55 protein-coding genes (2 of these 55 only partly in view) are annotated in these 55,133 nt (G+C 69.0%); 18 read left to right on the plus strand and 37 right to left on the minus strand.

The features are described 5' to 3' along the window. On the plus strand, positions 1-205 hold the end of the coding sequence (gene moaC / locus R0232_RS33530) for a cyclic pyranopterin monophosphate synthase MoaC (RefSeq protein ID WP_431510798.1). The gene continues 290 nt to the left of window position 1, outside the view; the window shows 205 of its 495 coding nt (coding positions 291-495); its start codon lies off the left edge, out of view; it ends in the stop codon at positions 203-205. Here moaC and R0232_RS33535 read toward each other — a convergent pair. From R0232_RS33535 to sucC, 15 genes are all read right to left on the minus strand, one after another. After that, positions 202-1,767 (minus strand): PglL family O-oligosaccharyltransferase, encoded by a 1,566-nt coding sequence (locus tag R0232_RS33535; protein WP_431510799.1) that lies wholly within the window; start codon positions 1,765-1,767, stop codon positions 202-204. The genes moaC and R0232_RS33535 overlap by 4 nt on opposite strands. Positions 1,768-1,827: 60 nt before the next feature. Then, positions 1,828-2,253 carry a type IV pilin protein gene (locus R0232_RS33540; protein WP_208513043.1) on the minus strand — a complete coding sequence of 142 codons (426 nt, stop codon included), beginning with the start codon at positions 2,251-2,253 and terminating at the stop codon, positions 1,828-1,830. A 95-nt stretch (positions 2,254-2,348) separates the two neighbouring features. Then, positions 2,349-7,379, minus strand: coding sequence for a pilus assembly protein (locus R0232_RS33545; RefSeq protein ID WP_431510800.1), 5,031 nt, complete (start codon positions 7,377-7,379; stop codon positions 2,349-2,351). Between the two features lie 18 nt (positions 7,380-7,397). Beyond that, complete coding sequence (locus R0232_RS33550; RefSeq protein ID WP_431510801.1) at positions 7,398-7,970, minus strand: pilus assembly PilX family protein; 573 nt, start codon at positions 7,968-7,970, stop codon at positions 7,398-7,400. After that, positions 7,967-8,740 carry a PilW family protein gene (locus tag R0232_RS33555; RefSeq protein ID WP_431510802.1) on the minus strand — a complete coding sequence of 258 codons (774 nt, stop codon included), beginning with the start codon at positions 8,738-8,740 and terminating at the stop codon, positions 7,967-7,969. Before R0232_RS33555 ends, R0232_RS33550 begins: the two co-directional genes overlap by 4 nt. Before the next feature lie 88 nt (positions 8,741-8,828). Continuing rightward, a complete protein-coding gene (pilV, locus tag R0232_RS33560; RefSeq protein ID WP_431510803.1) occupies positions 8,829-9,362 on the minus strand; it encodes a type IV pilus modification protein PilV in 534 nt (177 codons plus the stop codon). Between the two features lie 31 nt (positions 9,363-9,393). Then, entirely contained in the window at positions 9,394-9,822 is a 429-nt protein-coding gene (locus tag R0232_RS33565; RefSeq protein ID WP_431510804.1) for a pilus assembly FimT family protein, read from the minus strand. 483 nt (positions 9,823-10,305) lie between these two features. Beyond that, a complete protein-coding gene (locus R0232_RS33570; protein WP_431510805.1) occupies positions 10,306-10,761 on the minus strand; it encodes a pilin in 456 nt (151 codons plus the stop codon). 222 nt (positions 10,762-10,983) lie between these two features. Next, positions 10,984-11,787 (minus strand): 3',5'-cyclic-nucleotide phosphodiesterase, encoded by an 804-nt coding sequence (locus R0232_RS33575; protein WP_093351479.1) that lies wholly within the window; start codon positions 11,785-11,787, stop codon positions 10,984-10,986. Between the two features lie 26 nt (positions 11,788-11,813). Next, complete coding sequence (locus R0232_RS33580; RefSeq protein WP_431510806.1) at positions 11,814-14,075, minus strand: CHASE2 domain-containing protein; 2,262 nt, start codon at positions 14,073-14,075, stop codon at positions 11,814-11,816. A 57-nt stretch (positions 14,076-14,132) separates the two neighbouring features. After that, positions 14,133-14,783 (minus strand): FHA domain-containing protein, encoded by a 651-nt coding sequence (locus R0232_RS33585; protein ID WP_431510807.1) that lies wholly within the window; start codon positions 14,781-14,783, stop codon positions 14,133-14,135. Between the two features lie 75 nt (positions 14,784-14,858). Continuing rightward, positions 14,859-15,662, minus strand: a complete 804-nt coding sequence (locus R0232_RS33590) for a Stp1/IreP family PP2C-type Ser/Thr phosphatase (protein ID WP_093351492.1) — start codon at positions 15,660-15,662, stop codon at positions 14,859-14,861. A gap of 46 nt (positions 15,663-15,708) precedes the next feature. Continuing rightward, positions 15,709-16,398 carry a TerC family protein gene (locus R0232_RS33595; protein ID WP_093351495.1) on the minus strand — a complete coding sequence of 230 codons (690 nt, stop codon included), beginning with the start codon at positions 16,396-16,398 and terminating at the stop codon, positions 15,709-15,711. 119 nt (positions 16,399-16,517) lie between these two features. Further along, a complete protein-coding gene (sucD, locus tag R0232_RS33600; protein WP_431510808.1) occupies positions 16,518-17,411 on the minus strand; it encodes a succinate--CoA ligase subunit alpha in 894 nt (297 codons plus the stop codon). An 11-nt stretch (positions 17,412-17,422) separates the two neighbouring features. Further along, positions 17,423-18,589: an ADP-forming succinate--CoA ligase subunit beta gene (sucC, locus tag R0232_RS33605; RefSeq protein ID WP_093351500.1), complete on the minus strand. Its 1,167-nt coding sequence runs from the start codon at positions 18,587-18,589 to the stop codon at positions 17,423-17,425. Positions 18,590-18,824: 235 nt separating this feature from the next. Here sucC and argC point away from each other — a divergent pair, with 235 nt between their 5' ends. Beyond that, the gene (gene argC, locus R0232_RS33610) at positions 18,825-19,748 is read left to right on the plus strand and encodes an N-acetyl-gamma-glutamyl-phosphate reductase (protein ID WP_431510809.1); all 924 of its coding nucleotides are present in this window, start codon (positions 18,825-18,827) and stop codon (positions 19,746-19,748) included. A 52-nt stretch (positions 19,749-19,800) separates the two neighbouring features. On the opposite strand, the gene R0232_RS33615 is transcribed toward argC, so the two are convergent. The 4 genes from R0232_RS33615 to recA all read right to left on the minus strand — a co-directional run bounded on the left by R0232_RS33615 (position 19,801) and on the right by recA (position 22,608). Beyond that, positions 19,801-20,547 carry a hypothetical protein gene (locus R0232_RS33615; RefSeq protein WP_398501625.1) on the minus strand — a complete coding sequence of 249 codons (747 nt, stop codon included), beginning with the start codon at positions 20,545-20,547 and terminating at the stop codon, positions 19,801-19,803. Between the two features lie 73 nt (positions 20,548-20,620). Further along, positions 20,621-21,037: an SRPBCC family protein gene (locus R0232_RS33620; protein ID WP_431510810.1), complete on the minus strand. Its 417-nt coding sequence runs from the start codon at positions 21,035-21,037 to the stop codon at positions 20,621-20,623. Further along, entirely contained in the window at positions 21,024-21,479 is a 456-nt protein-coding gene (recX, locus tag R0232_RS33625; RefSeq protein ID WP_093351512.1) for a recombination regulator RecX, read from the minus strand. The genes R0232_RS33620 and recX overlap by 14 nt, the downstream gene beginning before the upstream one ends. A 67-nt stretch (positions 21,480-21,546) precedes the next feature. Then, complete coding sequence (gene recA / locus R0232_RS33630; RefSeq protein WP_431510811.1) at positions 21,547-22,608, minus strand: recombinase RecA; 1,062 nt, start codon at positions 22,606-22,608, stop codon at positions 21,547-21,549. 146 nt (positions 22,609-22,754) lie between these two features. Between recA and R0232_RS33635 the strand changes: the two genes are divergently transcribed. The 3 genes from R0232_RS33635 (at position 22,755) to R0232_RS33645 (ending at position 25,455) form a co-directional block, all read left to right on the plus strand. Next, positions 22,755-23,240 carry a MarR family winged helix-turn-helix transcriptional regulator gene (locus R0232_RS33635; protein ID WP_093351519.1) on the plus strand — a complete coding sequence of 162 codons (486 nt, stop codon included), beginning with the start codon at positions 22,755-22,757 and terminating at the stop codon, positions 23,238-23,240. 66 nt (positions 23,241-23,306) lie between these two features. Then, the gene (locus R0232_RS33640) at positions 23,307-23,978 is read left to right on the plus strand and encodes a response regulator (RefSeq protein WP_093351522.1); all 672 of its coding nucleotides are present in this window, start codon (positions 23,307-23,309) and stop codon (positions 23,976-23,978) included. 37 nt (positions 23,979-24,015) lie between these two features. Then, complete coding sequence (locus tag R0232_RS33645; protein WP_208511734.1) at positions 24,016-25,455, plus strand: sensor histidine kinase; 1,440 nt, start codon at positions 24,016-24,018, stop codon at positions 25,453-25,455. 9 nt (positions 25,456-25,464) lie between these two features. Here R0232_RS33645 and R0232_RS33650 read toward each other — a convergent pair whose 3' ends face one another. From R0232_RS33650 to R0232_RS33660, 3 genes are read right to left on the minus strand one after another with little or no spacing between them, the layout of a single operon-like run. Further along, positions 25,465-25,674 (minus strand): sporulation protein, encoded by a 210-nt coding sequence (locus R0232_RS33650; RefSeq protein WP_208511733.1) that lies wholly within the window; start codon positions 25,672-25,674, stop codon positions 25,465-25,467. Positions 25,675-25,688: 14 nt separating this feature from the next. Beyond that, positions 25,689-26,525, minus strand: coding sequence for a biotin--[acetyl-CoA-carboxylase] ligase (locus tag R0232_RS33655; protein WP_431510812.1), 837 nt, complete (start codon positions 26,523-26,525; stop codon positions 25,689-25,691). A 2-nt stretch (positions 26,526-26,527) separates the two neighbouring features. Beyond that, a complete protein-coding gene (locus tag R0232_RS33660) occupies positions 26,528-27,262 on the minus strand; it encodes an SET domain-containing protein (RefSeq protein WP_431510813.1) in 735 nt (244 codons plus the stop codon). A 140-nt stretch (positions 27,263-27,402) separates the two neighbouring features. Between R0232_RS33660 and R0232_RS33665 the strand changes: the two genes are divergently transcribed. Both R0232_RS33665 and R0232_RS33670 read left to right on the plus strand, forming a co-directional pair. Next, entirely contained in the window at positions 27,403-30,354 is a 2,952-nt protein-coding gene (locus R0232_RS33665; RefSeq protein ID WP_431510814.1) for a DNA topoisomerase III, read from the plus strand. Between the two features lie 3 nt (positions 30,355-30,357). After that, complete coding sequence (locus tag R0232_RS33670) at positions 30,358-31,344, plus strand: tripartite tricarboxylate transporter substrate binding protein (RefSeq protein ID WP_431510815.1); 987 nt, start codon at positions 30,358-30,360, stop codon at positions 31,342-31,344. Between the two features lie 12 nt (positions 31,345-31,356). Here R0232_RS33670 and R0232_RS33675 read toward each other — a convergent pair whose 3' ends face one another. Beyond that, entirely contained in the window at positions 31,357-32,214 is an 858-nt protein-coding gene (locus tag R0232_RS33675; protein WP_431510816.1) for an oxidoreductase, read from the minus strand. Between the two features lie 228 nt (positions 32,215-32,442). On the opposite strand from R0232_RS33675, the gene R0232_RS33680 reads away from it, so the two are divergent. Then, positions 32,443-32,622 (plus strand): hypothetical protein, encoded by a 180-nt coding sequence (locus R0232_RS33680; RefSeq protein WP_093351542.1) that lies wholly within the window; start codon positions 32,443-32,445, stop codon positions 32,620-32,622. Positions 32,623-32,635: 13 nt separating this feature from the next. Here R0232_RS33680 and R0232_RS33685 read toward each other — a convergent pair whose 3' ends face one another. Beyond that, positions 32,636-33,529 carry a gamma-glutamyl-gamma-aminobutyrate hydrolase family protein gene (locus R0232_RS33685; RefSeq protein ID WP_093351544.1) on the minus strand — a complete coding sequence of 298 codons (894 nt, stop codon included), beginning with the start codon at positions 33,527-33,529 and terminating at the stop codon, positions 32,636-32,638. 106 nt (positions 33,530-33,635) lie between these two features. On the opposite strand from R0232_RS33685, the gene R0232_RS33690 reads away from it, so the two are divergent. Continuing rightward, positions 33,636-34,691, plus strand: a complete 1,056-nt coding sequence (locus R0232_RS33690; RefSeq protein ID WP_431510817.1) for a sugar phosphate isomerase/epimerase family protein — start codon at positions 33,636-33,638, stop codon at positions 34,689-34,691. A gap of 9 nt (positions 34,692-34,700) precedes the next feature. Here the strand turns inward: R0232_RS33690 and R0232_RS33695 are convergent, their stop codons facing one another. After that, entirely contained in the window at positions 34,701-35,786 is a 1,086-nt protein-coding gene (locus R0232_RS33695) for a catalase family protein (RefSeq protein ID WP_431510818.1), read from the minus strand. Positions 35,787-35,898: 112 nt separating this feature from the next. Further along, positions 35,899-37,392, minus strand: coding sequence for a PLP-dependent aminotransferase family protein (locus tag R0232_RS33700; protein WP_431510819.1), 1,494 nt, complete (start codon positions 37,390-37,392; stop codon positions 35,899-35,901). 82 nt (positions 37,393-37,474) lie between these two features. Between R0232_RS33700 and R0232_RS33705 the strand changes: the two genes are divergently transcribed. The 3 genes from R0232_RS33705 (at position 37,475) to dbpA (ending at position 40,969) form a co-directional block, all read left to right on the plus strand. Next, positions 37,475-38,725: an MFS transporter gene (locus R0232_RS33705; RefSeq protein WP_431510820.1), complete on the plus strand. Its 1,251-nt coding sequence runs from the start codon at positions 37,475-37,477 to the stop codon at positions 38,723-38,725. Between the two features lie 415 nt (positions 38,726-39,140). Beyond that, positions 39,141-39,416 (plus strand): translation initiation factor IF-1, encoded by a 276-nt coding sequence (gene infA, locus R0232_RS33710; protein ID WP_093351558.1) that lies wholly within the window; start codon positions 39,141-39,143, stop codon positions 39,414-39,416. 146 nt (positions 39,417-39,562) lie between these two features. Continuing rightward, a complete protein-coding gene (gene dbpA, locus R0232_RS33715) occupies positions 39,563-40,969 on the plus strand; it encodes an ATP-dependent RNA helicase DbpA (RefSeq protein ID WP_431510821.1) in 1,407 nt (468 codons plus the stop codon). Here dbpA and R0232_RS33720 read toward each other — a convergent pair. After that, positions 40,944-42,392, minus strand: a complete 1,449-nt coding sequence (locus tag R0232_RS33720; protein WP_431510822.1) for an MATE family efflux transporter — start codon at positions 42,390-42,392, stop codon at positions 40,944-40,946. The genes dbpA and R0232_RS33720 overlap by 26 nt on opposite strands. 86 nt (positions 42,393-42,478) lie before the next feature. Here R0232_RS33720 and R0232_RS33725 point away from each other — a divergent pair, with 86 nt between their 5' ends. The 4 genes from R0232_RS33725 (at position 42,479) to R0232_RS33740 (ending at position 45,380) form a co-directional block, all read left to right on the plus strand. Beyond that, positions 42,479-42,649 (plus strand): hypothetical protein, encoded by a 171-nt coding sequence (locus R0232_RS33725; protein ID WP_172705803.1) that lies wholly within the window; start codon positions 42,479-42,481, stop codon positions 42,647-42,649. Positions 42,650-42,760: 111 nt separating this feature from the next. Further along, entirely contained in the window at positions 42,761-43,081 is a 321-nt protein-coding gene (locus R0232_RS33730; protein ID WP_093351565.1) for a hypothetical protein, read from the plus strand. A gap of 17 nt (positions 43,082-43,098) precedes the next feature. Continuing rightward, complete coding sequence (locus R0232_RS33735) at positions 43,099-44,106, plus strand: MerR family transcriptional regulator (RefSeq protein WP_431510823.1); 1,008 nt, start codon at positions 43,099-43,101, stop codon at positions 44,104-44,106. 56 nt (positions 44,107-44,162) lie between these two features. Beyond that, positions 44,163-45,380: an acyltransferase family protein gene (locus R0232_RS33740; RefSeq protein WP_431510824.1), complete on the plus strand. Its 1,218-nt coding sequence runs from the start codon at positions 44,163-44,165 to the stop codon at positions 45,378-45,380. On the opposite strand, the gene R0232_RS33745 is transcribed toward R0232_RS33740, so the two are convergent. Beyond that, positions 45,317-46,204, minus strand: coding sequence for a LysR family transcriptional regulator (locus R0232_RS33745; RefSeq protein ID WP_398494929.1), 888 nt, complete (start codon positions 46,202-46,204; stop codon positions 45,317-45,319). The two genes, R0232_RS33740 and R0232_RS33745, sit on opposite strands and share 64 nt — an antisense overlap. 80 nt (positions 46,205-46,284) lie before the next feature. Between R0232_RS33745 and R0232_RS33750 the strand changes: the two genes are divergently transcribed. Beyond that, positions 46,285-47,199, plus strand: a complete 915-nt coding sequence (locus tag R0232_RS33750; RefSeq protein WP_208513064.1) for an EamA family transporter — start codon at positions 46,285-46,287, stop codon at positions 47,197-47,199. A 4-nt stretch (positions 47,200-47,203) separates the two neighbouring features. Here the strand turns inward: R0232_RS33750 and R0232_RS33755 are convergent, their stop codons facing one another. Next, complete coding sequence (locus R0232_RS33755) at positions 47,204-48,127, minus strand: fatty acid desaturase family protein (protein ID WP_431510825.1); 924 nt, start codon at positions 48,125-48,127, stop codon at positions 47,204-47,206. A 97-nt stretch (positions 48,128-48,224) separates the two neighbouring features. Here R0232_RS33755 and R0232_RS33760 point away from each other — a divergent pair, with 97 nt between their 5' ends. After that, the gene (locus tag R0232_RS33760; protein ID WP_431510826.1) at positions 48,225-48,446 is read left to right on the plus strand and encodes a tautomerase family protein; all 222 of its coding nucleotides are present in this window, start codon (positions 48,225-48,227) and stop codon (positions 48,444-48,446) included. Here the strand turns inward: R0232_RS33760 and R0232_RS33765 are convergent. The 8 genes from R0232_RS33765 to R0232_RS33800 form a co-directional block, all read right to left on the minus strand. After that, positions 48,443-49,117, minus strand: coding sequence for a GntR family transcriptional regulator (locus tag R0232_RS33765; RefSeq protein WP_093351581.1), 675 nt, complete (start codon positions 49,115-49,117; stop codon positions 48,443-48,445). The genes R0232_RS33760 and R0232_RS33765 overlap by 4 nt on opposite strands. A gap of 34 nt (positions 49,118-49,151) precedes the next feature. After that, positions 49,152-50,444 (minus strand): FAD-dependent oxidoreductase, encoded by a 1,293-nt coding sequence (locus R0232_RS33770; protein WP_431510827.1) that lies wholly within the window; start codon positions 50,442-50,444, stop codon positions 49,152-49,154. Continuing rightward, positions 50,441-50,704: a 2Fe-2S iron-sulfur cluster-binding protein gene (locus tag R0232_RS33775; RefSeq protein WP_296799798.1), complete on the minus strand. Its 264-nt coding sequence runs from the start codon at positions 50,702-50,704 to the stop codon at positions 50,441-50,443. Before R0232_RS33775 ends, R0232_RS33770 begins: the two co-directional genes overlap by 4 nt. Continuing rightward, on the minus strand, positions 50,701-51,810 hold the full coding sequence (locus tag R0232_RS33780) for an NAD(P)/FAD-dependent oxidoreductase (protein ID WP_431510828.1): 1,110 nt from the start codon (positions 51,808-51,810) through the stop codon (positions 50,701-50,703). The genes R0232_RS33775 and R0232_RS33780 overlap by 4 nt, the downstream gene beginning before the upstream one ends. Positions 51,811-51,818: 8 nt before the next feature. Then, positions 51,819-52,763, minus strand: a complete 945-nt coding sequence (locus R0232_RS33785) for a 4-hydroxyproline epimerase (protein ID WP_431510829.1) — start codon at positions 52,761-52,763, stop codon at positions 51,819-51,821. 91 nt (positions 52,764-52,854) lie between these two features. Then, positions 52,855-53,988, minus strand: a complete 1,134-nt coding sequence (locus R0232_RS33790) for a branched-chain amino acid ABC transporter substrate-binding protein (RefSeq protein WP_203203420.1) — start codon at positions 53,986-53,988, stop codon at positions 52,855-52,857. Positions 53,989-54,070: 82 nt separating this feature from the next. After that, positions 54,071-54,985 (minus strand): dihydrodipicolinate synthase family protein, encoded by a 915-nt coding sequence (locus tag R0232_RS33795; protein WP_208513061.1) that lies wholly within the window; start codon positions 54,983-54,985, stop codon positions 54,071-54,073. 147 nt (positions 54,986-55,132) lie between these two features. Next, a protein-coding gene (locus R0232_RS33800; protein WP_431510830.1) for a glycine zipper 2TM domain-containing protein crosses the window boundary here: on the minus strand, position 55,133 shows a 1-nt sliver of it. The gene runs 533 nt beyond the window's last position; only 1 of the gene's 534 nt is visible here; the start codon falls outside the window, past its right edge — the gene reads right to left on this strand; its stop codon straddles the right edge of the window (only 1 of its three bases is visible, at position 55,133).

Raw genomic sequence — 55,133 nt, forward strand, 5'->3', positions numbered from 1 at the left:
GTCGCATGTGCAATGCACCGCCACGGTCGAGACCGTTGGGCCGACCGGCGTCGAGATGGAGGCGCTGACCGCCGTGCAGATCGCGCTCCTGACCGTGTACGACATGTGCAAGGCGGTGGACCGGGGGATGACCGTCACCGGGGTGCATGTGGTGGAGAAGCATGGCGGGAAGTCGGGGAGCTGGACTGCCGCGCCAGCGGCCTAGGGAGCCGGCACCGCCTCGACGGGGTTCTGCTGGAGCCAGCGCGCGTAGTCGCGCGGGAAGGCCGCCCTGAAGCGCTCGGCGATCAGGCGCGCTTCGTCCTCGCGGCCCGAGAGCTCGGCGCTCTCGATCAGCTTGACGATCACGCGCGGCTCCGGCGAGAAATGCAGCGTCCGCTCGGCGAGCGCATGCATCCGCGCCGCGTTCTCGTGCGTGACCGGCGTCAGCGTCAATTCGGCGAAATCGACCTGGCGCGCGAACAGCCAGGAATCCCGGACCTTGGCGAGCGTGTCGTCCTGCCAGGGCGGCAGGCGTTCGTCGCGCGGCAGGTAGATCTGGCTGATGCGGGTGTAGTCCCAGGCGGCGTAGACGACGAACGAGAGCAGGGCGAGGCTCGCCAAGGCCGAGAGCTTTCGGCCGTCGGGGAGCCATGCCTTTGTCTTCTTCGATGGCGGCGACGCTCGATCGCCGCTGGCGCGCGCGGGCCACAGCATGCCCAGGCACAGGCCGAAGACCAGCTGGAAGGGGCCGTACCACAGCGGGTACTCGAGCAGGCTGTGCACGAGGATGACGGCCAGCAGGCCCCAGGCCATGAGCCGGTTCGGGTCGCGCTCGCGCCAGGGGCGGGCGGAGATCACCAGCCAGAGGAAGCCGCCGCAGATCAACACGGCGGCGGGGATGCCGAGTTCGACTGCGAGATGCAGGGGGAGGTTGTGGGCGTTGTCGAGGAGCACCGGGAAACGCGGGCCCGGGTAGACGGCCATGAAGTGTGCGTAGCTCAGCTCGCCCCAGCCCCAACCCGTGAACGGGCGCTCGGCGATCAGGGAGAGAACGTTGTGCCAGAGGGTGAGACGGCTTTCGTTGCCGAGGGCGGTGGGTTGGAGGCGTTGGACCAGGGCGCCGGCTGAGGCGGTAGCCTTGCCGCTGCTGCCGATGGCTGCGAGGCGAGGGAGCAGCCAGTTCAGGGCGAAATAGAGAGGGAGCATTGCCAGTAGCGCCGAGGCTGGGGGCAGGTGATTGATTGGCGACGCTCGACGACGCTCCTGCCATGCCATCCAGGCCACCGCGCCGGCAATCAGCGCGAGTTGGAGCAAGCCCGTGCGGGAGCCCGAAGCGGCGTTCGCGGCGATCAGCAGCACCATCGCCGCCGCCAGGCCGATCCGCATGCGCCGCGAGTCACTGGTCGCATACACCCACAGAGACGCAACCATCGCCAGGCCGATGAGCGTGGCGAACTGGTTGCGCTGGCGCAGCGTGCCCCAGGCACGGCCTGGCCCAGGAGAGGTGATCCAGGGGAAGATGAATTCGGCGAGGTCGTAGTACTGGAGCAGGCCGAGGACAGCGTTGAGGGCGCCCGCAACGAGCAGGCCCCAGACTGTTGCGCGCGCGATGGCGTTGCGTCCGCCGCTCGACGCGACCAGCATGAAAAGCGCGGCGCACATCCCGGCGCAGAGCAGTTGCCAGAGGTTGGCGGACGGGCCTGCGACCAGCGGACAGAGAAGCGACAGCGCGACGAGGTTCGCGCAGAGGGTGGAGCGGTCGATGAAGGCAGCGCTGGATGTCATTCCCGCGCCGATTGTTACCCCTAATCCGCTCCGAAGCGTCGAGTTACCCTTGGAGCGGGCTCAGCGCCAACACAGCGCCGCGGTGCCCGGCGTGCCGGCCGCGATGTCCTTGACGCCCTTGTCGTCCAAGGTGAAATCGCCGCACTTGCCATCAGCTTGCTGCACACCACTGCGTTGCGCTTTCAACGTAAAACTACTGCCGTCCGCTGCGGTATTCGTGCTCAATGCGTAGTAGCCATGTTCCGATGCGCTTCCATTTCCATAGGGGAGTTTGAGCTTAGACACGTCATCGGTGTATCGACCGTTCTGCGCCCGGAATCGCTCCTGCCGCGCCGCAGCGTCGTTGAGCAGGTTTTGGCCTTCAACGCGACGGGAACGCATCACGTACTCCGTATACGACGGATAGGCAATCGCCGCCAGGATGGCGACGATCGCCACGGTGATCATCAACTCGATCAGCGTGAACCCCTTTTCAGCATTGCGCACTGCGTTCTCCTTGCATCTTGCTTCCGGGCTCGCGACGCGCAAGGGCAGCGGCCTTGAGCCGGCCCCCGTCCTCGCGCGTCGCGGGGCCTAATCCATCAATTCGGCGGCTGCCTGCGCCAGCTCTGGCGGCCGAACTGCAGGCCGTGGTTGACCTGCTTCCCGCCGCCGCCCGGATCGAAGGTGTACCCCCCGCGTATGGTCTGCTTGCCAGCCCCGGTTTCGATGCCGTTGGGCTGGCGACCGCCCACGTAGTCGGAGTTGTTGAAAACCCCGTCGCCGTTCATGTCGAACACGATGTACTTGGTGCTGCCCCCACCGTTCGGATCGACAGCATAGAGCGTGCCCCCCATGCCGGCCGCGCACGGGTCGTCATTGGTCCGCACCGACGACAGGAACAGTCCATTGCCATACAGCGTCATGTCGTAGACGACCTTCTCCCCGTTGCGCGGCAGATCCAGTACCCAGCCCCACTTCAGGACGTCCTGGTCTCTCGTGCCGCTGGCATTGGTCGCATACCACTGCACGGTGTTGTTGCTCAGCCCGAAGCTACCGGAATCGGCGACCAGTTCTGTGAACGTCTGACTCTGCAGGTTACTTCGACCCTTGTCCGCCGTCGGCAAGGCCGAGGGCGGGGCCACGCCGCTGTAACGATCCCAGATGCCGTACACGGTCTGCTTCTGCGTGCTGCTCTTGTCGCTGGCCGTGAGCAGGCGACCGGTACCGAAGATCACGAGATCGCCCTTGCCCGTGGGGTGCCGCACCACATACGGTGCCGCCGTGATTGCCTGGCGTTTGTCGCTCGCATCCTTGGCCGTGAAGAACTTCGCCACTGTCCATGCCGAGATGTCGCCGCTCCTCATGTCGAAGCGCCAGACATTGCCTGCCAGATCGCCAGCGTAGCCCACGTCCACCTTGCCGTCGCGATTGCTGTCCACCGCAGAGACACGCGACAGGCCGTTGCCCAGAGGCAGCGAGGCCGTCAACTCATCGGCCGTCATGCCGCCATCCATGTCGAAGCGACGCAGTATGGTGCCGTTAGATATATCCAGCACGAACAGGCTGGCACCGCCGCCGCCCGCGGTGCTGTTGCCTGCCTGATAGCCGCCAGGCACGAGCGCGACCCACTTTCCCTTGCCGGTCGCGGGATCGTTGAGGCGCGCAATGGTCGGCTGCGGCAGCGAATAGCCCATGTTCTGCCGCTCGGTATCGTTGTTGGATCCGTTGAACTCCCACAGCAACTGAGGTGACGTGGGATTGGTGACGTCCAGCGCGAAGACTCCTCTGCCGCCCGCACCCAGGCTGCCGATCAACACTTTGTGCCACGCTCCGCCGAAGAACACGTCAGAAGCCACGGGCGTACCGTCGACGTAGTAGCGATGAGGCGTGCCGTCCTTCTTGCCGTAATCGGGCGCGGTGAGCGTATTCAGAGTGTCGCGCACGGCCGTGGGAACGAAGGCGAACTCCTCCTCCCCGGTCGCGGCGCGGAAGGCATGGAACATGCCGTCATTGGCGCCCACGTAGATCATTTCGGGCTGGCTGGCCTGGCCGGTGGTGAAAGCCGTGTAATCACTGCCAGTGCCTTCGAGCACATCAGCGGCCGCGGCCCGGTAGAGCGCGCCCTTCACGCGCAGCGGCGAGGAATTCACGATATCGCCCAGCAGATTGAAGGTCGTGGTGCTATTGGGCAAGTACTTGCGAACGCGCAGCGTGTTGTTCTCGCCGCGGAAGAAGGCAATGCGCTGCGCGGCCTTGCCGTCGGATTGCCCGGTGCTGCTGGCAGGATCCTTGTTGAGCGCGGTGATCCATGCCGCGTCGGCCGTCTGGGCGCTGATGTCGGTGAAGGTGAAGGGCCGCAGCGTCGGCGTGGTGGTACCGGAGGCGGCATACAGAATCTTGCGTGCCGCCAAGGAGGTGGACGAGCGCGTGGACAGCTTCTCCGCCGCGCTCCACTGCCGCTCGTAGTTCAAGGCGCCGGAAGCGTTCTCGGTGAGCCGTTCGCGGATCACGTCGCCGACCCAGCCATCGGCCTCGAAGCGCGTGCGATAGAGGTCGGCACCCGCGGCGATCGTGCCATTGGGAGCATCCACGGACACGGCCGTCACCGAATTGGTGTTCTGCACGATGTCGTTGAAGGCCTTGGTCATCTGCGCCTTCAGGGTCGTCGCGTTGGTGACCAGGAAGTAGTTGTCCGGATCGCCCGTGACCGATTCGGGAGCGCGCCCCGGCATCCCGTACTTGGCGGCGTACCACAACGGGCCCTTGAGGAAGCTGCCCGAAGTCGTGCTGTCACTCGGCGTGAAGGTACGGCTGGCCGTGAGCGGCAGATTGGCGCATGCAGCATCGGAAGAATTGTTGGCGCAATAGCCGGGGGCTTTGCCGGGAGGCGTGTTGAGCGCGTAGTAGACCGAGTTCGTGTCTTTGTCGCGTACCTCCAGGTACATGCCGTCCGCAGTAGTGCCCGAAATCACGTAGCCCATGTGCTGGCCGATGCTGCCCGCCGCGTACTCCGACACCATGTCGACCTTCACGGTGCCGTCCGCCTGCTTGGAAACGGTGTAGCGCGAGATCGCATCCATGTCATGGTCGGCGCCCTGCTCCACGTCCTCGTAGTTGATGCGGAACTCCGCATAGGGCCGCCCGCCGTTGACGGTCGCGTCCTGGTCCGCCGCGCCAGTGTTGGCAATGCGGTCCACGTAATAGTCCACGATCTGGTCGGTCGGAGCGAAGGTCGCGGGATTGATGCTGGAGCCGGTCACCGACTTGGCGAACGGAGAGATCGTCACGTACTTGTCGCCGCCCACCGGAAAGCGGATTTCAGGCAGCGGTGAGGCGATCGCCACCGAATAGGTCATCAGGCGGTTCTTTTCCGTCGCCACGCCAAAGACGGAGTTCGTGGCTGCGTAGCGCGCCACCCCCGCGGAGTAGTAGCTACCCTCCTTGCTGGGCTCCTGCGGCGACAGGCCGCGCGCCCAGGAAAGGTCGGCGATGGTCTTCACCGAAGGCGCGCCGTTCGCGTTGGACGCATTCGACTGTCCGATGAAGAAGTTCTTGCCGTTGATGCCTTCAGCAGTGCCGATGGCCTGCACCTCGTTCGCGACATTGAAGTTGGTCAGCGCGTTCGCATTGACGTCGACGGTCGAGAAGCGGCTGCCCGGGATCTTGGTGTCGTAGGAAGGGTTGATGTCGCTGACGACCGTCATCACGGGCTTGGCGCAACGCTGGTAGCCGCCGCCATTGGGTTTGGCCGCGTAGGGCGAGATCCAGGCGGGCTTCGACAGGTTCAACGGACTCGCGCTGTCCTTGGCACCGCTGCCGTAGTCGTAAACGGCGTGCGCGCCGGACGCCCCACCGAAGTAGCGCAGCGTCTCGAACATCATCTCGCCCACCGGATTGCCCCACATTGCGCAGATCGAAGGATCCGTCTTGGCGCTGATGGGGCCGTCGGTGATCCACCCGCAATTGTCGTAGGTGCTGCCATTGAAGCCGATCAGGCGCAGGCGGTCGATGTTGGTCACGACGCCTGCGACCTCGGTCTTGTACTGGCCCGTCTGCGGATTCACCTCGTCGGCGAAGCTGCTCACATTGCGCCGCAGAATGCCGCCCGCGATGTTCTTCTGGTACGAGCCCGTGAGCAGGCCGAAGTACATCTTGTTGTTCTCGCCGAAGTCGTGCAGCAGGCCGGTGGGCTTGAAGATAGCGGTTCCGCCACTGTTCGGGTAGGACTTGCAACTGGCCTCGCGCAGGGCCGCATTGGTGCTGGAACAGGCTTCCACCCGAACCTTGTAGGTCGTGATGGCGCTGGCGGGCCATGTGGCCTTCAGGGCCAGGCCCCAGTTGTCGTCCCCTGAGCCTTCCACGTGCCGAAACTTGACGGCCTTCCAGCCCGCCGAGCTGAAGTTGTACTGCTGGGAATGGTTCTGCAGCATGTCCTGGCCACGATTGCTGCCATGACCGCCATACCAGCTCGCGCTGTTGGTCAGGGTGTTGTCCGGGGCGGTCGCACCGTCTCCGAAAGTCACGTCCACCGCGTCGTCGCCATCGACGCCGAAGGTGTATGCCCCTGCCGCGGGAATGTAAATCTCCCCCGTGATCAGGGTCTGATAGTTCTCGTGCGTGCAACTGTTGGTTCCGGCGAAGGGATTGTTGTTGCCGCCCGTGATGTTGATCGCGGCAATGGAACCCGTCCCGCACTTCCGGCTGTCAGGCGTATTGCTGCTGTTGAATGCGGTGTTCATCTGGTTCACGTCCCCCGGCATCGACGCCCCGGATGTCCTTCTCCATGTCGTGATGGTCAGATTGCGGAACGAGGTGCTGGGCACCATGTCGAATGACGAACCGGCGCTCGCGGCGCACGCCACCCCGCCGGAACAAAGGTCCTGCCCCGCCGTGCCTTCCTTGGAGACCCAGTCCCAGATCTGAAACTTCGAATCGTTGAGGACCCGCAGTCGCGGGATCGCGTTGTCGTCGCTCTCCCCCAGGGTCGTCACTGCGAAGAGATGACGGGTCCCGCGCGCCGGCTGGGTCAGCGGCGCGTAGTCGCTGATGTTGTAGACCGTACCGTCGCGTGCGGGATCGTAGGATTTGCCCCATGAATGCGCGTCCCGCGGTACGTAGGCTCCCTGCAGAACGGTGCTGGTGGCGGTGTCGACCACACGCGTGCCGCCATAGAGCACCCGGCGGATGGCGTCCATGCGTGATGTGGCCAGATAGTTGAGGAAGTCACCGCTCCAGGTGGTTCCGTTGCAGATCTTGCTCTTGACGCCGGTGGCGGCCGCGGATGGCGTGAACTTGTCGGTGCTGTACTGATAGCAGACGTTGTTGTTGAAATACCCGTAGTAGTCGATCTGGTTGGGCTTGTAGCCCACGTCGATCACGCCGTCGCCGTTGAGGTCGGACGCATCGTTGTAGGCTTCGTAGTAGAGCTTGTGGTCACGCCCCATCACGAGCATGTTGAGCGGCGGGTTGCTCTCGCTCACGAACAGCGGCGTCTGCGCCAGGCCCGTGTCGCCGGCATCCTGCGCGGTGGCGAGGTGCTGGCCGAACAGCATGGCAGCGCCCGCGGTCAACAGGCCAACGGTGTGGAAAACGCGAAAGGGCGAGCGATTGGTACGGGTGGAACGAGCCATCACAGCCCTCCTCGACGTTTATTTGATGAACAGGTTGACCGTGGAGCGCAGGCAATAAGCATCCGGCCCACAGGCCTGCACGGAGGTACTGGCAGTGGCCTGGGCATTGAGTTCGTAGAACTCGGTGCAGCCGGTGGTCGCGGACTCGAGCGCCGACGTCGCGCTTGATCCCTCGGGGCAAACCGTGGAGACATAGCGCGGATACCAGAAGCCGTAAGGATTCGCGAACCCGTCGGCCGCCTTCTTGACAGTGAACGAGGTGTTCAGGCCCAGCGTGTCGGTGCGCGCCTCCTCGACATAGCAAGGCTTGGCAACATCGACGGGATTCGTCGTGCCACTGACGCACCTGGACAGTGATATTCCGTACTTCTGGATGATGCGCTCGCCTTCGCGCAGCGCGCCGTCCGCCGTTTCCTGCAGACGCTGGCTTTCGAGCATGTTGCCGGCGATGCGCGACTCCAGCGTGATGGTGCGCATGCCGACCACGGCAAGGACCAGCACCAGCAGCACCATGATCATGGCGACGAACAGCGCGGCCCCGCGCTGGCGCTTCCGTGGCGAAGTGAGCAGGAAGTGACGTGGTGCGCTCATGGCATCAGGTTTCTCAACGTGAGGGAGCCGCTGGCAAGCTGATAGAGCTGGCCCTTGCTGGTGTCGCAGTTGGCGGCGGTACCGCCCACGCTTTCCCAGCTGGCGCAGGCGGAAGAGTCCATGCCCCCCGTCAGCTTCTCGGCGGTGCTCGCCAGCAGGATCGCGTAGCGCAGCGAGCGGATGACGTCATCGCTCGCCAGCAAGCCGGTCTTGTATTCCTCGACACGTCGCTCGGCGAACGAATCGCTGCCCTTGCCGACACCGAACTCGAAATGCACTCCGCGCACGCCGTCTGCCACTTCCTGCTTGTCCGTGGACTGGCTGCCAGCCTGGCAAACGAGCTTGCCGCCATCGAGAAAGAATTTTTCGGCGAACATCCCCGCGCCCAGGGCCGGCGCGGGCGGCGCTTCATAGGCCTTGAGACCGGCTATGCCGGCGGCCGAACCCGCGCAGTCCTTCTCGTTGTTGTCGCGCGGCTGATAGCGGATGCACAAGGTACTTGCATCGACTGCATACATGGCTTGCCCCACCGCGAACTGGCAGCCATTGGCCAGCGCGGCCGCATCGGCCGGAAATGCTTCGTCCATCGGCTGCGTCGGGTCGCGCCGATATCCCGCCTTGGTGAATTCACTGTCCAGCGTTCCGAGCGCGTAGCGGCTGTTGCCGAGGTTCTCGCTCTGACCGGTGCGGAAACCGAAGTTGCGCAAGCCTTCGACGTAGATCGTGGTGGCGATCAGCACGATGATGAGGCCCACGGCCATCGCCACCATGACCTCCACCAGCGAAAGCCCACGCTCAGCCCCTCGAGGGCGATGGATGGCGCGGCCACGCGCCTGCGTACATGTGCGTGCCATGGCCTCAGAGCCTCGACCGCAACGTGTAAGAGCAAAACTCATTGTCGGTTCCATCCAGACATTGACCCTTCTTGGCCGGCCAGGCCACAGTGACCGAGATCACGCCGGTGCCCGAGGTCAAGCCGACAACGAAATTGCTTGTGATGAGGGCATTCGGCAACTCGGGCATGAGTTGCTTGGCGCGCGCACCCCAGCAGCCCAACCGCTTGGCGGGTTCCGCCGCCAGCGGCTTGCAGTCCGCCGCCGTGACGGCCGCCAGTTCGGTCCCGCCCGCTTTCAGGTAACCGCCGAGATCTGCCTTCGGCGTTCCGGTGACGTCCAGCACCGTGAGCGTGTCGCCGCGCATCGTCTCCATCAATTCGGAAGCGATCATGGCCGCCATCTGTCGTCGTTCGGTGTCGGCGGTAAAACCGATGGCGCGCACATGCATGCCGGCCGCGCCGAGCAGCCCGATGCTGACCAGAAGGACGGCAACGAGAACCTCGATGAGGCTCAGGCCGGCCTGGCGAGACCGCGATGGGGAAGGGGGGGCGCGCATGAACAGGTCCGTGAAGAAAGTGTCGACAAGCTCAGGGGCAGCTCTGCCCGGCCGCCACGTTTTGCAATCGAACCAGGCCCGTACCGATCACGCTGAGGCACTGCACGCGCGAGGCGCCAGTGGCGGAGATCGATACCTTGTACGGGGCGCTGCCCGAGGCGGGCTTAGCCTGACCCTCGACCGAGAACACCACACCATTGGTAGAAGCCGCAGTAATGCTGACGGCATCCGACACCGAAGCCTCGCGCAGTACCTTTGTGCTGTCCTTGGCTTGCCATTGCTGGCCGGTGCTCAACGAGACGGTGACTGGCGTGCGTTTGTAAACAGCCTCGGCGCGGGCGAACTGGAGCAGGGTTTGAAGTTCTTGGGCAGCGGATTTCACTCGCTGATTGGCAATCGCGCCGTTGAATGAAGGCATTGCGAGCGCGGCCAAGATAGCGACCAAGGCAACAACAACCATGGCTTCGACCAGAGTGAAGCCTTTCAGTTTTTTTGGCGGACACGCACATGCGCTAGTCGAGCTGCTAAGAAACCATTGGTCCACGATACTTGGCGCAAATGATGAATGTTTCTGATGGTAACGTTTGTAGCCTCTAGGTTGTGCATCAAGGTTGCCGTTCAAACCCTGTATGCAACCGTTTGTCCAAAATACCAAGTTCGCTGACTCTCTAAATCGAATCGAGCAACGGCAGGCGAGGAAGACGTAGACCTGAGAAGAGTTGTGCGAAACCTCTGTGTAAGTCTTCAATAGATTTTCTGGGACAGGCACAGCGGCTGACGATGACGCTCAACCTAGCACTGATACCCAGGCTCGCGTAACCACCTCAAATCAGCCACACCCCCGAGAAAAATCCGTTGATTTTTTCCACGCGGTTCGAAATCTACGTCTAGTAGCTTCAAAACGAAAAAGCCGCCAAAAGGCGGCTTTAGGAGCGCAATAATGTTAGACGCCGGGGCATTCTTTCGGTGCCAACTTGTTGACAACGGTCGTCGCGCAAGTCCAGGCACCAGGATTAGTAGCCGCGTCATCTGCAGCACGAGTCCAAGTGATTGTCTTGGTGTTTACCAGCGAGCCCCCGATCATGGTGCAGCTGATACTTGCAACACCCTTATTCGCCACAACAAAAGCCGGCGTGATGGCCGAACAACGGGAGGTTGCGCTTTGCAGACCAATATCCGCAGCGTTGGACACGGCCGAGCCTTCGGTAATTTTTGTTTCCATATTGACCTTGCCGGGGGTGATTTCTGCAAGGGAGGCCGCAACCTGCGACTTCGCGGTGTAGTCTTGATAAGCGGGCAAGGCAACAGCCGCCAAAATACCAATGATCGCCACAACGATCATCAATTCGATAAGAGTAAAGCCTGCCTGCGCGCGGCGGGCGATCGTACGACGGTTCATTTCACTAACTCCAGGTTGGTTGGGTTGGTTGTCACTCCCGGGAGTCCTCCCCCCGGAGCGAAGAACCTTCCGCAGCATCCGTGCCACCCGTTTTGACGCTCCGTCAGCGACCTAACGCGTCACCCCTGACCACATTGGCGTTACTGCATGTGACAGAAGATGTATCAAGATGCGACACATGGTGACAAATTTGTCATGCCATCCGTGCCGCCGCGGCGGGGCTCAGAAGGTCAGGATGCCGTCCGCCTTGAGCCAGCGGATGTCCCGCTGCGCCAACCCCGGCACCTGCCGGCCGGCCAGCGATTCGATCTGGCTCATGATCTCCTCGGTTTCGGCCGGCTTGGTGTGGGTGATGTAGATCGGGTAGTCCTTGCCGGGCTCGATGTGGGCCAGCTCGTCGGCCAGCATGGTGGGCGACAGGTGCAGGCTGCGTTCGGCCAGGGCCTGCTCGCGGTTGCTGAACGCCGTCTCGATGACGAGCATCGCGACCTCCAGCGCGTTGACGCGGTCCCAGAACGGCGCGTTGCGCTCGGTGTCGCCGCTGAAGACCCAGTGGGCACCGCCGTCGGCACGGCTCACGGCGAAGCCGCAGGCGGGCACGGTGTGCACGGCCGGCAGCACCTCGATGCGCTTGGGCGTGGCGCTGCCGAGCAGCAGGGTCTGGCCGACGGCGATGTCGTGGAAGGTGACGAAGGGCGCCTCGGGACTCGGGATGCTCTCGAAATCGGGCCAGATGATGTTGTTGAACACATGGGCGCGCAGCGCCTCGATGGTGGCGCGCAGCGCATGCACGCGCAGCGGTCGGGTGCGGCGGCCACCGACGGCGTCGAGCATCAGGGGCAGGGCGGCGATGTGGTCGAGATGGCAGTGCGTGAGCACCATGTCGTCGACGCCGGCCATTTCTTCGAGGGTGAGATCGCCGACGCCGGTACCGGCATCGACGAGCAGGTCGGTATCGACCAGGAAGGAGGTGGTGCGGCAGTCTTTGGCGATGGCGCCCGAGCAACCCAGCACACGAACCTGCATTGTGAGAGACCCCTTGTCTGTGTCTGTCATTTGGTTTCGAACCGGGTCGCACCGTCCCACGACGGGTCGTGGGGACGCAACGCCATCGAGGCTAATCTCTGCGCGTAGAGCTGGTAAAGGACTTTTTTGGCATCGGCCACGAGGAGGGGGTCCAGCAAGTTTCGGCCCAAGGCCCAGTCCTGGCGCCGGTAGGCGGCCAGCACCTCGGCCCAGCGTTCGAGCCGATGGGCTTCGCGCACGGCGACGACGTCGGCTTCGTCCAGGGCGACGGCCAGCGGCGTGAACACGGCGACGGCCTGGGCCCGGCCCTTGACGAACACGCTGTCGAGCTCCTGCCAGACATAGGCCGGCGCGAACTCGCGCGTGCCGCCGCTGGCGACGATCTCGACGCCGTAGTGGCCGCTGAGGCCCTCGAGGCGCGAGGCCAGGTTGACCGCGTCGCCGACCACGGTGTAGCTGCGCCGCGCGGCCGATCCCATGTCGCCCACGCTCATGACGCCGCTGTTGAGGCCGATGCCGATGCTGATCTCGGGCCGGCCGATGGAGCGGTGGATGCGGTTGAGGTCCTGCACGGCCTCGGCCATGTCGAGCGCCGCGCTGACGGCGAGGCTGGCGTGGTCGGGCGTCTCGAGCGGCGCGCCCCAGAAGGCCATGACGCAATCGCCCATGTACTTGTCGACGGTGCCGCGGTGCGCGGTGATGACGTCGGTGAGGCGGCTGAACACGGTGTTGAGGAAGGCCTGCAGCTCGGCCGGCGACATCTGTTCCGAGAAGCGCGTGAAGTCGCGCATGTCGCAGAACATGACGGTCATGGTCTTGCTCTCGGCGCGCATGCTGTAGTGACCGGGGCGCTCCAGCATCTCGTCGACGAGCTGCGGCGGCACGTAGGTGCCGAAGAGCTGCACGAGACCGCGGCGCGCGCGCGATTCGACCAGGTAGCCCCAGCTCATGTTGAGCAGGAAGGCGAGCGCGACCATGGCCAGCGTCGAGGCCAGCGGCAGCACCAGGCCGTGGGCGACGTAGAGCCAGGTGTTGAGCCCGACCAGCAGCGCGGCCACGGCCAGCATGAAGGCCACGGCGCGCAGCGCGGGCAGCAGCGACAGGCCGATGGCCAGCGCGATGCCGGCGATGAACACGGTCAGCACCTCGTAGCCGGGCGCGTAGTCGGGCACGGCGAGCAGGCGGTCGTCGAGCAGCGCCGAGACGATGTTGGCATGCACCTCGACGCCGGCGAAGGAAGGTGCCGCGGGCGTGGCGCGCAGATCCTGCAGGCCGGGCGCGGTGGCGCCGACGAGCACGATCTTGTCCTTCAGCTCCTCGGGCGCGAGCCGACCCTCGAGCACGTCGGCGGCCGCCACGTAGCGGAACGAGCCGCCGCGGCTTCCGCCCGGGCCGCGGAACGGCACCTGCACGCTGGCGTTGCGATCGACCGGTACGCGCAGCTCGCCGATGCGCAGCGACTCGAGTTGCGCGACCGGACTGTCGGGCACCAGTGCGGGCACCACCGGCGGCGAACCGTTGGCGAGCCGGTAGACGGCCAGCGCGAGCGACTCGTAGTAGCCGGGCCGGGCCTGGTCGCCGTCGTAGCGCGCGATCAGCGGCACGCTGCGGATCACGCCGTCATCGCTCTCGCCGACCAGGGTGTTGAGGAAGCCCCCGCTGGGCGCGGCCTGCGCGAGCACCGGCAGGCTGGCGCCGAAGCCGTTCCAGTGCGTGGTGTAGCCCTCCTTCGCGGGCAGCGCGTCGGCGGGCCACAGCGGCGTGGCGGGCAAGGCGCCGCGGGCGCGCGGCGTCTCGGCCTGCGTGAAGTAGTAGCCGAGCGCCACGGGCCGACCGGCGAGCGTGCGCGCCAGCACGGCATCGTTGTCGAGCGAGGGCGCGAGTTTCTCGACCTCGCCGGCGAGCCCCGGGATGCCGCGCAGCGGGCCGTCCGCCAGCTCGCGCAGGCGGTCGATGCCCGAGCTGCGGTCGGGCTCGACGAACATGACGTCGAAGCCCACGACCTTGGCCTGCTGGTGCGACAGCAGCTCGGTCGCGAGCCGCGCCACCTTGTCGCGCGGCCACGGCCATTGCCCCTGGCGCGCGAGGCTCGCGTCGTCGACGTCGACGATCACGATGCGCGGATCGAAGGTGCCCGGCATGGTGGCGCGCAGGCGCACGTCGTAGATCAGGTGGTCGAGGCGCTCGAGCATGCCGGCATGCCAGAGCCCGGTGGCATGCGCCAGCGCCAGCAGCACGGGCAGCAAGGTGACGGCGATGCGCGCCCAGTGGCGCCGCAATGCACTCATGATCGACCGGAACCGGGATCGGAATCGGGGCCGGTTCGCCGACGGAAGACCCGCGGCTCAGACCCGCGCGAACTGCAGGCGCAGGGTGCCGAGCTCGAGCAGGTCGCGCTCGTGCAGCGCGACGGCCTCGACACCCAGCGGCTCGCCGTTGAGCAGGACGGCGCCCATGACGCTCGCCGCCACGTAGCCCTGGCGGCGGCGCGTGACGACCGCGACGGCAACGCCGGGCTTGCCGACGGTGGTGACGACCTTCTGCAGCGGCAGGTCGTGCCCGGCGTTCTCGCCGGCCAGCACGCGCAGCACCGGCACGCCGAGCTCGACCAGCGCGCCCGATTCGGTGGGCGCGGCGGACAGCGGAATGGGGGCGGAAGACTCGGTGCCGACGACGACCTGGACCGGCGTGCCGGCCGCGGGCGCGGCGCTGCGCGCGCGGTAGTGGATGCGGCAGCCGCCGACCTCGATGACATCGTTGTCCTTGAGCGTCCGCTTCTGCACGGCCACTGCATTGACGTAGGTGCCGTTGGTGCTGTTGAGGTCTTCAATTTGGACATCGCCACCGCGCAGGGTCAGAACGGCATGCTCGCCGCTCACCGCGAGATTGTCGACCACGATGTCGTTGTAGGCGCGCCGCCCGAGGGTGGTACGGTCCTTCGCGAGCGTCACTTCCCGAATGACGACACCATCGATCGAGATACTCATTCTCGGCACTGCCGACTCCCTGATTGCAATTGTCGCGGGGCCGACGACGACGCGGCGGATGCATCCGCCGCCCCATCGCCTGCGTCAGGCCGCCGCGCGTGGCAGGCTGGCCCGGGCCAGGATGACAGAAATGTTATCCCGTCCGCCATTTTCGTTGGCGATGTTTGCCAAAAGTGATACCTTGGACTCAATACCACCGTCTTGTCTCGTCAGAAGCGTGAAAAGCTGGGCGTCTGGGACCATTTCGCTGAGCCCGTCGGAGCACAGCATATAGAGGTCGTCGGGCCTGGCCGTGTGTTCATGCATTTCCAGCAAGACTTGGGCCTCGACGCCGACGGCGCGGGTCACGAGGTTGCGGTTGGGCGAGGACAGCGCTTCCTCGGCCGTGATGGCGCCGGCATCGAGCTGCTGCTGGCGCAGCGAATGGTCGCGCGTGAGTTGCTCGAGCTTGTCGTTGCGCAGCCGGTAGCAGCGCGAGTCGCCGATGTGGCCCACCATCACGCGGTGCGGCCCGAAGGCGGCCAGGACCAGCGTGGTCCCCATGCCCTGCAGGTTGGGATTGGTCAGGCTGCCGTCGAGGATGGCGGCATTGGCCTCGTCGGTCGCGGCCTGCAGCGCGCGCCGCACGACGCGGGCCGGCGCCTGCGGACCGGCCTGCACGTACCAGCGCCGGAAGTTCGCATGCACCAGCGACACCGCCATCGCGCTGGCGACCTCGCCGCCCTTGTAGCCGCCCATGCCGTCGGCCAGCACCGCCAGCCCGAGCACGGGATCGACATGGACCGCGTCCTCGTTGTGGGCGCGCACGCGGCCGACGTCGGTCAGCGCCGCGAACTCCCACGAGAGCGGGGGACGGGTCGAGAAGAGGGAAGTGCCGACACCTACCATGGTCGCAAGTGTCGGCGAAGCGGCAGCCCGGTGGTGGCTTCCGCCGTCAGTGCTGCGCCGCGGCCGCGTGGGCACGCCGCTGGAGCAGCTTGCCCACCGCCACCACGAACAGCGCACCGGCCGCGGCAGCGGCGTAGTGCAGCCAGGGGTTGGCCGCCAGCACCTCGCGCAGCGACACGTCGCTCACGATGGTCTCGCCGCCGACCCAGCCGATCAGCGCCGCGCCCAGCATCACGATGATGGGGAAGCGCTCCATCAGCTTGATCATCAGCGTGCTGCCGAAGATCACGAGCGGGATGCTGATCGCCAGGCCCAGCACCAGCAGCACCATGCTGCCCTGCGCGGCGGCCGCCACGGCGATCACGTTGTCCAGGCTCATCACGAGGTCGGCCAGAAGGATGGTGCGCACGGCCGCCATCATGCTGCCGTACTCCTTGGAGTCGCCGTCGCCCTCGTCTTCCTCGCCGAGCAGTTGCAGGCCGATCCACAGCAGCAGCAGGCCACCGACGATCTGCAGGTACGGCAGCGCCAGCAGCTTGGCCGCCACCACCGTCAGCACGATCCGCAACACGACGGCCGCGCCGGAGCCGAAGAGCACCGCTTTTTTCTGCTGCTCGGGCGGCAGCGAACGCGCCGCCATGGCGATCACCACGGCGTTGTCGCCCGACAGGATGATGTTGATCCAGACGATCTTGATCAGGCCGATCCAGAAGTCCGTGCTTTGAAGAAGTTCCATGTCTCTGATCCCGCTTTGTTTTTGTGAAAAAAACGCCCGCAATCGGATTGCGGGCGTCTTGTTCTTTCTTGCGCGTGTGAGGTCTCTTTACGGACCTTGCTGGGCGCGAACGCCGTGGCTTACAGCTTGCCCTTGAGCAGCTTGGCCAGTTCCGAGAAGTTGCGCGTCACGGTGAAGCCGCACTCTTCCATGATGGAGAGCTTGGCCTCGGCCGTGTCGGCACCGCCCGAGATCAGCGCGCCGGCATGGCCCATGCGCTTGCCGGGAGGCGCGGTCACGCCGGCGATGAAGCCGACCACCGGCTTCTTCATGTTGTCCTTGCACCAGCGGGCGGCGTCGGCTTCGTCGGGACCGCCGATTTCGCCGATCATGATCACGGCGTCGGTTTCGGGGTCGTCGTTGAAGGCCTTCATCACGTCGATGTGCTTGAGGCCGTTGATCGGGTCGCCGCCGATGCCGACTGCCGACGATTGGCCCAGGCCGATCTCGGTCAGTTGCGCCACGGCTTCATAGGTCAGCGTGCCCGAGCGGCTCACGACGCCGATGCGGCCCTTGCGGTGGATGTGGCCGGGCATGATGCCGATCTTGATCTCGTCGGGCGTGATCAGGCCGGGGCAGTTCGGGCCGAGCAGCAGCGTCTTCTTGCCGCCGGCGGCTTCCTTGGCCTTCATCTTGTTGCGCACTTCGAGCATGTCGCGAACGGGGATGCCCTCGGTGATGCAGATCGCCATGTCCAGGTCGGCCTCGACGGCTTCCCAGATCGCGGCCGCGGCGCCTGCCGGCGGCACGTAGATCACCGACACGGTGGCGCCGGTCTGCGTGGCGGCTTCCTTCACCGAACCGAAGATCGGGATGTTGAAGATCGACTCGCCGGCCTTCTTCGGGTTCACACCGGCCACGAAGGCGTTCTTGCCGTTCGCGTATTCCTGGCACTTCTCGGTGTGGAACTGGCCCGTTTTGCCGGTGATGCCTTGGGTGATGACTTTGGTGTCTTTGTTGATGTAGATCGACATGACTCTGTTCCTTAGGCCTTCTTGACTGCTGCCACGACCTTCTGGGCCGCGTCCGCCATGGTGTCGGCGCTGATGATCGGCAGGCCCGAGTCGGCCAGCAGCTTCTTGCCTTCGGCTTCGTTGGTGCCCTTCATGCGCACGACCAGCGGCACTTGCAGGTTCACGGCCTTGCAGGCCGCGATCACGCCGGTGGCGATGGTGTCGCACTTCATGATGCCGCCGAAGATGTTGACGAGGATGGCCTCGACATTCTTGTTCTTCAGCATGATCTTGAAGGCTTCGGTGACCTTCTCGGGGGTGGCGCCGCCGCCCACGTCGAGGAAGTTGGCCGGCTCGCCGCCGAACAGCTTGATGGTGTCCATCGTGGCCATCGCGAGGCCTGCACCGTTCACCAGGCAGCCGATGTTGCCGTCGAGCGAGATGTAGGCGAGGTCGAACTTCGAGGCTTCGACTTCGGCCGGGTCTTCCTCGTCGAGGTCGCGCAGCGCGACGATCTCGGGGTGGCGGAACAGCGCGTTGCTGTCGAAGTTGAACTTGGCGTCCAGGGCGATGATGTTGCCCTTGCCGTCACGGTTGAGCGGGTTGATCTCGACCAGCGAGGCGTCCGTCTCCATGTAGCAGGTGTAGAGCTTCTTGAAGATGTCGACGGCTTGCGCGGTCGAATCGGCCGGGATGCCGATGCCGTCGGCGATCTGCTTGGCCTGCTCGTCGGTCAGGCCGGCTTGCGGGTCGGCGAACACCGTGATGATCTTCTCGGGCGAGGAGTGGGCCACTTCCTCGATGTCCATGCCGCCTTCGCTCGAAGCGATGAAGGCCACCTTCTGGGTGGCGCGGTCGGTCACGGCCGAAACGTAGTATTCCTTCTGGATGTCGGCGCCGTCTTCGATGTAGAGGCGGCGGACCTTCTGGCCTTCGGGGCCGGTCTGGTGCGTCTTGAGCTGCATGCCGAGGATCTCGCCGGCCAGCTTCTTCACGTCCTCGATGGTCTTGGCGACCTTCACGCCGCCGCCCTTGCCACGGCCACCCGCGTGGATCTGGGCCTTGACCACCCAGACCGGGCCGCCCAGCTTCTGGGCGGCTTCGACCGCCTCCTGGACCGTGTAGGCCGGAATGCCGCGCGGCACCGGCACGCCGAACTTGGCAAGGATTTCCTTGCCTTGGTACTCGTGAATCTTCATGAGGGATGTCTCTCGGAAGGAAGAGGTTGAATAAACGGGAGATCTAGGCAGGCTGGTGTTGGCTCTGTTGTCCACAGGCGACGGCAGCCTGACGGCTGGGGGCGGCGGACAATCGCGGACTGTATCATGGTGCGCCGCATCAATACTGACGGGCGTGTGCGGTCAATACGTACTTTCTTCTAGCCCGTCCTCTTCCGCCCCCTTTCCTCCAGCCCTTCCATCAGGCAACCCCACCATGGCCAAGGTTTTCATCGATGGCGAAGCCGGCACCACCGGCCTCCAGATCCGCGAGCGGCTGCAAGACATGCCGCAGGTCGAGCTCGTGAGCATCGCGCCCGAGCTGCGAAAAGACGTCAATGCCAAGCGCGACCTCATGGCCGGCGTCGACCTCGTCGTGCTGTGCCTGCACGACGACGCGGCACGCGAATCGGTCGCGCTGATCGACCAGTTGCCCGGCAAGAAGCCCAAGATCATCGACGCCTCGACCGCGCACCGCGTGGCGCCGGGCTGGGTGTTCGGTTTTCCCGAACTGGTGGCGGGCCACTGGCAGGCCGTGGCCCAGGCCGACCGCGTGGGCAACCCCGGCTGCTACGCCACCGGCGCGATCGCCATGGTTCGTCCGCTGGTCGACGCGGGCCTGCTGCCCGCCGACTTCCCGATCGCGCTGCCCTCGGTCAGCGGCTACTCGGGCGGCGGCCGGACCATGATCGAGGCCTACGAGAAGGGCGAGGCGCCGCTGTTCGAAACCTACGCGCTGGGCCTCACGCACAAGCACATCCCCGAGATCATGAAGTACACCGGCCTCACGCGGCGCCCGGTGTTCATCCCCTCGGTCGGCAACTTCAAGCAGGGCATGCTGGTCCAGCTGCCGCTGCACCTCGACCTGCTGCCCGGCAAGCCGAAGGCCGGCGACCTGCACGAGGCGCTGGCCGCGCACTACGCGAAGAGCAACACGCCCGAGCAGTTCGTGAAGGTGCTGCCGCCCACCGCGGACGGCAAGCTCGACGCGCTGGCGCTCAACGACACCAACCAGCTCGAGATCCGCGTGTTCCCGAACGAGGACCATCGCCATGCCGTGGTGATCGCGCGCCTGGACAACCTCGGCAAGGGCGCGAGCGGCGCCGCGGTGCAGAACCTCAAGCTGATGCTGTCGCTCTGAGGCGCGGCCTCCACCATTCGAAAGGCGCCGGCTCCCCGGCGCCTTTTTCGTTTCAGCCCACCAGCCAGAGCCCCGTGCCGAGCAGCGCCGCATGCAGCGCGAGCACGATGTAGAACGGCTTGCGCGAGGGCGTCGACATCTCCTGCAGCGTCTCGTGGATGCGCCGCGTGATCAGCGCGCGCAAGGCCGGGTCCTGCGTCGCGACGGGCCCGCCCTGCACCGTGGGAAGCGGTGCCGGCTCGCCTTGCGCGGCGCGGCCCTGCTGCCATTCGGCCAGCAGCTCGTTGAGCGGCAGCCGGTTGACCACGAAGGCGATCACCGCCCGCACCGCCTTGCCTTCGCCGAGCACCGGCGCGAGCTGCGCGCTCAGTGCATCGACCGAGAGCCAGTCGCTCACGCGCTGCAGCGCCCCGTGGGTGCGCGGCATCGATTCGATACGCCCGGCGATGGCATCGCCCAGGCGCTGCGCCACGGCCTCGCCGCGCGCGGCCACCAGGTGCTGCATCGCGCGCGTGCGGCCCTGCGACACGCCGAGCAGCACGTAGACGCCGATGAAGAGCCCCAGCAGCAGGCCCACCAGCAGCGGCGGCGAGGCCAGCAGCGCCAGCACCGCGCCGGCGCCGCCCGCGCGTGCGCCGGGAATGCCGGGGCCGCTCAACCGGCTCAGGTAATAGACGAAGGCGCCGCCACCGAGCACCACGCCGAAGAAGACGCCCTTCGCGACCGAACCGACGAAGGCGGCGCCGGCGCGGGCGCCTGTGCGCACCAGTGAAGGGGATCCGGTGGGTTCCGAAGACATCTGCGACTCCTCCTCTTTGTATGAAGCCGCGGATCATGCCATCGGCCCGTCGCGGGCTTGGCCGCTCGGGCGCTCAGTCGGCCGGCGCCTCGAGCAGCGCCTGCAGCGCGCGCAGGTCGCGCGCGATCCACTCGGCGTCGTGCGCGAAGGCCGCGTCGTCCATGTGCGGCTGGCGCAGCAACGTGAACTGCAGCTCGCAGGCGCCGGGCGCCACGCCGATGACACGGAACGGCACGTAGACCTCGGGCACGCCCTCGGGCGCCACCCAGTGGTCGAGCACGCCGAGCTCGTTGGCCGGCGCGAAGCGCAGCACCGCGCGGCCACCGGGCGTGGTCGCCAGCCAGCGATCGCCGTCGCGCGTCAGCGCGCCGTCGGCCAGGCCGCTGGCCCAGTCGGGCAGGCGCGCGGGATCGGCCGCCAGTGCATAGGCCGCGCGCCAGCCGCAGGCCACGCGCTGCGTGATCACGCGAGACGGTTCATTCGAGCTCATCGATATCGCTCCTCAGCACCTTGGCCGCCACCGCGGCCGAAAAGCCCCGCGCCATCAGGAAGCGGGCCTGCCGGGCGCGCTCCTTGGGATCGGCGGGCGGGGCGTCGAAGCGGCGGCGCCAGAGCGCGGCCGCGCGTTCGAGCTCGCTGCCCTGCAGCCCGGCCACCGCCTGCGAGATGGCCTCGGCGCCGATGCCCTTGGCCTGCAGTTCCTGCCGCACGCGCGCCGCGCCGAGCCGGCCCGCGCGCTGGTGCAGCACCGAGGCGACCACGCGCTCCTCGCTGATGAAGTCCTTGGCCGCGAGCTCGTCGAGCGCGGCCTTGAGCGTGCCCGGCTCTTCCTCGTAGCGCGCCAGCTTGCGCTCGAGTTCGCTGCGGGAATGCTCGCGCTGGCTCAGCAGGCGCAGCGCGCGGCCTTTCAGGGAAGGAGCATCGAATGCCATCGGAAATGCGGAAGCGGAAAAAGAAAGCGGGGCGGCCGAAGGCGCCCCGCTCGCAGGCATCGGCTGGTTATTCGGTCGCGCCGGCCGCGTCCGCCGCCAGCAGCGGGATGCCCAGCGATTCGCGCACCTTGTTCTCGATCTCGCGCGACAGCTCGGGGTTCTCGCGCAGGAACTCGCGCGCGTTGTCGCGGCCCTGGCCGATCTTCTCGCCGTTGTAGGCGTACCAGGCACCCGACTTGTCGATGATCTTGGCGGTCACGCCCATGTCGATGATCTCGCCCTCGCGGCTGATGCCCTCGCCGAACAGGATGTCGAACTCGGCCGTCTTGAACGGGGGCGAGACCTTGTTCTTCACCACCTTGACCTTGGTTTCGTTGCCGATGGCCTCGTCGCCCTTCTTGATGGTGCCGATGCGGCGGATGTCCAGGCGCACCGAGGCGTAGAACTTCAGCGCGTTGCCGCCGGTGGTGGTTTCGGGCGAACCGAACATCACGCCGATCTTCATGCGGATCTGGTTGATGAAGATGACCATGCAGTTGGTCTTCTTGATCGTGGCCGTGAGCTTGCGCAGCGCCTGGCTCATCAGGCGGGCCTGCAGGCCGGGCAGCGAGTCGCCCATTTCGCCTTCGATTTCGGCCTTGGGCGTGAGCGCGGCGACCGAGTCGATGACGATCAGGTCGACGGCGCCCGAGCGCACCAGCGAGTCGACGATCTCGAGCGCCTGCTCGCCGGTGTCGGGCTGGCTGATCAGCAGGTCGGACAGGTTCACGCCGAGCTTCTGGGCGTACTGCACGTCGAGCGCGTGCTCGGCGTCGACGAAGGCGCAGGTGCCGGCCTGCTTCTGCATGGCGGCGATGACCTGCAGCGTGAGCGTGGTCTTGCCCGAGGATTCCGGGCCGTAGATCTCGACCACCCGGCCGCGCGGCAGGCCGCCGACGCCCAGGGCGATGTCGAGGCCCAGCGAGCCGGTGGAGACCACCTGGATGTCCTCGAGCGCCTCGCCTTCGCCGAGCCGCATGATCGTGCCCTTGCCGAACTGCTTTTCGATCTGGGCCAGCGCGGCCTGGAGGGCCTTGGCCTTTTCGGTGTTGGCGCCTGCGATGCTCGAGCCCTTGACGACTGCGTCCATGTGAAAAACTCCTTGAAGATCAACGGGTTGTGTACTGTCGGATCCATCTGCTTTTAACTACAGCCTGGATGCTTGAACAGTAGTGTAGGGGCGGATGGACTCGAGTAAACCCATTTTTTGGTCAGTTTGCTTTACCATTTGGCGCCGTGAGCGACACCCCCTTCCCCCTCGATCCCGATGCCTGGCGCCAGACCCACCTGGGCCGGCTGCTCGGCCATGCGATGCGTCGCTTCGACGAGCGCGTGCTCGCGCTGATGGCGCACGACGTCGACGTGCCGCTGGCGCTGTCCAACCTCGCGGCGCGCGCGCAGGTGAGCGCGGCCCACGTCCACATCACGCGCCACCTCGCACGCGAGGGCTCGCGCCTGACCGAGCTCGCCGAGCGTGCCGGCATGACCAAGCAGGCCATGGGCGCGCTGGTCGACCAGTGCGAGGCCTGGGGGCTGGTCACGCGCGGGCCCGATCCGCTCGATGCGCGCGCGCGGCGCGTGCTGTTCACGGCCGACGGCCTGGCCTGGCTCGAGGCCTTCCGCCAGGCGGTGACGCAGGCCGAGCGCGAGTTCCGCGCCAGCGTGGGCGACGATGTCGCCACCGTGGTAACCATCGGTCTGGAAGCCTATACGGCGGGCTAGACTCCCCCCGAGCGGAGACAACGTGCAACGGCGCCGCCCACGGCGCGAACCGGGCTGGAGGTGGCTATGCGGATACTGATTGCCGAAGACGACAAGGTGCTGGCCGATGCACTGCTGCGCAGCCTGCGCACCTCGGGCGCCGCCGTCGATCACGTGGCCAACGGCTCCGAGGCCGACACCGCGCTCATGACGCACAGCGAGTTCGACCTGCTGATCCTCGACCTCGGCCTGCCCAGCCTGCACGGCATCGAGATCCTCAAGCGGCTGCGCGCGCGCGGCTCGCAGCTGCCGGTGCTGGTGCTCACCGCGGCCGACAGCGTGGAGGAGCGCGTCAAGGGGCTGGACAACGGCGCCGACGACTACATGGCCAAGCCCTTCAGCCTGCAGGAGCTCGAGGCGCGCGTGCGCGCCCTCACGCGCCGCGGCATGGGCACCACCAGCAACGCGATCAAGCACGGCCCGCTGATCTACGACCAGGCCGGCCGCGTCGCCACGCTCGACGGCAAGATGGTCGAGCTGTCGGCGCGCGAGCTGGGCCTGCTGGAGGTGCTGCTGCAGCGCGCGGGCCGGCTGGTCAGCAAGGACCAGCTGGTGGAGCGCCTGTGCGAATGGGGCGAGGAAGTGAGCCTCAACGCGATCGAGGTCTACATCCACCGCCTGCGCAAGAAGATCGAGAAGGGCCCGGTGCGCATCGCCACCGTGCGCGGGCTCGGCTACTGCCTCGAAAAGATCCAGTGACGCGCGTGCGGCCGCCGGGCGCGGCGGGTCCGGTCCGATGAAACTCTTCCAGCGCGCGCAGCGCTCCCTGTTCGGCGAGATCCTCGACTGGATGCTCACGCCGCTGCTGCTGCTGGTGCCGGTCAGCATCGGCGTGACCTGGCTGGTGGCGCAGGGCATCGCGAGCGCTTCCTTCGACCGCGTGCTCACGCACAACATCGAGACGCTGGCGCGCACGGTCTCGCTGCAGAAGGACAGCCCGCGCTTCGTGCTGCCGCAGCCGACGCGCGAGATCCTGCGCGGCGACGACACCGACCGCGTGTACTACCAGGTGCTCGACAGCCACGGCACGCTGCTCAGCGGCGAGCACGACGTGCCGCACCCCAGCCTCGACGAGCCGCCGACCATCGGCCAGGTCCAGCTGCGCGACGGCGAGATGAACGGCAAGTCGGTGCGCGTGGCCTGGATCTGGCTGGCCGGCGACGCGCCCGATGCGCCGCCCGCGCTGCTGCAGGTGGCCGAGACGCGCCAGAAGCAGTCGCTGCTGGCGGCCGACATCATCAAGGGCGTGCTGCTGCCGCAGTTCGCGATCCTGCCGCTCGCGGTGCTGCTGATCTGGCTGGCGCTGGTGCGCGGCATCAAGCCGCTGTCGGTGGTGGAGGCGCGCATCCGCGAACGCCGCCCCGGCGACCTGAGCCCGCTCGACGAGTCCTCGGTGCCGCTCGAGGTGGTGCCGCTGGTGTCCTCGGTCAACGAGCTGCTCGACAAGCTCAACGATTCCATCGACACGCAGAAGCGCTTCCTGGCCGACGCGGCGCACCAGCTCAAGACGCCGCTCGCGGGCCTGCGCATGCAGGCCGACCTGGCGCAGCGCGAGAACGCCAATGCCGACGAGCTCAAGCAGTCGCTCAAGCAGATCGGCCGCGCCAGCGTGCGCGCCACCCACACGGTGAACCAGCTGCTGTCGCTGGCGCGCGCCGAGGGCAACAGCGCCGGCGCCCATCGCCAGCCCTGCGACCTGGCGCGGCTCACGATCGAGGTGGTGCGCGAAGCGGTGCCGCGCGCGATCGAGAAGCGCATCGACCTCGGCTACGACGGCCTCGATCCCGGCTCGCGCGGCGTGGTGCTCGAGGGCAACCCGACCCTGCTCAAGGAGCTGGTGCGCAACCTGGTCGACAACGCCATCAACTACACGCCCTCGCGACCCGAACGCACCGGCGTGATCACCGCGCGGGTGCTGGCCGATCCCTTCGGCCGGGTGCTGCTGCTGCAGGTGGAGGACAACGGGCCGGGCATTTCGGAGGCCGACCGCGAGCTCGTGTTCGAGCCCTTCTACCGCGTGCTGGGCAACGAGGCCGACGGCTCGGGCCTGGGGCTGCCGATCGTGCGCGAGATCGCGAACCAGCACCATGCGCAGGTGACGCTCGAGGACGCGCATCCCGAGCGGCAGCCGCCGGGCGCGCGCTTCACGGTGCGCTTCGAGAGCGCGCCGGCCTGAGCGGCCGGCTCATCGGGCGCTGGGACCCGAGGCACCGGCCTTCGGCGGCTCGGCGCGGATCTGCAGATATTCGGGATGGATCTGCCGCGTGAGGCGCTGCGGATCGCGCTCGTCGAGCCCCGCCGGCGCGAGCCCGAAGCCCGCGAGGTCGCCGCGCGACCACAGCCAGTAGCCGCCGTTGAGGACCAGCAGGGCGATCACGACCAGGCGCAGCGGCATCGCGGCGTCCGGTTTCAGAGGGCCATGCCGCGCGGCCGCACGCTGACCTCGTCGCTGACGATGGCCTGCAGGCCCTCGGCCGTGCGCACCTGCAGCTCGCCGGTCCACGAGACGCCCTCGCACAGACCCGTGCGGCCGTCGCTCAGCACCACCTCGCGCCCGCGCAGCACGTCGCGCGCCGCGAAGCGCTCGGCGAACGGCGCGAAGCCGCGCGCGCCGAACGCGAGCACGTCGCGCACCAGCGGCGGGATCAGCTCGGCCAGCACCGCGGGCGAAGTGGCGTCGGGACGCCACTGGCGCACCCAGGCCGGTGGCGTGCGCATGCCCTCGGCATCGCGCGCGCCGATGTTCACGCCGATGCCGATGACCACGTAGCGCGGCGACGATGCGACGCCGGCGGCACCGCCGGCATGCGGCAGCGCGGTCTCGATCAGGATGCCCACGAGCTTGCGCTCGTCGACCCAGAGGTCGTTGGGCCACTTGAGCCCGAGCTTCGCCGCGCCCGTGGGATCGAGGTTCTCGGCCAGGCTGACGCCGACCGCGAGCGAGAGCCCCGACCAGTCGGCCGGTGCGAGCGGCAGGCCCAGCGAGAAGGTCAGCGACGGCGCGACATCGTCGCCGGGCTGCTGCGCGCTCTGCCAGGGCCGGCCGAGCCGGCCGCGGCCCGCGGTCTGGCGCTCGGCGACCAGCAGCACGGGCTCGGTCCGCCCGGCGCGTGCGCGCCGCATGAGTTCGGTGTTGGTGGAATCGATCTCGCCGACCACCTCGGCCGCGAAGCCCGGCAGCAGGGGGGCGAGCGCCGCGGCGATCCGCTCCTCGTGCCACTGCAGGGCGCAGCCGCCGGCGGCCATGCTCAGAGCCCGCCGTTGCCGGCCGCGGCGGGGGCCGCCTCGGCGACCGTCTCGGTCTTCTTCGCCTTGGCCGGCTTGTCGGCCTTCGGCGCCTTGTCCTTCTTCTTGCCGTCCTTCTTGTCCGCCTTCTTTTCCGACTTCTTCTCGGCTTTCTTTTCGGACTTTTTCTCGGCCTTCTTGTCAGCCTTCTTCTCGGCCTTCTCCTTCTCGGCCTTCTTCGCTTCCTTCTTCTTCGCCTTCTTCTTTTTCTTCTTGTCCTCTTCCTCGTCGTCCTTCGGCGTGAGCAGCGTGCCGCGGCATTGCTCGGAGCCGCAGTAGCACGGGAACTCGGACAGCAGCTTCTCGGTGTACGGCTCGTCGATGATCAGGCCGTAGTCGTAGTTGAGCTCCTCGCCGGCCGCGATGTTGCGCAGCGCCTTGATGTAGACGCGCCCATCGACCTCGTCGGCCTCGCAGTTGGGCTCGCACGAGTGGTTGATCCAGCGGGCCGCATTGCCGTCGACGTTGCCGTCGATCACGCGTCCGTCATCGATATGGAAGTAGAAAGTGTGATTCGGCTGGGCCGGATCGTGCGGATGGCGGCGCAGTGCCTCCTTCCACGTGATGATCTCGCCCTTGTACTCGATGATCCGCTCGCCTTCGGCCAGGTCCTGGACGGCGAACACGCCGTTGCCATGGACGGAGGAACGCCGCGTCTGAATTCGGCGGGCGTTGGAAAGTGGGGATTTGGAAGGCATCGCCGAAGTCTGTTAGTTTGAATATGCACACATGCGCGTGCGCGTGTGCGCACGCGAGAAGCCGCCGAGTATAGAGAGAGCCCATGGCACTGCGCGCATGGCCCGCGAGCCGGCTTGGCGAAACAGTTGAGAGAGCACAGATGACGAAGACATTGGTTATTGCAGAAAAACCGTCGGTGGCGCAGGACATCGTGCGTGCGCTCACGCCGGTGGCCGGCAAGTTCGACAAACACGACGAGCACTTCGAGAACGACCAGTACGTCGTGACCAGCGCCGTCGGCCACCTGGTGGAAATCCAGGCGCCCGAGGAGTTCGACGTCAAGCGCGGCAAGTGGAGCTTCGCCAACCTGCCGGTGATCCCGCCGCACTTCGACCTCAAGCCGGTGGACAAGACCAAGACCCGCCTCAACGCGGTGGTCAAGCAGGCCAAGCGCAAGGACGTGACCCAGCTCGTGAACGCCTGCGACGCGGGCCGCGAGGGCGAACTGATCTTCCGCCTGATCGAGCAGTACGCCGGCGGCAAGACGGGCCTGAACAAGCCGGTGCGGCGGCTGTGGCTGCAGTCGATGACGCCGCAGGCGATCCGCGACGGCTTCGACTCGCTGCGCACCGAGAAGCAGATGCAGGGCCTGGCCGACGCCGCGCGCTCGCGCTCCGAGGCCGACTGGCTCGTGGGCATCAACGGCACGCGCGCGATGACGGCCTTCAACTCGCGCGACGGCGGCTTCTTCCTCACCACCGTGGGCCGGGTGCAGACGCCCACGCTGTCGGTGGTGGTCGAGCGCGAGGAGCAGATCCGCAAGTTCGTCTCGCGCGACTACTGGGAAGTGCACGCCAGCTTTCTCGCGGAAGCCGGCCACTATCCGGGCAAGTGGTTCGACCCGGCCTGGAAGAAGGCCAACGCGCCGCTGCTGCCCAGCGGCGAGCCCGACCCCGAGCAGCGCGCCGACCGGATCTGGAACGAGCGCGACGCGCTCGCCATCGCGCAGGCCGCGCGCGGCAAGCCCGCCAGCGTCACCGAGGAGAGCAAGCCCACGACCCAGGCCTCGCCGCAGCTGTTCGACCTGACCTCGCTGCAGCGCGAGGCCAACAGCCGCTTCGGCTTCTCGGCCAAGACCACGCTGGCGCTGGCCCAGAGCCTGTACGAACGCCACAAGGCGCTGACCTACCCGCGGACCGACTCGCGCGCCCTGCCCGAGGACTACCTGCCGGTGGTCAAGCAGACCATGGGCATGCTCGCCACCAGCGGCATGCGCCACCTCGCGCCGTTCGCGCAGCAGGCGATCGATCAGAACTACGTGAAGCCGAGCAAGCGCATCTTCGACAACGCGAAGGTGTCGGATCACTTCGCGATCATCCCGACCCTGCAGGCGCCCAGCGGCCTGTCGGAAGCCGAGCAGCGCCTCTACGACTTCGTGGTGCGCCGCTTCCTGTCGGTGTTCTTCCCGAGCGCCGAATACCAGGTCACGACCCGCATCAGCACGGTGGCGCAAGCTGGCAAGAACTACGCCTTCCGCTCCGACGGCAAGGTGCTGGTCAAGCCGGGCTGGCTCGCGATCTACGGCAAGGAAGCCGTCAGCGACGACGACGAGAAGGACGGCAAGAACCTGGTGCCGGTGAAGCCCGGCGAGATGGTGCTGGCCGAGACCGTCGACACCAAGGGCCTGAAGACGCGCCCGCCGGCGCGCTACTCCGAAGCCACGCTGCTCGGCGCCATGGAAGGCGCGGGCAAGACCATCGACGACGAGGAACTGCGCGAGGCCATGCAGGAGAAGGGCCTGGGCACGCCAGCCACGCGCGCGGCCACCATCGAAGGCCTGATCGCCGAGAAGTACATGCTGCGCGAGGGCCGCGAGCTGATCCCGACCGCCAAGGCGTTCCAGCTCATGACGCTGCTGCGCGGCCTCGGCGTGGAGGAACTCTCCAAGGCCGAGCTCACCGGCGAGTGGGAATACAAGCTCGCGCAGATGGAGAAGGGCTCGCTGAGCCGCGACGCCTTCATGCGCGAGATAGCGGCGATGACCGAGCACATCGTCAAGAAGGCCAAGGAGTACGACCGCGACACCGTGCCCGGCGACTACACGACGCTGGCCACGCCCTGCCCCAACTGCGGCGGCGTGGTGAAGGAGAACTACCGCCGCTACGGCTGCACCGGCAAGAGCGGCACGGGCGAGGACGCCTGCGGCTTCTCGTTCGGCAAGTCGCCGGCCGGGCGCACCTTCGAGGTCGCCGAGGCCGAGGCGCTCTTGCGCGACAAGCACATCGGCCCGCTCGAGGGCTTCCGCTCCAAGGCCGGCTGGCCCTTCACCTCCGAGATCGTGCTCAAGTACGACGAGGAGGCGAAGAACTGGAAGCTCGAGTTCGACTTCGGCGACGACAAGAACGAGGACAGCGGCGAGATCGTCGACTTCAGCGAACAGGACACGGTCGGCCCCTGCCCGATCTGCGGCGCGCCCGTGTTCGAGCACGGCAGCAACTACATCTGCGAGAAGTCGGTGCCCACCAACGCCCAGCCCACGCCGAGCTGCACCTTCAAGACCGGCAAGATCATCCTGCAGCAGCCGGTGGAGCGCGCGCAGATGGAGAAGCTGCTGGCCACCGGCAAGACCGACCTGCTCGACAAGTTCGTCTCGATGCGCACGCGCCGCGCCTTCAAGGCCTTCCTGACCTGGAACGCGGAAGAAGGCAAGGTGACCTTCGAGTTCGCGCCGCGCGAGGGCGGCAGCAAGTTCCCGCCGCGCAAGACCTTCGGCAAGGCCGCGCCGGCCGGCAAGACCGCCGCCGCCAAGAAGGTGGCGGCGAAGAAGGCGCCCGCGGCCAAGAAGGCACCGGCCGAGAAGAAGGCGCCGCGCAAGACCGGCGCCGGCCTCAAGCCCAGCGACGCGCTCGCCGCGGTGATCGGCAACGAGCCGGTGGCGCGCACCGAGGTGGTCAAGAAGCTCTGGGACTACATCAAGGCCAACGGCCTGCAGGACGCGAAGGACAAGCGCTCGATCAATGCCGACGCCAAGCTCAAGCCGGTGTTCGGCAAGGACCAGGTGACGATGTTCGAGCTCGCGGGCATCGTGGGCAAGCACCTCACGGCGCTCTGAGCCATGCGGCGCAGAAGCTTCGCAGGCACGGCCGCCGGCCTCGCGCTGGCGCTGCTTTCCGCCTGGGTTCCGGCCCAGGCCGCCGACTGGCCCGACAAGCCCGTCAAGCTGGTGGTGCCCTTCCCGCCCGGGCAGGCCACCGACATCTTCGCGCGCGCGCTCGCCGAGCAGCTCGGCCGGCGGCTGGGCCAGCCGGTGATCGTCGACAACAAGGCCGGTGCCGGCAGCAACATCGGCACCGAGTTCGTGGTGCGTTCCGCGCCCGACGGCTACACGCTGGTGGTGGCCGGCAGCGCGATGGCGGTCAACCAGACGCTGTACGCCAAGCCCGGCTTCGACCCGCGCAAGGACCTCGTGGGCATCTCGCTGATCGCCAAGGTGCCGCTGGTGTTCCTCGCCACGCCAGAGAGCGGCATCCGTACGCTGGGCGAGCTCACGGCGCGCGCCAAGGCCGAGCCCGGCCGGCTCAGCTACGCGAGCGCCGGCATCGGCGGCACGCAGCATCTGTCGGGCGAGATGTACAAGTCGGCGGCGCATGTGTTCGTCACGCACATTCCGTACCGGGGCAGCGGGCCCGCGCAGGCCGACTTCCTCGGCAACCAGGTGCCGCTGATGATCGATTCGGTGACCGCCGCGCTGCCGCACATCAAGGCCGGCAAGGCGATCCCGCTGGCCGTGACCTCGGCCACGCGTTCCTCGCAGCTGCCCGAGGTGCCCACCGTGCGCGAGAGCGGCGTGGCCGGCACGCGCGACTTCGAGGCCGTGGGCTGGCTCGGCCTGATGGCGCCGCGCGGCACGCCGCCCGAGGTGCTGGCGCGCCTGAACCGCGAGGTGACCGAGATCCTGAAGAGCGAGCAGATGGCGCGCTTCATGCGCGAGCGCGGCTCGGAGCCGGCGCCCACGACCGGGCCCGAGTTCGACCGCTTCGTCGCGAGCGAGATCGGGCTCTGGGGCGCGGCCGTCAAGGCCTCGGGCGCGAAGCCCGAATAGGCTGCGGCGCGATCAGGCCGGCGTGAAGTCGGTCGACAGCGACAGCGATTCCCACGCGCTCAGTTCCTCCTGCAGCGCGGCCAGCTTCTCGCGCACCGCCTTCACCGCGTCGCTGCCCAGCAGCAGGTGCGCGGGCGGCGTCGGCGCTTCGACGATGCGCAGCATGGCGCGCGCCGCCTTCACCGGATCGCCCGCCTGCTTGCCGCTGCGCGCCAGCCGCGCCTCGCGCACCGGGCCCAGCACCGGTGCGTAGTCGGCGATGGTCTGCGGCGCGCGCACCATCGAGCGGCCGGCCCAGTCGGTGCGAAAGCCGCCCGGCTCCACGGCCGTGACGCGGATGCCGAAGCTCGCGACCTCCTTGCCGAGCGCCTCCGAGAGACCCTCGAGCGCGAACTTGCTGCCGTGGTAGATGCCGAGCCCCGGGAAGGTGACGATGCCCCCCATCGAGGTGATGTTGAGGATGTGGCCGCGGCGGCGCGCACGCATGAAGGGCAGCACGGCCTTGGCGACGGCCACCGCGCCGAACACGTTGACCTCGAACTGCCGGCGCACCTCGTCGAGCGAGGATTCCTCGAGCGTGCCTTCATGGCCGTAGCCGGCGTTGTTGACCAGCACGTCGATGGCGCCGACGCCGGCCTCGACCTCGGCCACCACGCGCTCGACCTCGTCGTGGCGCGTCACGTCGAGCAGGCGGCCGAAGGAACGGCCGGGCTGCAGCGCGTCGAAGGCGGCGCGCGCGGCCTCGTCGCGCAGGGTGCCGACCACGCGGTGGCCGGCGGCCAGCGCCTCCTGCGCGAGCGCGCGGCCGAAGCCGGTGCTCACGCCGGTGATGAACCAGGTGCGCTGCGGTGAAGAAAGAGCGGATGTCATGGCGGTGTCCTCTGGGTGTCGTGTGCCCTGAATGTGCGCCCGGTTTCCGCCTTTGATAAGCCGCCCGGCGAGCGAAGCGGCTTGCAGTTTTTCTTCAAGATCGCGCGCGGCGGGAACCCGGCGTGCCGCGGCGGCACCAACGACAAGACCCCGCGCGCGGGGTCTTGTTACATGCGCGCCATGACGCGCGGCCTATAGTCGTTCGATCCACCCCTGGGGACAGATTCCATGAAGTCATTGATTGCCACCGCCTTCGCCCTTGCCATGGGCTTCTCGCTCGCGGGCTGTGCCTCGTCCTCGCGCACCGCCGATGCCGGCAGCACCGCCTCGTCGGGCAGCGGCGTGACGGTGTTCGGCACCGTCGACGCCGGCGTCAGCGGCTACTCGACCAAGTCCGAGCGCCGCTGAACCGGCGCGGCGCTCAGCGGCGGCGCCGCAGCAACGCCTGCTGCAGCACGCGCGCCGCGCGGTCGCGGATCTTGCCGGGCGCGCCGCGCAGCGTGGTCTTGGGCGCCACCTTGGCGGTGGCGCAGGCCCACAGGAAGTCGTGCAGGATCGGCGTGTCGTCCACGGTCTCGGTGCTGCCGTACTTGTGGAATTCGGGGTGCCACTGCGTGGCCGCGATGTAGCTGCGGCCGCGCTCGGGCCGGCGGCGGATCGCCTCGGCCACCCGGTCGGGCAGGCTCCAGGCCTCGACCTCGAAACCGGGCGCGAGGTCCTTCACGCCCTGGTGGTGGATGCTGTTGACGCGCGCGGTCTGCACCTCGGGATAGAGCTTCGCGAGCCGCGTGCCCGGCACGATCCCGATCTGGTGGAAGTTCTGGTCGTAGGTCACCGGGTCGCGGTGGCGCAGCGTCTCGGGATGGCCGTGCTGCTCCTCGATGTCCTGGTAGAGCGTGCCGCCGAAGGCCACGTTGATGAGCTGCAGCCCGCGGCACACGCCGAAGATCGGCTTGCCGGCCTGCTCGAAGGCCTCGACCAGCGCGAGGTCGTAGAGGTCGCGGATGCGGTCGCCGATCCAGGCGTCCTTGAGCGGCACCTCGCCATAGCTGCCGGGCCAGACGTCGGCCCCGCCGTGCATCACCACGCCATCGAGCCACTCGGCATAGTGCGACAGCTTGGTGTCGCCGCGCGCGGTCTCGCCCGTGGGGCAGGGCACCATCACCACCATCGCGCCGGCCGACATCAGCCAGTGGGCGATCGACTGCTCGACGTACTGCAGGGTCTTGTTGGTGAACAGCGAGCGCGCCGGATCGGCGTGCGAGAAGCAGGCGGACAAACCGATCTTGAGTCGGGCGGAGACGGGCTGGGGCATCTCGTTGGGTTCCCTGTGAGCGAAATTCATTCTGCGCCCACCGAACTTCGGTCGTGTGTCAGCCGAACCCGCGAAGTATCCTGTCGAGCCCACAAGGAGACACCGCATGCAGACGATCAAGGGGCCCGCCATCTTCCTGGCCCAGTTCGCGGGCGATACCGCGCCCTTCAACTCGCTCGACGCGATCGCCGGCTGGGCCGCGGGCCTGGGCTACAAGGGCGTGCAGATCCCGAGCTGGGACGCGCGGCTGATCGACCTCAAGAAGGCCGCCGAGAGCAGGACCTACTGCGGGGAGATCCAGGGCACGCTCGCCGCGCACGGCCTCTCGATCACCGAGCTCTCGACCCATCTGCAGGGCCAGCTCGTCGCGGTGCACCCGGCCTACGACGCGGGCTTCGACGGCTTCGCGGCGCCCGAGGTGCGCGGCAATCCGGCGGCGCGCCAGCAATGGGCGGTGCAGCAGCTGCACTACGCGGCGAAGGCCTCGGCCAACCTCGGCCTCACGGCGCACGCGACCTTCTCGGGCGCGCTGGCCTGGCCCTACCTGTACTCGTGGCCGCCGCGCCCGCCGGGACTGATCGAGGAGGCCTTCGACGAGCTCGCGCGCCGCTGGCGCCCGATCCTCGATGCCTTCGACGCCGCGGGCGTGGACGTGGGCTACGAGATCCATCCGGGCGAGGACCTGCACGACGGCGTGAGCTACGAGATGTTCCTCGAGCGCGTGAACAACCATCCGCGCGCCTGCCTGCTCTACGACCCGAGCCACTTCGTGCTGCAGCAGCTCGACTACCTGGCCTACATCGACCACTTCCACGAGCGCATCAAGATCTTTCACGTGAAGGACGCCGAGTTCAACCCGACCGGCAAGCAGGGCGTGTACGGCGGCTTCCAGAAATGGATCGACCGCGCCGGGCGCTTCCGCTCGCTGGGCGACGGGCAGGTCGACTTCAAGGCCATCTTCTCGAAGATGGCGCAGTACGACTTCCCGGGCTGGGCGGTGCTCGAGTGGGAGTGCTGCATCAAGCACCCCGAGGACGGCGCGCGCGAGGGCGCGAAGTTCATCGCCGACCACATCATCCGCGTGGCCGACCGGGCCTTCGACGACTTCGCGGCCGGCGGCGTGGACGTGGCGGCCAACCGGCGCGTGCTCGGCCTCGACTGACGCAGCCGCTCAGCGGTGCAGCGGGCAGCCGTTGCGCTCGCTGCGAAATTCCGACGAGGCCGCATAGGCCGCCTTGCGCGCGCGCATCACCCCGCCCAGCGGCCGGTGCGCCGCGAGCGCCTGCCAGGGGCTGAAGGCCATGCCGTCGTCCATCTCGCGCGACAGCTCCTCGCTCCAGCCCGCTTGCGGCGGCGCCAGCACGCGCGCGACCGTCACGTAAGGGCTGAGTTCCTGCGGCCATTCGACCGAGGCATCCTCGACCGGCATGCGCTCGAGGTCGACGCACAGCTGGGCCCGCAGCTCCCACTCGCCGCCGTGCGTGCGCAGGAAGTCCATCACCGCCTCGCGCGTGCCGTCGGGCTTGCCGTCCAGATGCAGTTCGGCCTTCTCGAGCGCCACGAGCGCCTCGGACACCGGCGCGAGCTGCAGCTTGGCGATGTGATCGCCGAAGCGGATCGGCACCTGCGTGAAGAAGGTGGCGCCCAGCGGATGGGTCAGCGGATGCGCGCCCAGCGCGACCAGCTTCGCGCTCGAGCCGCCCGCGACCTCGATCAGCTTCTCGATGCTCTGCAGCACGCCCGACAGCAGCAACTTGCCGGTCGGCACGCGGTCGGTGGTGGCCGCGAGCAGCTTGAGGCTGCGCAGGAAGCCGTGCGCGTCGGGCGCGACGAACACCGGGCCGTCGACGAACAGGAAGTCCTGCGTGGTGTGGTCCTCGGAGCCCTCGACGCGCTCGCCCTCGACATCGAACACCTTGAGCGCCATGCCGCGCGGCAGCGAGATGCGGTCGTCGAGCACCTCGGCCGGCGGCGTCGACAGCCGCATCGCCGCGCGATGGCGCCCCGGCCTGGCGAACAGGCCCTGTGCGTACTCGGGCGGCAGGGCCTCGGGCACGACGAGTTCGGCTTGCAGCAGGCCGTGGCTCTTGGCGTGCACGGCGCGCATGGCGTGGCCGGTGTGCTCGGCCACGGTCTGCGCCATCTCGCGCAGCGTCGCCACCAGCTCGATCTGGGTCTGGGCCTCGTCCTCGCGCTCGGTCTCCACGGAGGGATCGAAGCGCACCGGAGTGCGGGCATGCGTGGCGGTGTCGTTCATGGTCGAGGCTCCTTTGGCATCCTGGGTCGGGTCATTGAGCGTGGCGCCCCCGGCGCGCGGTGTAGGCCGTCGGCTCCCGTGACTGCGCTCGACCGCCTGCACGCAGGCTGCGTCAGCCGGCGCGCGCGAGCTGCGCCACGCGCCGGATCGCGTCGTCGATGCGCACGGCCTCGATCAGCCCGTAGCCGAAGGCCAGGCCCTCGGGCACGTCGGCCGCGTGCGGATCGAGCGCATAGCGCGACAGCGGCGCCAGCGCGATGCCGGCCTCGGCCGCGCGCCGGGCCAGCAGGTCGGCGCGCAGCGGCGCATGCAGCCGGGCCGACAGATGCAGGCCGGCCTGCGAGGGAATGGCCTCGAACAGATCCGCGCCGTGGCGCACCAGCGCCTCGAGCAGCGCGCGGCGGCGCTCGCCGTAGACCTTGCGCATCTTGCGGATGTGGCGCGCCAGGTGGCCCTCGGCGATGAAGTCGGCCAGCGCGTCCTGGCCCAGCACCGGGCTGTGCCAGTCGGCCAGCTCGCGCATGCGCACCAGCGCCGCGCGCGCCCATGGCGGCGCCACCACGAAGCCCAGGCGCAGCGCGGGAAAGAGGCTCTTCGAGAAGGTGCCCACGTAGCAGACCGAGTCGGCGCGGTCCAGCGTCTGCAGCGCGTCGAGCGGGCGGCCGGCGAAGCGGAATTCGCTGTCGTAGTCGTCCTCGATCACCACCGCTTGGCGCTCGCGCGCGAAGGCCAGCAGCGCGGCGCGCCGCGGCGTCGACATGGCGACGCCGGTGGGGAACTGGTGCGAGGGCGTCACGCAGACCACGCGCGCCTCGGCCGGCAGCCGGTCGACGCACAGGCCCTCGGCGTCGGTGGGCACGGGCACCACCTTCGCGCCGGCGGCCGCCAGGGCCTCGCGCAGCGAGGGATAGGACAGTTGCTCGACCGCCACCACCGTGCGCCCCGGCACGACGAGGACGCGCGCGAGCAGCCCGAAGGCCTGCTGCGCGCCGGCGGTGACGACGATGTCGTTGGCGCCGCAGCCGACCGCGCGCGTGAAGGACACGTGGCGCGCGATCGCCTCGCGCAGCGCCGGCTGGCCGCGCGGATCGGCGTACTGCGCCGCTTCGCCGCCGCCGCGCGCGATGCGGCGCAGCGCGCGGTCGGACAGCCGGCGCCAGATGTCGAAGGGCAGCGCGCTCGCATCGGGCAGGCCGACGCGGAAATCGTCGCGCGCCGGGCGCTGCTGCAGCGTGGGCGGCAGGCCGGCGCCGGGCACGCGCGGCGGGGCCAGGCGTGGATCGCGGCGGGGCGTGCCGGCCTCGGTGAGCGCGGCGGTGCGTGGCGACCGGCCGCGGCGCGAGGCTGGCAGGGTGTCGGCCACGTAGGTGCCGGCCCCGGGACGGGCGACCAGGTAGCCCTCGCTGAGCAGCAGGTCGTAGGCCGCCAGCATGGTGTTGCGCGACACGCCCAGGCGCTGCGCGAGCGCGCGCGTGGCGGGCAGGCGGGCGCCGGGCCGCAGCCGGCCGTCGAGGATGGCGGCATGCAGCTGCCGGTGCAGCTCGCGCAGCAGTTCGCGCGAGCCGGCCGCGGGCAGCTGCAGGGACAGCTCGAAAAGTGGCTCCATGGAATTTGCCGATTGTGGTTCTTTTGAGGAACCAATCGCAAGCCTACGCTGGCGCCCTTGGAATGCTCGATGGAGAACCGCCATGCACCACGATCCCGCCCCCTCTTCCACCGCTCCCGCCACGCCGGAACGCCTGCCGCTGAGCCTCGCCTGGCTCGCGCTCGGCGCCTTCGCGATCGGCACCGAGAGCTTCATCGTCGCGGGCCTGCTGCCGGTGCTCGCGGCCGACCTGCGGATCAGCCCCACGCACGCGGGCCAGCTCGTGCTGCTGTTCGCGCTCAGCTATGCGATCGGCTCGCCGCTGATGGCCGCGGCCTGCGCGCGCTTCGGCCGCCGGCCGCTGCTGGTCGCGAGCCTCGCGGCCTTCAGTGGCCTCACGCTGCTGGCGTCGATGGCGCAGGGCTTCGGCCAGCTCGCGCTGGCCCGGCTGGCGCTGGGCCTGGTGGCGGGCGTGTTCGTACCGACCGCGAGCGCGGTGGCGGCTTCGCTGGTGTCGCCCGCGCTGCGCGGCCGGGCGCTGGCGATCGTCACCGGCGGCGGCACGCTGGCGGTGGCGCTCGGTGTGCCGCTCGGCGCCTGGATCGCGGGCTGGGGCGGCTGGCGCACGGCCTACCTGCTGATCGCCGCGCTGGGCCTGGTCGCGACCTTGGGACTGGCGGCCGGGCTGCCGCGCCGGCTCGCGGCGGCGGCGCCCGCCGTATCGGGCGGCGCCGCCTTCGCCGTGCTGCGTGCGCCGGGCGTGCTGGCCGGGCTCGGCGTCAGCGTGCTCTGGACCACGGGCGGCTTCAGCTTCTACACCTACATCGCGCTGTTCCTCTCGCGCACGGTCGGCATCGGCCCCGAAGGCATCGGCGCGGTGTTCGTCGCCATCGGCGTGGCGGCGGCGCTCGGCACCGCGGCCGGCGGCTGGGCCACCGACCGCTTCGGCGCCGACCGGGTGGCGCGCGGCTTCGCGCTGCTGCTGGTGGCGATCCTCGGCGGGCTGTCGCTCGCGGCCCAGGCGCTGCCCGGCGGCCTGGCGCTGCCGGCCGTGGTGGGCCTGGCGGCGCTGTGGGGTTTCGCGGGCTGGGGCTTCGGGCCGGCGCAGGCGGTGCGGCTGATCCGGCTGGCGCCCGAGCGCGCGCCGATGACGCTGTCGCTCAACGCCTCGGCGATCTACCTCGGGATCGCGGCCGGTTCGCTGTTCGGCGGCGTGGCGATCGCGTGGTTCGGCGTGAGCGCCGTCGGCTGGGTGGGCGCGGCCTGCCAGCTGGCCGGCGTGCTGCTGCTGGCCCATGGCCGCCGGCGCGGCGGCGGCACGGTCGCGCGGGTCGGGGAGCCCGCGGCGGCCTGAGGGCTTTCAGCTACTCTTTTGATAGCAATATCGGCCGATTTGTCGCGCGTTCGCGCCAGTCCCGGCCGAAACCTGAGCAACAGTCATGCCAGTCCGGTTACAATGCCGGGTTCGTTTCGATACTACGACGAAGTCTTTTCTCGTCACCCCACCGGTTGGCCGATTGGCACCGAGGCCCCCTGAACCCGATTTGAAATCCCCGGGTTCCGCACCTCCCCCGCCAGGCACGCCGGTTTTTGCCGTGTGTTGGAGCGCCAGTTCCGGCGCCCATGATTGCCACCACGGTCTTCGTTCATGTTGAAGCGAGCAGAGCGCGTCCCCGCTGCGCCGTGTGTGTCGGCCGGCCGTCGCGCCTGAAACCAAACACGACGGATTTCATTCATATCCAACAGACAACGAAGATTCGAGGTAAAGCATGCCGAAGGAAGAACTGATCGAAATGAACGGCGCAGTGACCGAAGTCCTGCCCGATTCGCGCTACCGCGTCACGCTCGACAACGGTCACCAGCTGATCGCCTACAGCGGCGGCAAGATGCGCAAGCACCACATCCGCATCCTGGCGGGCGACAAGGTGTCGCTGGAACTCTCGCCCTACGACCTGACCAAGGGCCGCATCACGTTCCGTCACCTGGAACGCCGCGGTCCTCCGCCGTCGGGTCCCGGCGGCAACAACGGCGCCCAGCGCCGCTGAACGAGCGGCACGCGCCGACCGTCGCAGCCCCCGAGGGCCTTGCAGCACTGTCGCCCCGGCGGCGGGCTGCAAGGCCCTGATTTTTTTACTCCCCACGTCTTTCCACCGTCTCTCACGCCTCCGCCGGGCTTGCTGGCGGCCACGCCATGACCACCACCTCCCCCGACGATTTCGCCACCCTGTCGCTCGCGCCGCAGATGCTGGCCAACCTGGCGCAGCTCGGCTACGCGCGCATGACGCCGATCCAGGCCGCGAGCCTGCCGAGCGCGCTGCTCGGCAAGGACCTGATCGCCCAGGCCAAGACCGGCAGCGGCAAGACCGCCGCCTTCGCGCTGGCGCTGCTGGCCAACCTCAATCCGCGCCGCTTCGCGGTGCAGGCGATGGTGCTGTGCCCGACGCGCGAGCTGGCCGACCAGGTCACGACCGAGATCCGCCGGCTGGCGCGCGCGGAAGAGAACATCAAGGTGGTCACGCTGTGCGGCGGCGTCGCGCTGCGCGGGCAGACCGCGAGCCTGGAGCACGGCGCCCACGTGGTGGTGGGCACGCCGGGGCGGATCATGGACCACCTCGAGCGCGAGAACCTCGCGCTCGACGCGCTCAACACGCTGGTGCTCGACGAGGCCGACCGCATGCTCGACATGGGCTTCTTCGACGACATCGTGACCGTGGCGCGCCAGTGCCCGAAGGAGCGCCAGACGCTGCTGTTCTCGGCCACCTACCCCGAAGGCATCGCCAAGCTCGCGCAGCAGTTCATGAAGGACCCGCAGCAGATCGCGGTGCAGGCCCAGCACACGGGCAGCGCGATCCGCCAGCGCTGGTACCAGATCAAGGACGGCGAACGGCTGCACACGGTGAGCCGGCTGCTCGACCACTTCCGCCCGGCCAGCACGCTGGCCTTCTGCAACACCAAGCAGCAGTGCCGCGACCTGGTCGACGTGCTGCAGGCGCAGGGCTTCAGCGCGCTCGCGCTGTTCGGCGAACTCGAGCAGCGCGAACGCGACCAGGTGCTGGTGCAGTTCGCCAACCGCAGCTGCTCGGTGCTGGTGGCCACCGACGTGGCGGCGCGCGGCCTGGACATCGCGCAGCTCGAGGCGGTGATCAACGTCGACGTGACGCCCGATGCCGAGGTGCACGTGCACCGCATCGGCCGCACCGGCCGCGTCGGCCAGCAGGGCGGCGCCGAGGGCCTGGCGCTGAACCTCGCGAGCATGGACGAGATGGGCTTCGTCGGAAAGATCGAGCAGTTGCAGGGCCGCGAATCCGAATGGCACGAACTGGCCGAGCTCACGCCCGGCAAGGGCGCGCCGCTCGCGCCGCCGATGGCCACGCTGCAGATCGTGGGCGGGCGCAAGGAGAAGATCCGCGCCGGCGACGTGCTGGGCGCGCTGACCGGCGACTGCGGCTATGCGAAGGAGCAGGTCGGCAAGATCAACGTCAACGAGTACTCGACCTACGTCGCGGTCGAGCGCGGCATCGCCGCCGAGGCAGCGCGCAAGCTCAACGACGGCCGCATCAAGGGCAAGAGCGTCAAGGTCCGGCTGCTGGATCTCTGAGGTCGCCCGCGAGCGCCGCGGCACCGCCGGCCGCCGAGGTCGGCGCGACCGGTGCGTCGAGCACCGGCACCGCGTCTTCGGGCGGCACCGGCGCGATGTCCTCGCGCAGCGCCAGCCGGTTCGCGAGCCGGAACGCCACCGTCACCGCGAGCACGCCGAAGATCGAGGCGCCCACCGCCTGCCCGATCAGCACGCCGGCCGCGCCGTACTGCGCGCCCCACCAGACGAAGGGCACCGTGCCCACGGTCGCGCGGCCCCAGTTGAAGACCGTCGACAGCAGCGGATGGCCGAGGTTGTTGAACGAGGCATTGGCCACGAACAGGCCGCCCGCGAAGAAGAAGCTGGCCGCGAGCCAGCTGCAGAACAGCGCGATCAGCTCGGCCGAGATGCCGTCGGCCGAGAAGGCCCGGATCAGGACGTCCTGCCCCAGCGCCAGCACCGCCCAGGCCACCGCCACCGACACGCCCATGACCAGCAGGCTGTCGCGCAGCCCCTGGCGCACGCGCCGGTACTGCCCGGCGCCGAGGTTCTGCGCCAGGATCGGCCCGACCGCGCCGCTCAGCGCATAGACCAGCCCGAAGGCCACCGGGCTCACGCGGTCGATGGTGGCGGCGCCGGCCACGGCCGCGGGCCCGAACTGCGCGATGGTGTGGGTGACGAAGGCGGCGCTCACCGGCGTCGCGAGATTGGTCAGCACCGCCGGCCCGGCCACCGCGGCCATCGCGCGGGCGTCGGCGCCCAGTTGCTTCGGCTCGAAGCGGCCCAGCATGCGGTGCCGCACCGCCACGCCGTGCAGCCCGACCGCGGCCAGCGCCAGCCGCGAGAACACGGCGCTCACGGCCGCGCCGTCGAGCCCCATGCCGAAGCCGAAGATCAGGATCGGGTCGAGCACCGCGGTGACGAAGGCACCGACCAGGGTGACCATCATGGCGCGCCGCGCGTCGCCGACCGCGCGCAGCAGCGCCGAGCAGGCCATGCCGATCCCGAGCAGCGGCATCGTGTGCACCGTGATCGCGAGGTAGCGCTGCGCGAAGCGCGCGGTCTCGCCCTCGGCGCCCAGCGCATGCACGGCCGGGCCGAGGAAGAAGGCGGTGCCGCTGCCGGCCACCAGCGAGATCGCCGCCATCAGCACCAGGCTCGCGGTGGCGATGCGGCGCGCATCGTGCGCGCGGCCCGCGCCCACGGTGCGCGAGACCACGGCGGCGATGCCGATCATCAGCCCGATGCACAGCGAGGTGTGGAAGAAGCCGACCACGCCCGCGAAACCCACGGCCGCGGCGATGGCCTTCTCGCCGAGCAGCGAGATGTAGAACAGGTTGATCAGGTCGACCGCGAACACCGCGATCAGGCCGATGGCGCCGGTGCCCGCCATCACGCAGACATGGCGCAACAGCGAGCCCGTGACGAACCTCGGCCGGGCCATGTCTCCCCCCATTGCGCTTTCTGGCATGCAAAATCCTCGCTGTGGCCTAATTACGCCTTCGAACTTCACTTTTACCCGAGCTTTCCATGCCCAAGAAAATCCGTACCGAAGCCGACCGTCTCGCCAGCCCGAAGCCCGTGCCCCTGCCCGGCTTCACCCTGCCGCGCAACGGTGGCGGCCAGAAGGTCAGCCTCGAGCGCGGCACCGCGACGCGCAGCAAGAAGAACCCCGGCAAGCGCGCCAAGAAGGGCGGCTGATCCGGCCTTCGCCGCCACGGCCCGCCGGGCCGGTGGTGCGAAACCCCGACAAACGCGCCCGCGGGCGCGTTTCGTCGTTGAGGGGCCCCTGCCAGGGGCTATAACCCTTCGATGTCCGACGACAACCAGATCCTGATCCCGCCCTCGTTCTTCGCCGTCTACACCGACGCGCGGCAGCGGCTGCGCGAACCCATCGGCGTGGTGCGCGAGCGCTACGAGATCTGCGAGGACCTGGCCAGCCACCTGGTGGGCCATGCGCAGATCCAGCACCACACCGAGGTGCCGGTCGAGAGCGAGATCCTGGCGCGCATCCGCGCCGGCTTGGCGGTGCCCGAGGCGGGCCTGCAGCCGGCCGAGGCCGACTGGGTGGTGCAGCGGCTGGCCGAGCTGCTGGGCTGGCCCGGGCCCGAACCGGTGCCGTCCGGGGACTGAGCCCCCGCGCCGCCGCCATGCTGCTCCAGGTCGGCGAACTCGCGCGGCGCACCGGGCTCACGGTGCGCACGCTCCATCACTACGACGCCATCGGCCTGCTCGCGCCGTCGGCGCGCTCGGAGGCCGGCTACCGGCTCTACGGCCCCGACGACATCGCGCGGCTGCACGCGATTCAGGCGCTGCGGCTGCTCGGGCTGCCGCTGGCCGAGATCGGCGGGCTGCTGGGCGCGGGCGGCGAATCGCTGCCCGCGATCGTCGCGCGCCAGATCGCCGCGCTCGACCGGCAGATCGCGCAGGCCACCACGCTGCGCGAGCGGCTCGCGCTGCTCGAACAGCGGCTGGCCGAGGGCGGCCGGCCCGACACCGGCGACTGGCTCGCGACGCTCGAGCAGATGAGCACCTACGGCCGCTACTTCAGCCCGGAGGAGATCCGCGCGCTGATGGCGAACTGGAAGGCCGTGGCCGACCAGTGGCCGCCGCTGATCGCCGAGGTGAGCGAGCGCATGGCGCGCGGCGTGCCGGCCGATGCGCTCGAGCTGCAGCCGCTGGCCGCGCGCTGGATGACGCTGATGGGCCAGTGGATGGACGGCAACTACGACCTGATCGAGCGCTGGGGCGAGATGTACCGCAGCGAGCCGGTGGCGCGGCGCGACGACGGTCCCTCGGCCGCGCTGATCGGCTACATCGAAGAGGCCATCGGCCTGCGCATGGCCGCGCTGCTGCGCCACCTGGACGCCGAGGACTTCGCGCGCCTGGGCACGCCGCCCGACGCGGCCTGGCGCCGGCTCTCGGGCGAACTCGAGGCCCTGCAGGCCCAGGGCGCGACGCCCGGCGATCCGGCCGTGCAGGCGATCGCGCGCGAGTGGGCCGCGCTGTTCGATGCCTTCTGCGACCACGACCCGGGCATCGCGGGCCGGCTGATGCAGGCCATGGCCACCGAGCCCGTGCTGCAGGCCGCGGCGGTGACCGCGCCGCCGGTGCGCGAGCTGCTGCTGCGCGCCATGGCAACGCTGCGCGCGGCCTGAAAAACCCGCTCGTCCCCGCTTGACCCTGACGTTGCGTGAGGCCCAACAGTGGCCGCATGAACAACGCCAACACCCCTCCTTCCACCCCGCAACGTCTGCACGCGCTCGACAACCTGCGCGCCCTCATGATGTGGCTGGGCATCGTGCTGCACGTGGCCCTCAACCACCTCACCGTCGCCTCGCCGCTGCCCTGGCGCGACCCGCAGACCTCGCGCGTCGCCGACCTGCTGCTGCTGTTCATCCACGGCTTCCGCATGCCGGTGTTCTTCGTGCTCGCGGGTTTCTTCGTCGCGCTGCTGATCGAGCGGCGCGGCGCCGGCGGCATGCTGCGCAACCGCGCGCTGCGGCTCGCCCTGCCCTTCGCGCTGTTCTGGCCGCCGCTGTTCGTGCTGACCACGCTGCTCGCGATGGTCTACATCCACCTCACGGTGCGCGGCGTGCCGGGACTCGATGCGGCGCTGGCGCCGCCGCGCCCGCCGGGCGGCTCGCCGTTCAACACGCTGCACCTGTGGTTCATCTACCAGCTGTTCTGGTTCTGCGTGCTGGCCTCGGCCGGCGCGAAGCTGGGCCGCTTCGTGCCGGCGCGGCTGCGCGCGGGCTTCGGGCACGGCTTCGCGCTGCTGGCACGCCAGCCCTGGGGCGTCCTGGTGCTGGCGCTGCCGCTGGCCGTGGCCGGGTCCTTCCATCCCACGGGCCTGGCGCCGCAGAGCGGCTCCTTCCTGCCGCCCTGGGGCGAGTGGGTGCACAGCGGCCTGTTCTTCATGTTCGGCCTGTGCCTGCACGGGCGGCAGGACCTGCTCGCCCGCTTCGCCGCGCGCTGCCAGGTCCTGGCACTCGCGGGCCTGGCCTTCTTCGGCGCGACGCTCGTGCTGCTGGGCGCCGCGCGCGGCACGACGCCCTTGCCGCATGCCGCGTTCTGGATCGCCTTCGCCTACGGCACCGCCGGCTGGCTCTGGAGCCTGGCGCTGATCGGGGCCTTCGTGCGCTGGCTGCCGCGGCGCAACGGCGTGCTCGACTACCTCTCGCGCAGCTCCTACTGGGTCTACCTGGTCCACATGCTCGGCACCGTCGGCTTCGGCGTCCTGCTGTTCCATGCGCCGCTCGGAGCGCTCACGAAGATGGGCCTCAACATCGCGGCCACTTCGATCATGGCGCTCGCGAGCTACGAGCTGCTGGCGCGCCGCACGCCCATCGGCCGGCTGCTCAACGGTCAGCGCGAGGCGAAGCGCTCGAGCAGGAAGTCGACGAAGGCGCGCGTCTTCGCGGCCAGGTGACGCGAGGGATAGACGGCATAGACCGGCGTGCGGTCGGCCTCCCAGTCCTCCAGCACCGCCTCGAGCCGGCCCGCGGCCAGTTCCTGCGCGACGTAGATGCGCGGGATCAGGCTCAGGCCGAAGCCCGCGAGCAGCGCGTCGCGCACCGCGAGGCTGGAGCTGACCTTGTAGCGCCCGTCGACCGGCACCGCCACGCTGCGACCGGCGCGCCGGAAGGTCCACTTGTGGGCATGGCCCGAGAGCGTGAACTGCACGCAGTCGAAGGCCTTCAGGTCCTCGGGCCGCGCGGGCCGGCCACGGGCGGCGAAGTAGGCCGGCGCGCCGCACAGCACGTGGGTCATGGTCGTGAGCTCGCGTGCCACCAGGCTCGAGTCCTCGAGCCGGTCGCTGCCGCGAATCGCGAGGTCGTATCCGCCGCCGATCAGGTCGGTGCGCGCGTCCTGCAGGTCGAGTTCGAGCCGCAGGTTCGGATGACGGTCCATGAAGGCCGGGATGCCGGGCGAGATGCAGGTCAGCGCGAAGGTCAGCGGCGCGCTGACCCGCAGCACGCCCGACGGGCTGCTGCCCATGGGCGCGAGCGCGGCGTCGGCCTCGCTCAGGTCGTCGAGGATGCGCGAGAGCCGCTGGTGGTAGGCCGCGCCGGCCTCGGTGAGGCTCATGCTGCGCGTGGTGCGGTTGATGAGCCGCACCTTCAGGTGCGCCTCGAGCTCGGCGATGTTCTTGCTGACCGCGGCGGCCGACAGGCCGAGCTGTCGCGCCGCGCCCGCGAAGCTGCCGCTGGTGGCGGCGGTGCGGAAGACCTGGAGGGCGGTGAGATGGTCCATGATCCACAACCATTGGTAATGAATCAATTCATTATTCAGACATTCACAACCAGCGGTCAATTGAATAGATTCAAGCCTCCATGACCGACACCACCGACCGCAGCGCCCGCCCTCCCGCCCGGGGCGCCGACATCCTGCTGACCGCCGCCGCGCCCGCGATCTGGGGCAGCACCTACATCGTCACCACCGAGCTGCTGCCCGCGAACTACCCGCTCACGGTGGCGATGCTGCGCGCGCTGCCCGCGGGCCTGCTGCTGCTGGCCATCGTGCGGCAGTTGCCCGAGCGCGCCTGGTGGGGCCGCATCCTGGTGCTGGGCGCGCTCAATTTCTCGCTGCTGTGGGCGATGCTGTTCATCGCGGCCTACCGGCTGCCGGGCGGGGTGGCGGCCACGATCACCTCGCTGCAGCCGCTGATGGTGGTGTTCCTCGCGAGCGCGCTGCTCGGCACGCGGGTGCGCGCGCTGTCGGTGGTGGCGGCCGCCGTGGGCTTCGGCGGCGTGGCGCTGCTGGTGCTCACGCCGCAGGCCAGGCTCGACGCGGTGGGCATCGCGGCGGCGCTCGCGGGTGCGGTGTCGATGGCCTTCGGGACGGTGCTGGCGCGGCGCTGGCAGCCGCCGGTCTCGGCGCTGACCTTCACCGCCTGGCAGCTCACCGCGGGCGGCCTGCTGCTGCTGCCGGTGGCGCTGTGGCTCGAACCGGCGCTGCCCCCGCTCACGGCCACCAACTGGCTGGGCTTCGGCTGGCTAGGCCTGGTGGGCGCCGCGCTGACCTACATCCTGTGGTTCCGCGGCGTGGCCCGGCTGGAGCCGGCCGCCATCGCCTCGCTGGCCTTCCTGAGCCCGGTGACGGCCGTGATCCTCGGCTGGGTGCTGCTGGGCCAGCGGCTGTCGCCGCTGCAGGTGGCGGGCATCGCGATCGTGATCGCGAGCATCTGGCTGAGCCAGCATGCGCAGCGCGGCGCGCTGCCCACGGCGGCGCGGCCCGCGACGCGCTGAAGTTTCAGGCCGCCGTGGCCTGCTTCAACAGGCTCAGGTAGCCGGGCTGCACCTCCATGCGCGCGGTCGTGCCACCGCGCTGCAGCAGCCGGTGCGCCTGCGGCAGGCTCCAGCACGGCAGGCTGGTGAACATGTGGTGCTCGCAGTGGTAGTTGACCCAGTAGGGCGCGATGAAGATGCGCTCGGGCAGGTTGGCATGCGTGGTGCGCGCCTGGCGCAGCGGATCGGCCTCGTTCTGCGCCACCAGCGCATGCTCGGCGATGTTGCGCACCCGGCTCACGAGCGGCAGCCAGGTCGCCATGGGCAGCAGCCACATCAGGGCCCAGGCCCACCAGTAGCCGGCCAGCGCGAAGGCCAGCAGCCCGAGGCCGTTGGCGAGAAAGAAGCGGCGGTCCTTCGCGAGTTCGCGGCCGAACGCCTTCAGCGCCGATTCGCCCGGTGCGCGCCGGCGGATGCCTTCGGCGATATGGCCGAAGCGCTGCTTGTAGAAGGTCTGGCCGCTGAGGTCGCGCACGACCTTGCGCCACATCGAGGCGCGCGAGATCGGGAACGGCGCCGACAGCACGAGGTCGGGGTCCTCGGTCTGCTGCACGAAGCGGTGGTGCTGCAGGTGGTAGGGCCGGTAGTCGCGCAGGGTGGACGAGCACAGCCAGTGGCCGACCCAGTCGTTGACGCGCCGGTTGCGGTGCAGCCCCGCATGGGCCGCGTCGTGCATCAGGATGAACAGGCCGAGCTGGCGCGCGCCGACGATCGGCACCATCAGCGGAATGGTCCATGGCCAGACGATGCCCACCAGCATCGCGAGGCCGATGACGCCCCAGCAGTGCGCGACCAGCCACAGCCCCTTCCACGACGAGCGCGCGGTCAGCGCCTGCCATTCGTCGGTGCTGAAGAAATCCTCGGGACGGGCTCGGGGTGCGGCGGCCATCGGGCCAGTATGCGCCGCGGGTGCGCGCGATGCACGCGGAATTCCCCGGGGCCGGCTGGCGAGAATCGGCGCTCCTCGACCTGACGGACCGCCCACCATGCCCCTCGTGACCATCCGCCTCGCGCGCCGTGAAATACCGGCCACGCGCGAACAGAAAGCCGCGCTGATCGCCGGCGCCACCCGGCTGCTGCAGGAGGTGCTCGGCAAGCGCCCCGAGGACGTGACGGTGCTGATCGACGAGATCGACCCCGACAACTGGGGCCAGGGCGGCGAGAGCGCGACGGTGCTGCGGCAGCAGCGCCAGGGCGCAGCCTCCTAGCGGTCGATGATCTTGCGCGCGAAGCGCTCGAGGTAGTCCATCAGCCGGTCGGCGCCCGCGGTGGCGGCGGCTTCGTCGCCGGTGGCGATGCCCTGCGCCAGTTCGAGGTGGGCGTTGGCGCCTTCGACGATCTCGCCCTGGTGCTGGTAGGCGTACCAGAAGCGGCGGCACTGCACGATCAGCGGCGTGACGGCCTTGACGGCCGAGTCGTTGTGGCTGGCCTGGTGGTTCACCAGGTCGAGCGCATGGTCGGCGCGCATGTAGCCGTCGAGGTCGCCGCGCGCGGCCGCCTCCACCATCTGCTCGGCGCAGCGCACGATCTCCTTGCGCTGCGGCGCGGTGGCGCGGCGCGCGGAGCAGGTGGCGATCAGCTGCTCGAGCACGCGGCGCGTCTGCACCACGTCGAGGTGGTCGGCGAGGTCGATGGTCGACACCAGCAGACCGCGGCGCGCCTGCTGCACGACGAGGCCGATCGACACCATGCGCATCAGCGCCTCGCGCACCGGCGTGCGGCCCAGGCCGGTGCGCTCGGCCAGCTCGGCCTCGACGATCTGGCTGCCGGGCTCGAGCTGCAGCGTGGACAGCAGGGTCTCGATGGCGTCGTAGGCCATGTCGGCGGCGCGGCGCTTCGGGGCGGACGCGGGGGCAGGGACGGGGATCGGAGCAGCCATGGATGTTCGGGGACGCGGATCTGCGTAGTGTGGATCAGTCCGGGTCGCGCGCGCCCAGGCCGGCCAGCGTCGCGATGCGCACGGGCGACAGCGGCGGCCGCGGCGCGGGCGGCGTCCAGCCGAACAGGAACTGCGCGGCATCGCCGCACACGCGCCCCTGGCACGGCCCCATGCCGCAGCGCTGGTGCAGCTTGGCGTCGGTCCAGCCGCCGCAGCCGGCGAGCGCCGCGAGGGGCACGTCCTCGCAGCGGCACACCAGCGTGTCGGGCCAGGCCAGCGCGCGGATCGCGGGGCCGGGCGCGAAGCTGCGGTGCAGGCGCGTGGCGAAGGCGTTCCAGCGCGCGCGCTCGGCGTATTGCAACCGTGCGGCCTTTTCGTCGCCGACGGCCGCATGGCCCGCGATGGCGCCCTGCGCGAGCGCGCGTTCGCTGCCGCCGAAGCCCGTGCATTCGCCGGCCGCGTAGACGCCGTCCAGGCTGGTGGCCTGCCGCTCGTCGACGGCCAGCGCGAGCGTGTCGCTGTCGCCGAAGGGCGCGAGCGCGCAGCCGAGCATCTGGCCGAGCTGGGTGTTGGGCACGAGGCCGAAACCGCAGGCCAGGCGCTCGCAGGCCATCTCCCGCATGCGGCCGCCCTGGTTCAGGCGCACCGATTCGAGCCGTGTCGTGCCCAGTGCTTCGACCACGTGCGAGCCGGTGCGGTAGGTCGCATCGGCCAGCGTCAGCGCCTGCACTGCCTTGCCGGGCCAGCGCGCGAGCCCCAGCGCGAAGCCCGCGACCGAACCGAAGGCCGCCTGCTCGGCGATGCGCAGCACCTTCGCGCCGGCCTGGCGCGCGGTGGCCGCGGCTGCCAGCAGCAGCGGGCCGGTGCCGGCGACGACGATGCGCTCGCCCGCCACCGGCAGGCCGGCCTTGATCAGCGCCTGCAGGCCGCCCGCGCCGGTCACGCCCGGCAGGGTCCAGCCCGGAAAGGGCAGCAGGCGTTCGCGCGCGCCGGTGCACAGCACGAGCCTGCCCCAGCGCAGGCGCCAGGCGCGCTCTGCCTCCTCGAGCAGCAGCTCGCGCGGCGCGCTGTCGGCCACCACGCGCGTGCCGCTGCGCACGCGCACGTTGGCGCGGGCGGCCAGCGCCTCGCGCAGCCGGCGCGCGGCCGGCGGCAAAGTGGCGCCGGGGCCATCGCGCCAGATCTGCCCGCCGGGCACGGGGTTGTCGTCGATCACGACGATGGCCGCGCCGCTGGGCGCGGCCGCCAGCGCGGCGGCCATGCCCGCGGGACCGGCGCCGACGATCAGCAGGTCGCAGTGTTCGAGGCCGACGGCGTCGGTGCTCATCGCAGGGTCTCCACGCGCATGCCTTCGCCGCAGACGGTCTGGCAGGCGAGGCGGCGGCGGCCGTCGATGGCGACGCGGCATTCCTGGCAGATGCCCATGCCGCAGAAGGGCGCGCGCGGTTGGCCCGTGACGGAGACGCGCGCGACGCCCATGGCCGGCGTCGTGTCGGCGATGCGCAGCGCGGCGGCGACCGAGCTGCCGGCCGCGACGCGCACCTCACGGCCGTCGACCTGCAACAAGACCTGCGGCGCGGCGTTCATGCCACTTTCTCCAGCAGCCGCCCGGGCGCGAAGGGCCGCGCATCGAACGGCGGCGCGGTGCCCGTCATCAGCGCCACCAGCAGTTCGGCGCTGCCCGGTGCGGTGGTCACGCCCAGGCCTTCGTGGCCGAGCGCGAGCCACAACTTCTCGCGCCACGGATGCGCGCCCAGCAGCGGCAGGCCGTCGGGCGTGGCGGCGCGCAGGCCGGTCCAGCTGCGGATGGCGTTGAGTTCGCCGAGGCCCGGCAGGTAGTCGATCGCGCGCCGCAGCATGCGCGCGAGCATCGCGGGCTCGACCGCAGGATCGGTGGTGTCGAACTGCCGCGAGGAGCCGACCAGCAGCTGCCCCGTGGGCCGCGGTTGCACGTTGAAGGCAACCGAGTCGCCCTCGGCATGGTGCGCGCTGGTGACGTAGCCGAGCTCGACCAGTTGGTGCCGCACGGTGCCCGGATAGCGGTCGGTGATCAGCAGGTGGCCTTTCTTGGGCCGCAGCGGCAGTTCGGGGCACAGCGCGGCCGCCTCGAGGCCGGCGGCGAGCACGACCTGCGCGGCGCGGCGCCGGCCGCCGTCGGCCAGAAGCAGCGTGCCGTCGTCCTCGATGGCCTCGACCTGGGCCTGCTCGAATTCGATCGCGGCGCCCGCATCCGCGAGCAGCCAGCGCGCCGCGTTCGGCGCATAGAGGATGCCGTCGCCCGGCACCTCGAGCGCGCCCGCGAGGCCGGCGCGCAATGCGGGTTCGGCCGCGGCCAATGCCTTCGCGTCGAGCAGCCGGCTCGCGATGCCCAGCGCGGCGAGCCGCTCGCGCTTGCGTTCGGCCTCGGCCATCTCCGCGTCGTCGGCGGCGATCCAGAGCGTGCCGCAGGCACTGTGCGCGCAGTCGGCCGGCATGCGCGGCGCGAGCGCGCGCCACAGGTCGATCGAGCGGCTGCTGAGTTCGAGCTCGGCGCGGTTGTCGTCCATCGCCACGAGATGGCCCATGCCGGCGCCGGTGGCGCCGCCCCGGCGCGCATCGATCACGCGCACGCGACGGCCTGCGCGCGCGAGCGCATGCGCGCAGGCGGCGCCGACGATGCCGGCGCCGATGACGATCGCGTCCGCATCGGCCATCTGCAGCGTCAGAGCCGGATGCCCCAGCCGAAGGGATCGGCCTCGTCGATCAGCAGGGTGGCTTCGGCGCTGATGTGGGCGCGGCCGCGCAGCGTGGGAACGACGCGGCCGTCGTCGGCGGGCTCGTAGCTGGCCTCGAAGCGGCTGCCGATCACGCTGGCCTGCGTCCACACCTGGCCGGGCGCGAGCTTGCCGTCGGCCGCTAGGCAGGCGATCTTGGCGCTGGTGCCGGTGCCGCAGGGCGAGCGATCGTAGGCATTGCCGGGGCACAGCACGAAGTTGCGGCTGTCGGCGCCGTCCGCGTCGTCGGCGAACAGTTCGATGTGGTCGATCTCCGCGCCCTCGGCGCCGGTGATGCCCTGCGCCGCGAGCGCGCGCCGCAGCGCGGCCGTGTAGTCGGTGAGCGCGGCGAGGTTGTCGCTCGCCACGCGCTGGCCGTGCGCGGCCTCGCTCACGAGGAAGAACCAGTTGCCGCCCCAGGCCACGTCGCCGCGCACCGTGCCATGGCCCGGCAGTTCGACGGCCACCTGGCGCAGGTGCCGGTATGCGGGCACGTTGCGCACGCTGACCGCGCCGTCCGCGTGCAGCGTGGTGGTGACGGTGCCCACGGGCGTTTCGATGCGGTGCTCGCCGGGGCCGATGCGGCCCATGTGCGCGAGACTCGCGACCAGGCCGATGGTGCCGTGGCCGCACATGCCGAGGTAGCCCGCGTTGTTGAAGAAGATCACGCCGGCCGCGGCATCGGCCGCGACCGGTTCGCACAGCAGCGCGCCGACCACGACGTCGCTGCCGCGCGGCTCGAGCACGGTGGCGGCGCGCCAGGGGTCGTGCCGTTCGGCCAGCAGCGCACGGCGCTCGGCCATGCTGCCGCGGCCGAGGTCAGGAAAGCCGCCGGTCACGAGGCGGGTGGGCTCGCCGCCGGTGTGCGAGTCGATGATCTGGATGCGGTGCATGGGGATGGGCGCATCGCCTTCCTTGAAGACGGCGATGCGTTGAAGGAAAAGGAGGAGGAAGGGGCCGCGGCCCCTTCGCGGGAGGCGCGACTCAGTAGCTCGCGAGCGCCGTCGGCGCGGCGTTCTTGAAGGTGAACACCGTGATCGGCGCCTGCTTCATGTTGCCCTTGTCGTCGTAGGCATAGGTCGCGGCCACGCCCTTGTAGGTGGTCTTGTAGAGCTCGGCGCCGACCTTGTCGGGATCGATCGAGTTGGCCTTGGCCATCGACTCGCCGATGAACATCACCTGGTCGTAGTACGAGGCCGCGTAGGCATCGGCATCGGCGCCGAAGCGCTTCTTGAACTTCTCCTTGAAGGCCGGACCGCTGACCGCCTTCTCGAGGATCGAGCCGCCCTGCGCGCAGAACACCGCGTCGTTGACCGCGTCGCCGCCGAGCTTGCCCATCGCGGGGCTGCACAGCGTGTCGCCGCCGAGCAGCTTGGCGTTGATGCCGAGCTGCTTCATCTGCCGCGTCATCGGCGCGCCCTGCGGCGCGTAGCCGCCGAAGAAGATCGCCTCGGGCTGCTTGGCCTTCATGTTGGTCAGGATGGCGGTGAAGTCGACCGCCTTGTCGGTGGTGAACTCCTGGCCGACCACGGTGAGGCCCTGCTTCTTCGCTTCCTTGGTGAACTCCTCGGCGAGCCCCTGGCCGAAGGCGGTGCGGTCGTCGATCACGCCGACCTTGGTGACCTTGAGCACCTTGGCCGCGTAGACGGCCATGCTGCCGCCGATCTGGTTGTCGCTCGCGATGATGCGGTAGAGGTTCTTGTAGCCGCCCTGCGTGACCTTCGGGTTGGTGCCCACGGTCGACAGCAGCACGCCGCCGTCGCTGTAGACGCGCGAGGCCGGGATGGCCACGCCCGAGCAGTACGGGCCCATGACGAACTTGACGTTGTCGTCGACGAACTTCTGCGCCACCGCCACGCCGCTCTTGGCGTCGCAGGCATCGTCCTCCGACTTCAGTTCGAACTTGAGCGTCTTGCCGCCGACCACGAGCTTCTTCGCGTTGAGCTCCTCGATCGCGAGGCGCACGCCGTTCTCGTTGTCCTTGCCCGCGAATGCATTGGGGCCGGAGAGCGGCCCGGTATGGCCGATCTTGACCACCTGCTCCTGCGCCTTCGCCTGGGTTGCGAGGGCGAGCGCCACGAGGCCGAGCAGCGGAATCATCTTCGATGGTGTCTTCATGCTTCTTCCTGGATAAAGGGACACGGAGGGTACGGGGGAAACGAGGGCGCCGCCCTCGGGGGAAACGCAGCAAACGAAGGGCTTAGGCGACCGACTGGTACTTGGCCGGGCGGGTCGCGAGCGCCTTCTTCACGATGGCCTCGATGGCCTCGCGCTCGGCGCCCACCAGCGGCAGGCGCGGACGGCGCACGTGCTCGGTGCCCACGCCCACGAGGTGGTCGATGAGCTTGAGGTTCTGGACCAGCTTGGTCGAGACGTCGAGGTGCAGCATCGGCGTCATCCACTGGTAGAGCTTGAGCGCCTCGGCGAACTGGCCGGCCTTCATGAGGTCGTACAGCGCCACGGTCTCGCGCGGGAACGCGCAGCCCACGCCGGCCAGCAGGCCGTCGCAGCCCAGCGCCAGGCCCTCGTAGGCGAGGTCGTCCACGCCGAGGAACAGCTGGTAGCGGTCGCCAACCGTGTTGCGCAGGTCGGTGATGCGGCGGATGTTGTCGGTGCTCTCCTTGATCGCCGCGATCCATTCGCAGTCGGCCAGCTCGACCATGTGCTCGGGCTTGAGGTCGACGCGGTAGGCCACCGGGTTGTTGTAGACCATCACCGGCTTCTGCGCCGCGTTGGCGATGGTGCGCACGTTGAGCATGGCTTCGCGCGCGTCGGCCACGTAGATCACCGAGGGCATGACCATGTAGCCGGCCACGCCGAGCTTGTTGCCGCCCTCGACGTAGCGCAGCGCGTCGCGGGTGCTGGTCTCGGACACGTTGGCCAGCACCGGGATGCGGCCGTCGGCGGCCTCGAGCGCGATCTGCGCGACCTGCAGCTTCTCCTCGAGCGACAGCGTGCTGGCTTCGCCGAGCGAGCCGCAGGTGACGAGGCCGTGGATGCCGTTGCGGATCTGGAAGTCGATGTGGCGCGCGGTGCCTTCGGCATCGATGCGCTCGTCGGCATGGAACTTGGTGGTGACGGCGGGAAAGATGCCTTGCCAGCGGGGGTTGCTCACGAATTCGCTCCTTGGATGGGCCCGGATGGGCGGGGCTGGGACGGAGCGGATTTAAATATATTAACGATATACCGTCAATATTCTCGTAAACGAGCATGCGCCCGGCAGGGTCTGCCGGGCGCGGTTCCAGGTGGGGTGGGGAACGGCT

Source organism: Variovorax sp. DAIF25 (assembly GCF_050711835.1).
Lineage (GTDB): Bacteria > Pseudomonadota > Gammaproteobacteria > Burkholderiales > Burkholderiaceae_C > Variovorax.

What these genes read in the sequence shown, in the direction of transcription:
- R0232_RS33535 (WP_431510799.1), bottom strand. Translation starts at nt 1,767, where the DNA reads ATGACATCCAGCGCTGCCTTCATCGACCGCTCCACCCTCTGCGCGAAC.
- R0232_RS33545 (WP_431510800.1), bottom strand. Translation starts at nt 7,379, where the DNA reads ATGGCTCGTTCCACCCGTACCAATCGCTCGCCCTTTCGCGTTTTCCAC.
- R0232_RS33550 (WP_431510801.1), bottom strand. Translation starts at nt 7,970, where the DNA reads ATGAGCGCACCACGTCACTTCCTGCTCACTTCGCCACGGAAGCGCCAG.
- R0232_RS33555 (WP_431510802.1), bottom strand. Translation starts at nt 8,740, where the DNA reads ATGGTGGCGATGGCCGTGGGCCTCATCATCGTGCTGATCGCCACCACG.
- pilV (WP_431510803.1), bottom strand. Translation starts at nt 9,362, where the DNA reads ATGCGCGCCCCCCCTTCCCCATCGCGGTCTCGCCAGGCCGGCCTGAGC.
- R0232_RS33565 (WP_431510804.1), bottom strand. Translation starts at nt 9,822, where the DNA reads ATGGTTGTTGTTGCCTTGGTCGCTATCTTGGCCGCGCTCGCAATGCCT.
- R0232_RS33570 (WP_431510805.1), bottom strand. Translation starts at nt 10,761, where the DNA reads ATGAACCGTCGTACGATCGCCCGCCGCGCGCAGGCAGGCTTTACTCTT.
- R0232_RS33575 (WP_093351479.1), bottom strand. Translation starts at nt 11,787, where the DNA reads ATGCAGGTTCGTGTGCTGGGTTGCTCGGGCGCCATCGCCAAAGACTGC.
- R0232_RS33580 (WP_431510806.1), bottom strand. Translation starts at nt 14,075, where the DNA reads ATGAGTGCATTGCGGCGCCACTGGGCGCGCATCGCCGTCACCTTGCTG.
- R0232_RS33590 (WP_093351492.1), bottom strand. Translation starts at nt 15,662, where the DNA reads ATGGTAGGTGTCGGCACTTCCCTCTTCTCGACCCGTCCCCCGCTCTCG.
- R0232_RS33595 (WP_093351495.1), bottom strand. Translation starts at nt 16,398, where the DNA reads ATGGAACTTCTTCAAAGCACGGACTTCTGGATCGGCCTGATCAAGATC.
- sucD (WP_431510808.1), bottom strand. Translation starts at nt 17,411, where the DNA reads ATGTCGATCTACATCAACAAAGACACCAAAGTCATCACCCAAGGCATC.
- sucC (WP_093351500.1), bottom strand. Translation starts at nt 18,589, where the DNA reads ATGAAGATTCACGAGTACCAAGGCAAGGAAATCCTTGCCAAGTTCGGC.
- argC (WP_431510809.1), top strand. Translation starts at nt 18,825, where the DNA reads ATGGCCAAGGTTTTCATCGATGGCGAAGCCGGCACCACCGGCCTCCAG.
- R0232_RS33615 (WP_398501625.1), bottom strand. Translation starts at nt 20,547, where the DNA reads ATGTCTTCGGAACCCACCGGATCCCCTTCACTGGTGCGCACAGGCGCC.
- R0232_RS33620 (WP_431510810.1), bottom strand. Translation starts at nt 21,037, where the DNA reads ATGAGCTCGAATGAACCGTCTCGCGTGATCACGCAGCGCGTGGCCTGC.
- recX (WP_093351512.1), bottom strand. Translation starts at nt 21,479, where the DNA reads ATGGCATTCGATGCTCCTTCCCTGAAAGGCCGCGCGCTGCGCCTGCTG.
- recA (WP_431510811.1), bottom strand. Translation starts at nt 22,608, where the DNA reads ATGGACGCAGTCGTCAAGGGCTCGAGCATCGCAGGCGCCAACACCGAA.
- R0232_RS33640 (WP_093351522.1), top strand. Translation starts at nt 23,307, where the DNA reads ATGCGGATACTGATTGCCGAAGACGACAAGGTGCTGGCCGATGCACTG.
- R0232_RS33645 (WP_208511734.1), top strand. Translation starts at nt 24,016, where the DNA reads ATGAAACTCTTCCAGCGCGCGCAGCGCTCCCTGTTCGGCGAGATCCTC.
- R0232_RS33650 (WP_208511733.1), bottom strand. Translation starts at nt 25,674, where the DNA reads ATGCCGCTGCGCCTGGTCGTGATCGCCCTGCTGGTCCTCAACGGCGGC.
- R0232_RS33655 (WP_431510812.1), bottom strand. Translation starts at nt 26,525, where the DNA reads ATGGCCGCCGGCGGCTGCGCCCTGCAGTGGCACGAGGAGCGGATCGCC.
- R0232_RS33660 (WP_431510813.1), bottom strand. Translation starts at nt 27,262, where the DNA reads ATGCCTTCCAAATCCCCACTTTCCAACGCCCGCCGAATTCAGACGCGG.
- R0232_RS33665 (WP_431510814.1), top strand. Translation starts at nt 27,403, where the DNA reads ATGACGAAGACATTGGTTATTGCAGAAAAACCGTCGGTGGCGCAGGAC.
- R0232_RS33670 (WP_431510815.1), top strand. Translation starts at nt 30,358, where the DNA reads ATGCGGCGCAGAAGCTTCGCAGGCACGGCCGCCGGCCTCGCGCTGGCG.
- R0232_RS33675 (WP_431510816.1), bottom strand. Translation starts at nt 32,214, where the DNA reads ATGACATCCGCTCTTTCTTCACCGCAGCGCACCTGGTTCATCACCGGC.
- R0232_RS33680 (WP_093351542.1), top strand. Translation starts at nt 32,443, where the DNA reads ATGAAGTCATTGATTGCCACCGCCTTCGCCCTTGCCATGGGCTTCTCG.
- R0232_RS33685 (WP_093351544.1), bottom strand. Translation starts at nt 33,529, where the DNA reads ATGCCCCAGCCCGTCTCCGCCCGACTCAAGATCGGTTTGTCCGCCTGC.
- R0232_RS33690 (WP_431510817.1), top strand. Translation starts at nt 33,636, where the DNA reads ATGCAGACGATCAAGGGGCCCGCCATCTTCCTGGCCCAGTTCGCGGGC.
- R0232_RS33695 (WP_431510818.1), bottom strand. Translation starts at nt 35,786, where the DNA reads ATGAACGACACCGCCACGCATGCCCGCACTCCGGTGCGCTTCGATCCC.
- R0232_RS33700 (WP_431510819.1), bottom strand. Translation starts at nt 37,392, where the DNA reads ATGGAGCCACTTTTCGAGCTGTCCCTGCAGCTGCCCGCGGCCGGCTCG.
- R0232_RS33705 (WP_431510820.1), top strand. Translation starts at nt 37,475, where the DNA reads ATGCACCACGATCCCGCCCCCTCTTCCACCGCTCCCGCCACGCCGGAA.
- infA (WP_093351558.1), top strand. Translation starts at nt 39,141, where the DNA reads ATGCCGAAGGAAGAACTGATCGAAATGAACGGCGCAGTGACCGAAGTC.
- dbpA (WP_431510821.1), top strand. Translation starts at nt 39,563, where the DNA reads ATGACCACCACCTCCCCCGACGATTTCGCCACCCTGTCGCTCGCGCCG.
- R0232_RS33720 (WP_431510822.1), bottom strand. Translation starts at nt 42,392, where the DNA reads ATGGCCCGGCCGAGGTTCGTCACGGGCTCGCTGTTGCGCCATGTCTGC.
- R0232_RS33725 (WP_172705803.1), top strand. Translation starts at nt 42,479, where the DNA reads ATGCCCAAGAAAATCCGTACCGAAGCCGACCGTCTCGCCAGCCCGAAG.
- R0232_RS33730 (WP_093351565.1), top strand. Translation starts at nt 42,761, where the DNA reads ATGTCCGACGACAACCAGATCCTGATCCCGCCCTCGTTCTTCGCCGTC.
- R0232_RS33735 (WP_431510823.1), top strand. Translation starts at nt 43,099, where the DNA reads ATGCTGCTCCAGGTCGGCGAACTCGCGCGGCGCACCGGGCTCACGGTG.
- R0232_RS33740 (WP_431510824.1), top strand. Translation starts at nt 44,163, where the DNA reads ATGAACAACGCCAACACCCCTCCTTCCACCCCGCAACGTCTGCACGCG.
- R0232_RS33745 (WP_398494929.1), bottom strand. Translation starts at nt 46,204, where the DNA reads ATGGACCATCTCACCGCCCTCCAGGTCTTCCGCACCGCCGCCACCAGC.
- R0232_RS33750 (WP_208513064.1), top strand. Translation starts at nt 46,285, where the DNA reads ATGACCGACACCACCGACCGCAGCGCCCGCCCTCCCGCCCGGGGCGCC.
- R0232_RS33755 (WP_431510825.1), bottom strand. Translation starts at nt 48,127, where the DNA reads ATGGCCGCCGCACCCCGAGCCCGTCCCGAGGATTTCTTCAGCACCGAC.
- R0232_RS33760 (WP_431510826.1), top strand. Translation starts at nt 48,225, where the DNA reads ATGCCCCTCGTGACCATCCGCCTCGCGCGCCGTGAAATACCGGCCACG.
- R0232_RS33765 (WP_093351581.1), bottom strand. Translation starts at nt 49,117, where the DNA reads ATGGCTGCTCCGATCCCCGTCCCTGCCCCCGCGTCCGCCCCGAAGCGC.
- R0232_RS33770 (WP_431510827.1), bottom strand. Translation starts at nt 50,444, where the DNA reads ATGAGCACCGACGCCGTCGGCCTCGAACACTGCGACCTGCTGATCGTC.
- R0232_RS33775 (WP_296799798.1), bottom strand. Translation starts at nt 50,704, where the DNA reads ATGAACGCCGCGCCGCAGGTCTTGTTGCAGGTCGACGGCCGTGAGGTG.
- R0232_RS33780 (WP_431510828.1), bottom strand. Translation starts at nt 51,810, where the DNA reads ATGGCCGATGCGGACGCGATCGTCATCGGCGCCGGCATCGTCGGCGCC.
- R0232_RS33785 (WP_431510829.1), bottom strand. Translation starts at nt 52,763, where the DNA reads ATGCACCGCATCCAGATCATCGACTCGCACACCGGCGGCGAGCCCACC.
- R0232_RS33790 (WP_203203420.1), bottom strand. Translation starts at nt 53,988, where the DNA reads ATGAAGACACCATCGAAGATGATTCCGCTGCTCGGCCTCGTGGCGCTC.